Source organism: Nitrososphaerota archaeon (assembly GCA_027887005.1).
Taxonomy (GTDB): Archaea; Thermoproteota; Nitrososphaeria; order Nitrososphaerales; family Gagatemarchaeaceae; genus UBA183.
In genome coordinates this window covers 170,882-212,002 of sequence record JAPCJI010000003.1, presented here as the reverse complement: position 1 = coordinate 212,002, position 41,121 = coordinate 170,882, and the positions used below count along the sequence as shown (strand labels likewise).

The window sequence follows — 41,121 nt, the reverse complement described above, 5'->3', positions numbered from 1 at the left end:
TTGGCGACTGTTCCCGAATCATCGGTCGTAGAAGCACTGGTGAAGGGCGGGTTCTCGAGCGCGAGGCAACCCTTCGAGAAGACTGGGATCAAGACAGATGCCCGGTACGAGGACGTGGTGGAAGCGGTCAGGGTCGCAGCGGGCTAGCCGACGTCAGGGCTCTTCCTTTCCACCCTTCGCAGTAGTAGTAGAGCTCTGAGCTTGCGCTCCTGCTCGCTGCAGGTTTCAGGGGGTGCACAGACTCGAAACACCGTTCGAATATGTGCCTAACCTCCGGAGACCTCTCCCCCTCGAAAAGCTTCAGGAACGCGTCCCTCCCAGGCTTAAGGATGGTTTCACAGAGCTTCAGCACGTGCAGCGTGAGGTCGACCTGGAGAGTCTGGTCGAGTTCCCAGACCCCTGAGACGGACGGAGCCAGGTCCGAGAGCACCGCGTCTGCCTTCCCCCCTAGGATGGATTCAAGCTTGGCGATGACGCCCTTGTCGAAGACGTCTCCCTGGATGTTCCTGAGGTTCTTCCGCTTGACGCGTATCTCGTGAAGGTCGACCCCGACTGCCAACCCCGTGGGCCCCACCATCTCACTGGCGACCTGCACCCATCCTCCAGGAGCGGCGCCAAAGTCCACCACCTTGTCCCCCTCGCGGATGAACCCGAACTTCTCGTTGGCCTCAATGAGCTTGAAGGCCGCACGGCTCTTGTATCCCTGCTCTTTGGCGAGCCGCCTGTAAAGGTCCTTCCTAGCCTCCTGGAGCCTCATCGCTTCGCTAGCTCTTCAGGGTAAAAGCGAGAGGGGAGGAGAGAGGCGGCTGTAGCGTCTTCGGAGAATCCGTCGATCCCACGTCTGATCACCTTCATCTTGGGATTGAACTCGACCATGACCTGCCTGCACGCGCCGCAGGGCCTCGTGAAGTCCTCCGACTTGCCTACGACCGCTATGGCGACGATGTCCCTGTGCCCCTCGGAGACAGCCTTGAAGATGGCGGTCCTCTCCGCGCAGCAGGACAGGCCGTAGGAGACGTTCTCAATGTTGGAGCCGCTGAATATCTTCCCTCCCGAGGTCAGTACGGCGGCCCCGATTTTCACCTTGGAGTATGGAGAATAGGCGCTGGCCCGGGCCTTGGTCGCGGCTTCCACTATCGATTCGAACTTCTCGCTGCGTGCCATGGGGGATTACCTTGCCGGAACTGGGTCAGCCTGAGGGGCTTGCATCTGAGCGACCCGCGCCTCCTCGATCACCCAGGGGCCTATCCAGGGACAGATGTAGGGGTTGATCTGTCCGTCGATGGAGCACTTCGACTCGAACTGGCACACGATGCATGGTGCCTTCTCGATGGAGGTCATGTCGGTGGGGAAGCGAAGGGGCGTGAGCTTGTAGGTCCACCTTCCCTCTTCGAGGACCTTCACGCGACCGATCAGTCCTCTCCTCTCGAGCCGGATCGCGAGCCTGGAGCCGTCTCGGCTGGTAAGCCCCAGCTCCTTCCAGATTTCGCTCTGGAGCACCCCTTCCCTTCCGCGCTCCACTACTAGCTTGTACACCCTCGAGGTCAGGTCGACGAGCTCTTCCTCAGTCCTCTCGACAGGGCGGGGCGCCTCCTCCTTCTTCTTTGCTCGGGCACCTTCCTTCTGGGCGCGAGGCTTCGGCGCCTTCGAAGGGCGAGAGCGCTTTGCGGCGGCCTTGTGTTTGGTCATTTCGCAGGCGCGAACTCCTGTCTGATGACGAAGTTGTCCAGGATCTCCCTGCACCTGTTTCTGACCGTGACCTCCGTCACTTCGGCGAACTCCGCGACCTCTCTCTGCGGGAGGTGCTCCCCTATCATGACCGAAGAGAGATAGACGTAGGCCGCAGCCAACCCCGCCGGAGCCTTGCCGCTGGAAATCTTCGAGTCGTTGGTCTTCCTCGAAAGGGTGAGGGCGAGGATTTCCACCCTCGGGTTGATCTTAGCCATGTTGATGAGCTTGGAAATGTACTTCTCGACTGACGGCGGAGGCACGTATTCCTTCTCCACCTCTTTCAGAACCAGCCTGAAGTACCGGGCCACGCTCCCCTTTTCCATGCCCGCTGCCCTCGCCACTTCCTTTAGGGTCCTCGAGACTCCGCACTTCCTGCACGCGAGATAGACCGTGGCTGCGGTCATGCCGAGGATGGACTTGCTCTTCGCCACCTTCATCCTCGCGGACGTCCTGTAGACCTGGGCGGCAGTTTCGGCCACGTTGTCAGGGAGGTTTAGGGCCTCACAGAGCTCTGATATCTTCGACAGCACGTTGGAGAGCCCCCGCTCTTCGCTGTTTATCGTCCTAGAGCGGCTCTGCCACTTCCGCATCTTCTCCACCGTGGCGCGCATCGCCGGGTCGAGGTATTTTCCGTGGGAGTCGCGCATGGTTCTGCTGATTTCGGTCGTCAGGCCCATATCGTGTAGGGAAAGGGTGGTGGGGGCGCCTACCCGGACCCTCTTGTTCTTCTCCTCGAGGTCCATGGCCTTCCATTCCGGGCCCCCGTCCGCCGGAGCGTAGGTCACGTAGCCGCAGGTCGGGCAGACCTGCTCGCCCTTCTCAGTGTCCCCGATCAGTCTGTTTCCGCAGACCGGGCAAGACGTCCTAAAAGCGTCATCTCCGCGGCTGTTCCAAAGGCTCATTCCGCTCACCTTTCGACGAAAACGGGGTCCCCCGTTTTCCCAAGCTTCGCGGTCACAACCGAGGCAGACGCATAGGGCGCCTTCACCGGTCCGATCAGCTCGCCCACTCTCCCCAGTTTCCTTCCCTTTTCGTCGTGGAGGTACGCACCGGGTCTGACTTCTTTGGAAAGGCGCACGATAAGTCGGCCGCTCTTGGCCTGATGAAGCAAAATACCGACCTGTAACAAGAAAATTTCACGGCCGTCTCCTTGCCTTTAAACCTTCGTGGCTCGTCCGGGTTTTTTCTGGCCCGACCGGCCGGAGGACTGTTTCTTCAGAGCCATGCCCCTTACGACCGAGAGTTCCCTTGCGACGCTCTGCACGGCCTTGCGCTTGGGGCCGGACTTCGTGACCGATACGTAGCCGGATTGCTTCGCCGGGGAATTGGGGTACTTCGCGGACTGGAGCAGGGGCTTCAGATTGAGCCTGCGGCAGGCCTCGGCGAGCTCGTCGAGGGTCGGAGCCCTGGTCGCTGAGCTAAGTGGGACGCGCCTCCCTTCTCTCCGCTTGAGCTCTGAATCGAAATAGTCCAGCCAGATAACGAGCCTTTCGTATTCCTTCATTTCTTGGTCGTCAGGACTGCGTTGACGACTCCATCATCGGTGGGACGCGAGGTCACGACCGCCTCTCCCGCATCGGTTTCGATGACTGCACCCTTGGTGATGACCCCCCGCCTTTCGTAGTCCCTGTTGGCCGGGCTCTTCTTGACCCGGAGGATCTTGGACTTGCCCGTCTTCCCCGACGAATCCGAGACGTTGGCGAATTCAGAAAAGGTCAGGCCGACGCTCACCCTCCCCCCTCTCCTCCTGCTCGGGCGCCCCGCAGTGGGGCCCACCAGCGGTTCGATGGCATAGCCGTCCCGTTCGTAGGCCCTTCTGCCTCTTGAAGGCCGGGACCTTCCGCCGGTGTTCTTTCGCTTCGTCAGGTTCTCAATCGGTCGAGTCAACCAGCTCTATTCCTTGAAAAGAGCGCCCACTTCCGCCTGGTGTTAAGCGTTGCCATCATTTCAGCGTCAAGTTTCTGGCTTCGAGCTGCCGCTTCAGGGTGGGGGTGTCGATGCTCAGTCCGAAGTACTCGGCGAACCTCCCCGTCGTCCGGTACGCCTTGCTCCGACCCTGTCTATCGCTAACTACGAACCCCACCTCTTCCAGCTCCTTCAGGTGCTGGTAGGCCGTGGAGCCCCGCTTGAGCACAAGTTCACTGGACATGATTGGCTGGAAGAAGGCGATGAAGGAGAGGGTCCTGAGTGCCGCCCGGGAGAGGAGGGGCCGCGTCGCGAACCTCCTAGCTACCTGGGTGTACTGCGCCTTGAGTTGCATCGCGAACCTGGAGCCGGGATACTCCACGACTTCGACGGCGGTCATGCTCGAATTGACCAGTTTGGCGATCTCCCTGACCATGGCGGCCGCCTTCCTCTCGGAAGAAGTACCGGCGACCTTCGCTATTTCGATGGAGCTGATGGGGCGTCCCGCGGAGTAGAGCGCGGCCTCCACCTTCGCTAGCATTTCCTTCGGAGGTTGGCCTTTCTGGGTCTCACTCAAGCTGGCCCACCGAGACGACAAGGGCGTCTTCGTCGGTTTCCTCCTGTTCGATGACGACCTCGCCGCTGTTGGCCGCGAAAAGAAGTAGGATGAAGACACGTGCGGCGCCGATGGGGTCTAGGCCTCTTGTCAGCTCGGAGAGCAGCACCTTGCCTGTGGCCCTTAGCCTTTCGACCAGTATCTTTCGGTACTCGGAAAGGATGGCCTGCAGAGCGATGACGTAGTCTTCTAGGTTGGGCGCGGGAAGCTCCGCCACTGATACCACGCTGGGCTCTCCCCCCTGCTCGTGGACGATGATGTCCTGCAGGATCCTGGTCAGCTCCTCGAAGAGCTCGTCGACGTTCGTGGAGTAGACTTCGTAGCGGAAGGGCATGACGATGATCTGGGGTGGCTCGGAGCCATCGAGGTACCTTTGCTGGGCTCTCAGCCTCTCGAAGAGGAACAGGGACTCCACTTTGAAATGGTATATGGTGGCCGAGGAGAGGGCCGCGGTCCCCGCTGCCCTCATGTCGATCAGCTCAGACTGGCTTATGGTGCGAAAGAAGAGGTCGAGAAGCTCGGTGAGATTGATCTCCCAGGGCTTTAGCTTGGCGCGGGAAGGGTCGATCAGCATGTTCAGGGGGGGCCTGGACAGGAAGCCTGACTCAGCCACGGTGCGGCACCTCGGCTGGTCTGTAGTGCATCACCCGCGAGATCCCGCTGGCCGAGTAGACACCGTAGGTCATGTCGCTCTCCGCGACGAAGGCGTCCCTCAGGGTTATGGCGATTATCTGCGCCTCGGAGGACCTCTCCTTGAAGAAGTGCGCGAGGCTGTTGGAGTTCACCGCGTCGAGGGCAGCGTCGATCTCGTCGAAGAGGTAGAATGGGTGGGACTGGACGGACTGCATCGCAAGTATCATGGAGACCCCCGTCACCGCCCGCTGCCCTCCGCTGTGTTGCGATGATTCCCGAAGGCCGTTGCCGAAGTCTGCGCGTAGGATCACACCCCCGGAGAAGACCTCGTCCGGGTTCTCCAGCTCCAGGGCCGAATCCCCTCCCGTGAGGCGCATGAAAATTTCGCTGAACCCGGTGCTGACCCTCTCGAAGGCGGACATGAAGACCTTCGTCTTCTCCCCTTCGACGCTTTCGAGGAATTTGATGATGGAGTTCCTCTCTCTCTCTAGCTCGTTGTGCCTGACCGAGAGGCTCTTGTAGTTCACGTACATCTCTGTGTACTGTCTGTCGGCGCTCCTATTGACGGAGCTTACCACCAGCTGATACTCGGATTCGAGCTCTGATAACAGCGATTCGCTTCCTTCGAAGGTCTCCAATTCCTGCGTGTAGCCGAGCATCCTCAGGCTCCCCAGCGCCTCCTCCAGCTTCTCGGTGACCGAGGAGACCTGGCTGGCGAGGGTGAACAGGTCCTTCTGGTTTCCTGCGACGGAGCGCGTGACCGTGTCTCTTTCCTCCTTGAGCTTCTTGGTCCGGGCGTCGAACTCGTCGAGCACCGGTTGGCTCCGCTTTGAAGAGTCGAGCAGCTTCTGGATCTGTGATTCGAGGAGGGCCTTCTGGTCTCTCAGCTCCCTTATGGTCCTGGGCGCCTCCCTCTGGACTAGCTTGAAGTTGCGGAGGTCCTCGGTCGCGTTCTCGAGGTCCATCTCGTTGTCCTCCAGCCCCCTCAGGAGCACGTTCTCCAGGTTCGCCTTCTCCCTGGAGAGGGTTAGGTTCAGGTCCTGGATCCTGTTCCTGACCGAGTCTATCTCAGAGGAGAGGGATTGCTTCGCGGCGTCGATTTCGGAGAGCATCTGGTCCAGGCCCAGCGCTTGGGTGTCGGCAAGAACCAGCTGGAGGGAAGCGACCCCCCTCGATATCGACTCCTTCCTCTGCGAGTTTAGCTTGAGTTTCGACTCCAGGCGTTCCACGACGCCCACCTGCTTTTGGTACTCGGAGCTCATGTTCCTGAATATGCTCCTGTACCTGTTGGCGATGCGGGTGACAGTGGTAGCCTCTGCCTTCAGGCTGGTCGCGGAGACGATCTTCTTGACGCGCTCCTTCATTATCGAGCGGGAGTCCGACTCGATAGTTTCCAGTTCCGACCTCCGCCTGTCTATCGCCCCCTTTAGGGCCCCCACTGCGTCTTCGACCTCGCTTATCCCTTCGATGTTCTCGAGGCCCTCCATCAGATTGACCAGGACCTCCTGGTAGCCGTAGGAGAAGGCCTTCCCGCCGGGCTCGAATGATTCGCCGTTTACCGTGACAGCCCTCACCCCCTCAGACGCGAGGATGTAGCCGATGGCTTCGGTGTCCACCAGCACGGAGTCGCCTGCGAGGAAGTTCACGAGGCCTGTGAACTCATCTTCGCATTTTATCACCGCCGAAAGGGGACCCATCACGCCGGCTGATTTGCCGATGTCGACCGCCTTTGCGTCCTCCACCTCGCTCAGCGGGATGACCGAGAACGCCTTCGCCTTCAGGGACTTCGCTGCCTTGATCAGCTGCGTCATGGACCGCAGGTCCTGGACTATGAACGCGCCCATCCACTTGCCCATCACCGCGTTCACTGCCTTCGAATAGGTATGGGGATACTTCATCAGCTGGCCCAGGCGCCCGACGTAGCCGGGGACACCCCCGTTGTCGCAGAACTCCTGAAGTTTGAGCTGGCCGCTCCGCTCTCCTGCGAGGCTCTCGGACATGTGGCGGAAGGCCTCCTCCCTGGAGACCTCTGCCCCCGCCTTCTCGAGGATCCTGGACGCGTTCTCGATCGACGAGACGAGCTTGTCCCGCGTCTTCTCGACGCCCGAGAGGTCCTCGTCAATCTTGCTGAGTTCCTTGGTGGAGCCGTCGTAGAGCCCGAAGAGCTTCGTCGTGTTCTCCTCCAGCTTGCTGAGCACTTCCGAGTAGCCGTCGACCCTGAGCTTGAGCTCGTCGAGCCTCTTCCTCTCGACGCCGAGGTTCGCGCTGGCCGCGTTTATGGCGAGGTCGGCCTGGCTCACCTTCGGGGTCAGGTCGGCAAGTCGGACCTGGACCCGGGCGGACTGCTTTCCTTTCCTTTCGATGGTCGAGCGGAGCTCCTCCCCTGCGTTGAAGAATTCTTTCAGTCGGGCGGCCGATTCGGCGTGGCGGGAGTCGAGCTTGGAAATCTCTGCGGTGAGCTGTCTGACGTTTGTGTTGGCTGCGTTGACTTCCTTCTGCTTCGCTGAAACAGTCTGTTTGAGTTGTGGGATGGTTTCAGCTTCCAGGTCGGCGACGTTCCTTTCAGCCGACTGAAGGTCAGCCTCCTGGGTCTCGAGCTCGTTCTTCACGTCCCGGAGCTCGTACTGCAGTTCCATCTGGCTTGCACCTCCTCCCTGTATGATATCGACGATGAACCGGTTCTTCTCGCTCTCCACTTCTCCCACTTTGTTCTCGAGGACTGCCAAGCGGGCAGACAGGTCGGTGATCCTTCCGGCGAACTCCTGTTCCTGGGCCTTCAGTGCGGAGACTTTCTCCCTCAGCTCTCCAATCCTCCCCGATGTCCGCACCGCGGTCAGCCAGTTGATCTGGTCTTCAAGGAGCTTGTACCTCGCCAGGTCTGTCCTCTGGGAGTCCAGGCCTTCGAGGGTGCTCCGCATCTCCCCTATGCGAGCCATCGCGACCTCCAGCCTCTGGTCTGCCTGGCCCAGCTGCCTCTGGGCTTCGGCCTTCCTTTCGTCGAACTTCGAGATGCCGACCACGCTTTCAATGACCTTCCTCTTTTCCTCCGGACTGAGGTCCGCCAGCTTCGTCGCGGCGCCCTGGGCGACGATGTTGAAGCCTCCCGGGGAAAGGCCAGCCAGGTCGAGTATCTCGGTCAGGGTGGAGCGGGTCGTCTTCCGCCCGTTGACGTAGTAGGTGTTGTCGCCGTCGTCCTTCAGGTCCCTCGTAACAGTCACGAGATCAGAGTCGACTGGGACCTCACGGTCAGAATTGTCGAACTGAATGGTGACCCTGCATGAAGTGGGCTTCCCCTGCGAAGGCGCGTCTTCTTTCTTGGGGTCGAATATCACACCGGACAGCTTGCTGTTGCCTGAGCGCAGGGCCTTCGGGGAATTCTCTCCGAGCGCGAACGTGATTGCGTCTGCGATGTTGGATTTCCCGCTGCCGTTCGGCCCAGTGATTACTGTGAACCCTTTCTCGAAGTTTACGACCGCAGTTCGCGGGCCTGAGGACTTGAACCCTCTCATCTCTAGCCTGCGAATGTACGTCACTGTTCGGATTGCCCCGAACATGTGACACGTTTGAGAAGCAATATAAGCGCTTGGTTTGGGAAAGCGAGAACTTGACGGTTTACGCCCAAAGGCGCAAACGACTGCTCTCCCTGGCTCGAGGGAAGCAGGTTGTCGCCATGACGGGGGCCAACATCTTCTACCTGACTTCTTTCTGGGGCAGCGGGGCCGCAATAGTTCTCCCTGACAAAACGGTGGTCGTTACGAGCCCCCTGGAGGCCGACAGGGTCGCGGAGTTGGGGGAAGAGGTCGAGGTGGTCGTCGCGAAGAGGTGGAAGGACGACCCCCAGGTCCTCATGAGACAGCTTGAGAGGGGGGGCGCTGTGGTGGACGACGACCGGATGAATAGAAGGTCGCCCAGGTTCAAGGTCGAGCCCGCACTCTTCCTCGAGGCACGAAGGACCAAGGACGAGGTGGAGATTGAGAGGATAGAGACGGCGTCCAGGGGGCTGGATAGGGTGTTCGAGGCCTTGACCAGGGAGCTGAGGCCCGGACGGACAGAGTGGGAGGTAGCCGCCGAGGTCATGAAGGTGGCGACTGCCAACGAGCTTACCCCGTCGGGGTCCGACTCTGCCCTTAGCCCCGCCATAGTGGCATCTGGGGAAAACGGGGCGCTCCCGCACTCCGAGCTCACGGGGAGGAAGATCCGGAGGGGAGACTTCGTTGTCGCGGACATCTTCTTCAGGTACAAGGGTTACAATTCTGATGAGACCCGAACTTTCGCTGTTGGTTCCTCCACCCGAGAGATGAGGGCGCACTACGCAGCCGTCTTAGAGGCGCAGGAATCAGCGCTTGACCTGGTGCGAGTGGGTACGCCCTGCGGAGACGTTCATGAGGCCGCAGTCAGGGTTTTGAAAAGGCACGGGGTCGACAGGTACCTGAACCACAGCGTGGGACATGGTGTGGGCATCGACATCCACGAACTGCCATCAATCGCGAGGGGGAGCAAGGGCAGACTCCTCGCCAACGACGTGGTGACCGACGAGCCTGGGGTCTACCTGCCTGGCAGATACGGGATTCGGATTGAAGATACGGTGAAAACGGGAAGCAAACCTATGGTCCTGACAAGGTTCACGAAGGAACTGCTGACCGTGGGCTAACCTTCCCTTAAGGGCTCGAGAACCCGCGCGGGATGAATCCCGACTTCCAGAACCTCGACCCGAGGTTTGAGGGGGGATGCTCTGAAGGCTTTCACGACCCGCGCGGCACGGCCTTCGGGGGTGAGCGCGTGGACGGCGTGCCCGATCATGTTCTGGCTCGCGTGACTTGCCCCAGCATCCTTCGCCATCCTCACCAGGCTAAGGACCTTGGGTGTCATCAGGCCGAGGTCCTCTGCGAACCTCTCCCCCTCGGTAGCAAGCCGCTCGAGGGTCGGTTCCGCCACGAACCTGCGCAGGGACGCGTCTCCGAGTCTGTTGATCGTCCTGGTCGTATCAGGTTTCGAGAGCGCGTCGCTCTTTCTGAACGGGGCGAGCGAGGCAGTCACAAGCCTCGTCCCTTCTGGCACATTGACGTTGAGGAACTTGGACACCCCGGGAGCACCCGCCTTGGTTATGGCCCCTGCTCCTGTCCCTTCGAAGGTGACCGAGACTGTGCCGAGGCCTGTCTGCTGGACGATGTCAGCGACGTGAGCGTGGTAGGCTATGTCTTTCGGGAGCAGCCTCAGTCCCAGGGCAGCCGCGACCGCGTATACCCCAGATATTGCAGCTGCTGCGCTCGCACCGAACCCGAAGCCGATGGGAATCTGCATCGACTGCTCTAGGACCAATCCACCACGGGGATGGCCATGCCCATCCAGGAGGAGTTCGACCGCCTTGCGCGTCGTTGTCGCCCTGTATGCGGGGTCGCCGTCCACGATGATCTCGGTTTGCTCTTGACTCCCAGGGATGAATTTGGCTCTGGTGACCACGCCCCTGGAAAGGACGTATCCACCCCCGGTGGCGCCCGCATTTCGGAAGTTCCCGTCCTTGGAAGGGTCGTAGTGGACGCTGAAGAAGTTGGTTATAGCTCCCGGGGCGAAGGCAGTGGCGATCCTACTTTGCAGCCTGTTTCGCCTGCAGCCTATTTCCAGCGATGGCGCCAGTGATCGGCGCGGCGATGAGAACGACAACTGCGGCGATTTCGAAATAGAGGGGAGAGAAACCAGTTACTGGGTTCGGGAACGAGAAGAGGAAGAGGACAGCACCCAGCACGATGAAAGTAGCCCCGAACGAAAGTGCAATCGCAGTCTGTCTTGGCTTTAGGCTGCTGGCCCACTGCGGCTCGTAGGAGAGTATGTTGGTTCGGCCGTAGAGTGGCCGTACAGCCCGGATGAGAATCGGGACTCCTAGAAGCACAGCAGGAATCGAGGTCGTGTTCCAGAAGACAACGAACCCGAGGACAAGCGAGGTCGGCAGTGCAAGGAACAGCACGACAGCGATGGCCGCAATGAAGTTGCCAAGGGTAACGAAAGAAATCGTAGCGGCCACGAAGCCTGTCCACGACCCGTACCTCTTCGCAAACCATCCGAGGAACAGTATTCCCACGAAGTTAGCTGGAACCCCTGCAACGAGGCTCAGCACTGGGGTTGTGGCTCCAAGCGGGACAAGGAAGACTACGTCCCCTATGAATGTGCCAATGCCCGCCCCGATGGCTGCGGGAAAAGTATCCGAGACGATGACAAAGAATGCCGGTAGGAATACTCCAATCAGTAGCTGACCGACATGCCAGGGAGTCGGTATTGGGGCGGTAATCGCCTTTCCAAGGACGTAGGAAACTGCGGTCACGACAATTACTGCAATTTTGGTCCCGAGGCTTGTGCCGGCATTGCCTGGCGAGGCTTTCATCTGGCGAAGTCAACGTGGTTTTTCTATATCAATATGGCCTCTATAGTTTACAAGTGCCTCTAGAGTCACCTACCGCGCCACGGGGCAATGTCTTCGAACCTCTCAAGTCACCAAGGCGTCCCTACCTCCGGCCATTTCCCAAATAAGTAGGGGAAAACCTGGGCCGGTTAGCGATGGTGACCAAGATCCGCTGGTCTCGTGTCAGGTCAGCCTCCCTGTTGGGCGTATTCCTGTTCATCTTTGCTGGTGGCTTCCCTCCGTTCGACGACGTGACCGAAATCGACCTGACCCTCCACATGCTACAACACGTTCTGATAGTTCTCGCAGGGGTCTTAGTCGCCTATCCGATTCTCAGAATGAGGATGAACGATGTCACGGAAAAGAGTTGGGAGCCGAAGGCGGGGCTGGCGGCAGCGTCCATGCTGATACTCTTCTGGCACTTCCCAGGGCCTTGGGATGCAGCAGTGCTCAACCCCATCGTCCACTTCGTTGAGCATGTTTCATTCCTGGCCGTCGGACTCCTCTCCGGCTCCGTGCTCCTGCGTCTTTCCGATTCTGCGAAGATCGGGGCGTTGTTGGCTGCCTTCTTCGGCCACATGGCCTACGCCGTAGCTCTCATTTCCCCTTGGAACATTCGGATCTACTCCCTCTATTCTCTCCCGGACCAGAATCTGTTGGGGTGGGTGCTACTCCTTACCGGGCCGACTCTCGTGTTGGGCATCGCCTACGTGATTGCGAGGAACCCGGGATGGTTGGGCTATTCAAGGACTGCCAAGCTAGAGACGAGGAGAGATACTTTCCTCAACAGGGCCAGGGTCCCGAAGTGGGTGACGCCGTCTCTCACAGTCGCCCTGATAGTCGTCCTCGTCGGTTACTTTGCGACCGCCGCGATCGCCGTGTCCGCCTCGAACCCTCAGATTGGATTAGGCTCCACCAGGGTGTACATCGAGGAGACCCCTGTGAACTGGCAGTACACCCCCCGGAATATCACGGTCGTTGCCGGGCTCAATAGTGTGGTTGTCTGGGTGAGCCACTCGATTTCCTACGACACGGTTACAGACAGGGGCGGTGCCTTCAGCTCAGGTCCCATCGCCCCCGGTCAGACCTTCGAATTCTCCTTCACCCAACCCGGCGTTTACCACTACTTCTGCATCTACCACCCATGGATGACCGGGACTGTCGTTGTACTTCCTGGGCCCGGATAGAAGGTGAAGAGCACGTTCGACGGTGAAGTCATTCGTACTCCCCTGGCCTGATGAAGGCCCTGGCGACTACCGCGAGGGCAAGGCCGAACGCGAAGCCCCCAATATGGGCCCCGTAGGCTACGCCCCCTTCCCCCCCTCCGTAGGAGAGAAGCAGCTGTAGGACGAACCAGAGCCCGATGAACCAGAACGCCCTGATGGGGACGATGAAGTACCCCAGCAGAGACAGGATCCTGGCTCTCGGAAAGTAGACGAAGTAGCCGGCAAGCACTCCCGAGATGGCGCCCGACGCTCCCACGCTCGGGATGAAGACGTCAGGTGGGCCGCTGGCAACGGAAATGAACACCTGGGTCAGGCCGCCCGCAATCCCACAGAGGAGGTAGAATCCCAGGTATTTCTTGTGCCCGAGGATGTCCTCCAGCCTACCCCCGAATACGAACAAGAACAGCATGTTGCCGCCTATGTGCCAAAGGCTCGCGTGAAGGAACATCGAGGTAAGAAGTGTCCCCAGATAGGCTGTCCCCACCCCCTGGACAGCGCCATAGACATAGAACGGGACAAGTCCAAGGCTCCCGAATAGGGTGGCGGTGGGGCGGAGAGCAAAGTCGCTCGTGACCAAGATTTCGATAAGAAAGATTGCCGCGTTGAGCCCAATCAGTCCCCAGTTGATGTACGGCCTCTTGCTCGGCCTGTTGAGGTCGTAGAGGGGGAGCAAAGCGTTCGCTTGTGATTCATCCTAGAACAGGTAATAGACTTTGGCAGACGTTTCCTAACGGCAGGGTCGGGGAATCACAGGCTGGCCCGGAGGGATTTGACCAGTTTAGCGTTCAAACCCGGTTCCGAATTTGGCATCAGTCGCAGTGGCCGATTCAACAACGTGCGTATGGCGTCGAACCGCATCAATAGTTGGAATCACAAGGCTGTTCTAGGGAGTAGGCGTAAATCAAAGTTGGGCTAAGCACTTGAAGGAATGAGTGACACTGATTCATCGGCGCCGGAGTTACCAAAGAAACGCAGAAGCTGGCGCTTCGTCGCGGTTGTAATGATAATTGGACTGGCACTTGTCGGTTTCCTTGCCTACGCCACCTATCAGAATGCTCAATGTGACCACCTCGTAGGCTGCGGGCCATTTCCGACCCTGTCGATCCAGGGTGGCAGGGCCCAGGTAGGGTCGTTAGGCCCCACAATCTGCCAGACGACCGAGTTCACAGCGGTCTGTCCGATCTACATCGTCGGAGAGACCTCTGGGGACGTGACGTTGAAAGCCACTTTTCAAGGAGTCAATCCGGGGACGTATGTAGGGGGCGCATACGTAGCCTTCTTGGTCTACTCCTCCGCAGCTCATTACGTGAACTTCACTTCAATTCCGGACTGTGCCTTCACTTCAGGGCCCAGCCTCGATGCCAGAGGGTGCAATGTTCCCTCCAACGGCTCCGTGGAGTTTCGGTTCAACTTCACTGTATCATCGAGCTATGCCGGATCAGGTCAAAGCTGGCCAGACAGCGTAACTGTGTATATGTGGCAGTCCTGTTGCTTCCCGTGATCGGCAACAATCCTTCTTGCATTGGTCATGCTCTATGCTGATGCTAACAATAGTGTGTGCGGGCCCGGAGGGGCCCGCCCCCAAACGGGTTCTGAAAGTGGATTTCAGGGCCCGCGAGGAGATTTGGCTGATATGAGACCTCCTCCCCCCGCGAGATTGGGGTATGAGAAACAAGGCTCAAGGATGTCCCGGGCGAGACTAGGGTATGGGATACCGTGCTCAAGCGCCCCCGGGCGGGATTTCGACGAGGTGGCGCGATGCCCCTCTTCCCAGGTAACGAGTGCGACCCGACGGGAATATGTCCCTAGGTCATATTCCAATTCGACACCTCATCCATGACCGGCCGTTGAACGGTGATTACTGCTCAGCGGTCGTTTTACAAGAACTTCTATGCGTCGTCTGAGGTCTCCCATGCGATGGGGCGCCAGTTTGTCTCTCGATGTTGTGATGAGGAGTTGAATTTGAAATCAGACAAGTAGACGGTCCGACCCTCGTGAGGGTGGTTGACTATGTCGTAAGCATACGTGACGATTCGCAATAGATTCACCCCTTCTATGTTGGAAGGCCCGAGAGCGATGCCATCGCTAGCGGCGTCGTCTGCGTAAACCAAACACCGATCTTCTGCGCCAGGAGCCATCGCATGGCTCCATATCTTGAACGGCTCTTTTGCCCCCACAGCGTCTGGAGACTTCAATCCACCCCAGAACTGGTCCTCTGGCTTTGGGTAGGATTCTCGCCAGAAGGAAGCCTTCAAAGGGGTGATTTCAATGCGGACTTTGATGGCTAGGCCAGGACCCGAATTCTGAACGCCGATTACCTTGCCAGAATTCATGTCAAGTTCTCTGTGAAGATTGTCACCTGCCCCTCGGGTAAATACTAGGTGAAGACGTGGAACTCTCATTGCCGATCGATCCCTCTCGTCCAGGACTACGAGAGCGACGGTAACTCCGGCAAGCGCTAAGGTTGCGACGGCGGCCGCGAAAGAGACCGAATAGAATCCCACTGCGAGCGTCGCTGAAGCGACGACAGCAAACATCAAACCTATTGCGTACGTGGTTTTTACCCGCATGGGAAATCTTGACCATCCTACTGAAAGACTGTTCATAATCGTATCGGAGCAATGGATTCAGGCTTTCGGCTACAACCCAGCAATCACGGGTCTCTTTGGCCATCTTCCCCCAGTCGACAAGAAGCCCGTCCAGAAGAGCCACTGCCAGTTTGGGGCCGTTGTCATCGGGCAGCAAGTAGTCCATGTTCATTTCGAGGCTTTCATTGGCTGTGTCTCGGAGATACCCGAGTTCGCTCTCTATGACATCGTCTGGCGCCAAAGGGCCCAAGACCATCTCATGTGTGAGGACTGCCCCGGGCGAGATTGGGATGTGGGAAACGGAGTTCAAAGCTTCTTACTGACTTCGTTGGGAAGGCACCTCGGATGTCAATGTCAGATTTCCCGCCAATACAAATATGGCAAGAACTCCTATCGAGGAAAGAAAGAACAAGACAATCTGGATCAATCCGCCGATGTGGAATCCAGCGAGGAGGCCGCCAAGGATTGTTGAAATCATGCTTACAAGGCCTGCGTAGTACCAGTAATCTCGCTGGGCCATCACGGCGAAGGGGTTTCGTATGACGGCTTTGTCCACTTCCCTTGAGTGCTCTAGCATTCCGATTGCAATTGCGATGAACAGAGCTCCAAAAACGTCAGGACCGAGATAGAACGCATCAAGGCTTGGCTTGTATATGAGGAGCGCAAGGAAAAAAACAACCCCATAGATCACGACAATCACTAGACTGATCCAATCCCTGCCTTCCATTCGATGATAGGGTCTGACTGCCCTCCTAATTACCCTACTGTACCTGCGAGCCAGGGTAGCTTGCCATCACTCCCGGGCGAGAGTTGAGTACGGGAAACCGAATCGAAGACGTGCCTAAGCCTGTTGGCCCCTAGGATGAACTGGTCCTCCTTTTTCGTTTGACTAGGTAATTGTCGAGCCTCCGCTGTCCTATGTTGATTCGATAGGTGTGCTTCGGATAGAGATCGCCGGGCTTGAATTCATTCCGAGGGATAATGTAATGTCTCTTCCTATGGGCTTCGACGTTTGCCACAAAATGCACGAAATCAGCTTTGAGCCTCCTCCTCCGGAACTCTGAGGATGGCATGTCAGGAAGGCCATCATCCGTCGCCGAACCCTTGATCTCGATCTCCTCCTTCATACCACTTGGATAGATGAAAAGCCGGTCGAAGCCTGAACCTTTCTTCACACGCTTTGTCTTGATCTTTCTTCTCTTTGCCCATCCCTCGACGTAACGAACGGCTGCCCCTTCTGTCTTGTTTGGCATTCTAGGGAACGAACCTTCCAGCCAATATGCTAAAGGCCGCTGCTGTCGAGGAGATCGCCAACACCCCAACCACGCGGCGCCTTGTCAGGATACCCGGACATCATTACAGCGACTGGTTTTATCCAACCATAGTCAAGGTCATTCTCTACCAAGTGGTCGCGGAGTAATCTAGCGTAGTATTCTGCATCTCCAAGGGCGGCTTTCTCATCATTCTCTTTGGCTGATACGATGACGAAATTCTCGTCGCTTCGGAAAACCATGTCCGCTCTCCGAAATCTGCCCGTTTCACCTTTCTTCCGGGGGAACACGACCTCCAGCCCAGCCAGTTCCAGGTTCGGAACGTCGATCTTGGCCTTCTTCAATTTGGCATCCAGGAATTCAGGATGGGCCGCCAAGTAGGAAACGACCGCAGGTTCGCCCTGGGAAGTCCTGTTCCAGTCCCGATAGTGCTTCCAGACGCTTTTCCAAGGAACTTTGATCGTCAGGACCGGCCGGATCGACCTGTTGATCTTCAAAGACCTGGTCTGCTCCAGGGAGATGGTTCTTTTAAACTGAGGTTCGTTTCTCCCGTTCATTTCTCCTTCCGCTTCGTATTTGCCTGCGCCGGGCGAGATTGGAGACTCGGAAACGAGGCTCAAGGAAGGCACAACCTACTATTAGAGAGACGTTAGAATGATAAGAATCCAAAGGACAAGCCCAAACCAGCGCACAACGAAGATAGCCAAAGCGTAATTCTTAGCCACCTCCCGCTTAGCATCATCGTAATGTGCCCCCTCTATTCTCGAACTTCCAATCGCATAGATTGTGTCGTCAAGCATCCACACTATCAGTCCCAGGACGAGACTGTCCACGGCAAAACTAGTGTATTTTGCTACATTGGAGTTGTTGACGAAAACAAAGCCCAGGATGATCAGAACCGCACCTAGGTAAATGGCTAGCTTATACCAATGGTTTAGTTTGAAACTGCCGAGAACATCTATGGAAGCGTTAGCCATCTAGCGTAGAATGGCAAGGGTGCGAAGGGGTCTTGAACTTTGGCATTGACAGGCTGGGAGTGGTTGAGCGAGATTTGAGTATGGAAAACTGAGTAGCTTGTTGCAAACGGGTCCTGTTGGGTTCGCTTCTTCTTCTCTTCCACCAAATCTGTCGAGCTATCCGTCTTGTCCAAGTCTTCACCTCGTCTTATGAGCCTAAGCAGGGCTGGAAGGCAATAACTGACTGCTCCGATGACTAGGAAGGCTCCTTTGAAGTCGGTCCGTGCCCTCCTCGGGATTCGCCCTGGGCTTCAGGTAACCAATTGTCTCAGAGGAGCAAAGTACATCGGGTCTAGGTTGAGGTCGCTTATCACGTCGCTCAATCCTTGAGTCCCATAGAGACTGACAATCATGCAGAGAGTAAGCGATACCGGCTCATCCGCGAGGAGCGGCATACAGGGTACCGTCGATGGGAGTTTGATGAGGGCCTCCCCGAGTCCTCCCCCGTTCTCCGTATCAAAGAGTTGAACGTGATGGAAGTTGTGATTGGGTGAATCCAATGTCGGCGTCTCGAAACGGAATCCTATCCCGCTAGGTCGGTTCTCCATGCCCGCTTCGTCTTTGTAGGTGTACATCTCCACTCTGAACTCCGCGAACTTGTTTGGAAGGTCCGCTTTGATGCGCAAGACTGGTATGAACAAGGGATCGTCCTCCAATGGAGGAAGATGGACGAACTTGGTCTCTTCGGTCTCTATCTTGCTGTTAACTCGGTCCCTCAAGAGTAATTGTTTCATTTCGCCGGCGGTTAATGGGAACCTGAAGGCTTGTACTCGATCATGGAACTCCAAAGCCTTCTTGTTCTTCTCTCGTGGCCTACCCGATCCCGTTCGCCAGTAATCGCGGGACATCTTGTAGAGCTTGTTTACAATCTTGCTCATTGCATCGAAATCATGCTGTGCTGAATGTTCTTCTGCGTTCAATTGGTTCTTCCCTATCTTAGGAGCATGTTGGCTGGCCTGTAGTCTACACCGCTGACTCTCTTTGCGAATCTCGTGTCGTACGGCGAATCGAGATTGGCCTCATATTCAATACATTCGCTTCTCGGGTGGAACTTGCTGGTATCTTCCGCGAATGCCAGAGTCGTTGCCCTTCGCTCCCAAGGGTGTTCTACCTCAACAATCTCCCTCGACTTCGATAGAGGGCTCCAAAGCCAAGCCGGTCTGGAAAGCAGTTCGTCATTTAGGAATTCGAAAGTCTTGATCTTGGCATCTCTTATGCCGATTTCGTCGTAGTCGCCGAATGAAGCAGTCTTATTCCAAGAGGCTGGGTCTTCAGGTTCTCCGGCCAGAAGACTCGGGAAGCGGGACACAAGATGAGGCCCGTCGATCAGGATGTCCTGACCGGGGGATACCGATCCTTCCAACCAGATCGAGACCCTTGACGCGGCGATTCGGGCCACGATTTCGTCCGAAGGTGGCTTGTCTTTCCCCTTCAATCCGCTGGCCGACTCGGCGACGAAATTCCTCACCAGAGTTTTTCCGCCTTCGAGTCCTAGAAATTTGGTCAAGTTGACTGGCATTGTCTCGGCCAACTCCTCCATTCCCAAGACTTCGGCGATGGGATTTTCAAGGCCCTCAAGCATAATCTTCGTCTTCACTTCAAAGGACTGCTGAGCGCGTATGAGATTAGGCCAGGACCAAGGCCGGAATTCGGAGTCTTCGCCCCAAAGGCCGGGATTCCCAATTTGTCTGCCACCCACGTTCAGGTCGGCGAAAGACTCCGGATGTCCTCTCAGACTGAGGTCGAAGACGTTCTCTTCGTATTTGCAGAATTGGTTTAGCGCTACGAGCAAGCCACAATTGGAGAAACACCTGGCCAGATAACATAGCTCCTCTCCAGTGGGGACGTCCTCATTCGACAGAGCCTGGAACAAATCGTAATCGACGACGAAAATCGACGCGCCGTCAATCTCCAACCCTTCGAACCTCACACTCTTTCCAACCCTGAGCCTCTTCCTCCTTTCTCTCAATCCATCGAGTTGATTCTTGAATTCCTTAGTCGAAAGCACGTCGACTTGATAGTTTTCCCGCACCGATCTTACGGAATCCATTCGTTCCTTGTACTTACGACTCGCATCGCCGTCGTTGTCATACACAAGAATTCTGTCAGTCATATGATTCGCTCCATCTCAACGCGAAAGCCGTCTTGTATCCTTTGCCTGGTGGAACGAAGCCGACTTGACATCCAAGGTTCGTCGCTATCATTCTTACGATAGTCAGCCCCAATCCCGTCCCGCCGTAGCCGAGAGCCTGCCTCTCCGGGGAGACCTTGACTTCTCGAACGAACGGTTCGAAGAACTTTTCGGCACGGGAAAGGTCCATGCCGACACCCGTGTCCTGCACGAGAACGGTGCGATTGCCGCCTCGAACTTGAGAGCTGAAGTTCACTCTTTTCACCTGTGAGTCGGACGTAGCGTTGAAGGCATTGAATAGCACATTCTGGAAAATGGAACTCCATTCTGCCAGGGATCCCTTGGGCAATAGCAGTTCGCCGTTGAGACCCTCATTGGTGATTCTGGTAGATCGGGCGAAAGATGCTACCTGTGAAGTCACCGCTTCTACCATCCTCCCGAGTCTGTATCGCTCCCTAGATTCCGCGTTTTGAGGGTCCTGCAAGAAGGAGAACAGAGCGTTCGTTGCTTTGGCTCTTGCCACCCATCTGCTCAGCTCCTCTCTCAACTCCGTGATTTCCTTCTGTGTCGATGGATCCTCTACTCTTATCTTATCCAACCGCCTGATGACATTGTCCACTTTCTCGAATTGCTGCCTAAGTTCATGCTGAGTGGCTACGGTAGAAATTCCAGCTGTTGCGAGAGATCCCATGAGTCCGACCCTCTTTGCCATAGTCTCGGCTTCGCTCTCGACTTGCGCAGAAACCTCTCTTAGGTCCTTCTCAATCCGAATGTACTGACTTTCGGTCAGTTCGCTCTTGTACTTGGTGAGGACGTCTTGGATTTTCAAGAACTTGGCAGGCGCGATTTCCTGCCCTTCGGCTGCTTCGGCGAGGTTTCTCTTCGCCTCCTCCATCGAGTAGAAATCGAGGGCCCATCTGACCATGTAGACCAGATTGTTCAAGGCTGGGCCGTCTTGGAACTTGTCTCTCGTTATGACGATGTTCAGGCTTGGTTCCTTGATCGTCTCAACTCTCACAAGGCCAAGGAGGCGAGAATTTGTGGGAAGAAAACTGAGCCCCTCTTGAACCTGCAGTTCGGTAGGCAAGAGCTTCGAGAGCGAAAGCCGATGGGAATGGTCGACCTCTATTCCCAACCAGTCGTTTGAAGATCCTCCATAGTAGGGTAAGTGGAACCCGGCGTCGTAAACGTGAACGCCTCCGAACCTCGAAAGGTAATCGCGAGCCTCCCCAACCTTGATGCCTTGGGGTTGTCGGCGTGTGAGGAGATAGATCTTAACGTCGAACTCACCATTCCTCAGCACGCAATCGGGGATTGTGTATCTAATCACTTTGGGCTCCGATTCACCAGCGAAGGTGAGGGCCAATGTCACCGTCCCATTGTCGTTCTTCCCTTCAACGCGGGCGTGCCAAATATCTTCGATAGCACTAAGCCGCTGCTTGAACGAAGTTTCGATTTCCTTTGCCTGAGATCGGAGAAGTATTCTGAATGTCTCTTTCTCCTGCTCCGGTGTGATAGGGGAAATGGAATAAGGTGGCTGGAGCTGCCAGATCTCGGAAGCCAGGTCTTGGACGCGATCCGGAGTCCAATCCTGCTTCAACTCTGATAGAATCAACGTTGTTCCTTTCGCGAACCCTTCACCTGAGGTCTCAAGTTCATACTCGACGGAGGCTTCCGTCAGCTTGCCAGCTGTAACAGCCTCTTCCCAGGACACCCGCGCGGTCAAGCGGGTCTTCAAATTCTGCTCAGACGTTGTGCGTATCTCCAATTTCTTCGAAAGGAACTGGACAGCAAGCCGCCCTACACCCTTGTATCCAGTCATCGGCCTGCCCAACCTTCTCGATACCCGCTGTTTTCGCTTGTGCGTCGACCCCACTCTCATCCAGAAGTCCTGGAACTCCCCGAAAGTCATCCCCTGCCCGTTGTCGGAAACTACAATAACGCTCTTAGCCAGATCCAAATCAATTCTAATCCAGGTCGCGTCGGCGTCGTAGCTGTTCTTTACCAGCTCAGCAAGGGCGATGAAAGGCTTGCCGATGAGTCGCTCGCCTAATTCGCGAAGCAGAGAGGAATCTACTGTGAATTTTAGCTTCCCAGAAACTAGGGCTTCCTTACCTATTCCAGACTCACTCTTCAAGGCAGGTTTTACCTCGGCTAGTGGTTCTGAGACCGCGTATTAGCCTTAGCCCATGAAATATTCCATGGCGAAGGCATAAGACAACTTCATCGGGGCCGCGTTTCCTATCATTTCCTTCAAAGCCGAACGGTTCGGCGCTGGTGTGAAATCGAAGAAATCAGGAAAGAACTGAAGGCGCGCAGCCTCGTGTGGCGTCAGAGTTCTCTCATGAGAAGGATGTACGAACCTGCCCTGTCCCGGCGACGTGAACCCGCTTGTGATCGTCTGGGCTGGAAGGTCGTAATGCAATCTTCCGTACATCGACCCATACGAATGGTTTCCATTCCTATGGCACCTCGGGCGCTTCGAATCAGGCAGGTCGTACTCGCCATTCCGATGCAAGTACCTAATTCGACCCCTGTTCTCCGGCGAAAGTTCTGAAGGAGTATCGAAGCTAGAAGATGGGCACTTGGACTCCAAATCCGCGATTGCCCACTTCACCGTGCGAGGATTCTTCACTTTGTACTTGGAGATCACCCTCGGAATTGATGGTGACGCATTGAGCGACGCTACGACCACATGACGTCTCCGGTGTTGGGGGAGGCCCATTTCTGCTAGATCGATCGTACCGCTGTCCACATGATATCCTTGCTCGCGTAGAGTGGCAGTTGTAAGCTCCACGACGTCGATGTCTCCATTAACTACATCAGGGATGTTCTCAAATAGGAGGTTCGTCGGTTGAGCCAGCTCCGCCAATCTAGTCGCACGCAGGTACAGGCGGTTTCTGCGGTCCCTTCCCCTCGTGTAGTTGTTCAAGGGACAGAAACCTTGGCACGGACTTCCCGAAAGCAAAGTCCAAATCGGACCGACATATCGAATGAAACGCTTCTCTCTTTCAGTAGGCCGCGAATTGAGTTCACCGTCCAGCATCGCCGTCAAGTCCTGTGCCACAACCTCGGCCTGTGGAAAGTTGTGAGCGTACACTCTGAGTGGTCGAGTGTCGACATCAACTGCCAAGGGTTTGAGACCATGATGATGTCTTCGAGCCGCCTCCCAGACCCCGAGGGTGAGGGACCCGACCCCAGAGAAAAGGTCCACCGTCCGTAATTTGCGGGGGAAATCGTCATTCAGCCGTCGTTTGAGCCTCAAATAGGCCCAATCGTCGAATCGAATCCCCTTCTCGCAGTCGTAGTCACTTTCTTCCCCTGTTTGGAGGAGAACGGGTCTCACGGTTGGTATCTCCGCTTCACGACATCACCTATTGCTCTAATCAGATCCTTCTCAAGACCCGACCGGTCGGCAAGGCTGCATTCCCATACGACAATTGGAGTAAGGCCCAACGCCTTCGTCAGTTTGAGATTCTTGGCGTCGCGCCGACGGTTCTCCTTTAGCTTCTTCGACCAATATGAGCGATTCGACTTTGGCATGCTCCCTCTCGAACAGCCTCGATGATAGTGCCAGAAACACCCATTGACGAACACAACCCACCCGTCTTCTGAACTCGAAATGTCTGGACTGCCTGGCAAGTCACGTTCGCCTACTCTATACGCGATGCCACAATTGTCGAGAACCTCACGAACCACGAGTTCCGGTGTAGTCCCGGAGTGTCTTACCTTGGACATCAGAATGGAACGCGCCTTCGGCGTTCGGAGTCGTACCGGTGGCATGGACGGAAGAGGTGTTCTTTCATGCCTCGAGTTAAGTGTTGCCGCAGCCTCCTCTCTTCGTTTCGAGCTGTCGTGAGGAGCCCCTCACCTCATCGACGAACATTACAGCCTACTGAGACGGGTCAGACGATCGCTTTCTGAAGCGGTCGTGGACTTCCTTCGCCGTCTGACCCGTGTGATTCCCGTGGCTATAAAGAATCATCAGGTTCTCGAGTCTCCGCATCAACTCTAGCACGCTAGCACCTGCCTCAACGATGGCGTTCGAGGAACGTCCCGGTTCTGCCATCTGCTATCCAACACTTGACTAATTCCAGATAGACGAAACAGTGAACCGCCTGTTGGACAACCCGATATCTTGCCAAATTTCCAATTACTTGTCGAGACTTATTTGGGAGGAATTGAACCGATCCTTCATGTCATGGGACATGATGCGAGGTGAGGGTAGTTTTCGTGAATCGAGCCCTTCCATATGGGAGTGCTTGAGGCAAGGCCAACAAGTTGAGTGAACAGTCGACCGTTTCTCCGGAGGAGGAACATCTGGGCAAGGCCAGCGACCTCATTCCTGCATGGAGAATGCAACTCCTCAAGATGATTGCAGCCATGGATGAAGAGAAGAGTGAGCGGGCTGACGAGTAACCAAGGGAAGGTTGACGAGACGTTTGGGACTCCAGACGCCTTCCAAGTAGCCGAAAAAGGAGAAGTTAGGCAATCGGGGCGAACGAAAAGCGCAACCACGGTTGTCCCTATTAGGACAACAACCCAACCCCAGTTACGCATTTCAGGATATCCAAGTATCACTGACCCCGATTTTGGGATGTCGAAATGGAAGGAACGCCTCGGCATTACAATCAACGACCTCGGAAACGGCCACAAACGATGGAAGAGCAAGTACGTCAGTGTGAACAGACTCCTGGAGCGACTGGAGATGTATCGGTCCGACAGCGAAGCTTCGAAGGAGCACATCTGTGGGACGGTCTGCAGGTTATGTAGTAGAACCGGCATGGACCCAGACCAACTTGTTGAAAGGCCTGAAGATGAAGTCAAGGCCGCCCTCCTCGAGTTCAGAAAGGAGCTCAACGACTTAGGCGGAAGACCGCGGTCCGCGAATCAACCCACAATCTGGTTGAAAACATTCTTCGCTGCCAATGGAATGGTGCTGGACATCCCCAGTCTTTCCGTTCCCTCCCGTTCGAGGACCAGGGACGAGTACGTCCCCACCGTGGAGGAGTTGCTCCGCATGGCGGATGCCTGGCCTCGCCGCTCCCGGAACCGGGCAATGGTGCTCTTTCTTGGGCTCGCAGGCCCGCGGAATTCCACGTTCCGGGCTCTCAGATATGGCGACATCAGGGATGAGTTCGAACGAGGTGTACGGACGCTAATGATACCAATCCGCGAGAAGATGAAGCAGTATGTGCCCTGTGCCGCGAAGGGTCGATTGGAGTACGAGACTTTCGCACTGTCGATTGTCACAGAAGTTCTCAGGGAGTATCTCGAAGACCGAGTCGCCGCGTTCGGCCCAATCCAAGACGAAGACCCACTGTTCTCATCTCAGTGGACTCGAATAAAGGACCGTCGACGGAGGAACAGGGCTACCATGAGCCGAGGAGAGGTTCAGCATGTCGTGAAGGAATCGGCGAGACGGGCTGGCCTCAGCAGATGGAAGGCGGTTCATCCGCACAGTCTCAGGCATACCTTCACGATGTTCTTGGCGAACCAGCCAAGCGACTTCAGCCTCGATCCCGCCTATCAATTCTACTTTGCAGGGCACAAGCTCCCGGGGTCACAGGACTCATACTTCGACCGCAATCCCGAGCATCTCAGGATTGTGTTCGAGCGCTTGGAAGGAAGCTTGGACCCAGAGGCGAGGCTTGTCAGGCGTCTTGCCGCAGAGCTGGGGGTAAACCTCGAAGTCGAGAGATCTAGGCAAATCTCAGAATTAGGCCGGGACCCCTCATCTTCCGAACAGAAGAAACATCTTCGAAAGGTCATCAGCGATAAGAGGAAAGGGATCGTGCGAGAACGCAAGTTCATCAAGCGCGCAGAGCTGAATTCTTACTTGTTTGACGGCTGGGAGCCAGTGTTTGAGCTCGGAGACGGTGGCCTCGTCGTCAGTCGGCCCAATTTGGACTGACGACCCAGAATTCACTCATCCGGAGTACTTCTTCGCATATTCCAGGATGAGTTGTTCCGGGTCCAGATCGGTTCCTTCGAACGCCCTCGCCACAGCCATCCTCAAGACGGCGAACTTGTCCGTGATGAGGATACGCCCGAAATTCAACTTCGAATACTGAATTCGCATCCATTCCGTCTTGCTTCTGTCAAAGTAGTTGTCTTGTGACCTGGGCAGGACGTGTCCCATGAATACTTCCTGCACCTTGACTTCCATGTTGCTTCCGTCGAGGAGTTGCGTGTGTAGAATCGTCTCGTACGACTTCCGCAGGCAGTGAGGGTACACGGAGTGCCACTCGGCAAGGCCGGCTTTTCTCGCCGCTCCCTTGACTACGACCTGGAGTTCCCCTGCGGACATGACTTTCCACTGCCTTTCCTCTTTCGGAACCTGGTTGTACAGGGAGGCGAACAGCGGCTCCTCTCCTTTGACTTCGCCGTTCTTCCGAATTCTCTCGCCCAAGTAGAGCCTCAAAGCGACAGTTGCTTCATCGCAAGTGAAAGAGTAGTACTCTATCGACCCCTTGCACCCATTCGGGACCACCTTCTTCATGCCTAGATAGCAAGGAAGTCGAATGTTCGGGATTCCCCTCTCAATTTCCTTTATCACGTCCTGGACGAGAAGGGCTCTCACGGTAGAATTCCTGAACCCGCTGCTGAACATCGTAAGGACAAGCGCCCTATTTCGAAGGGACCCCGCAGAATCCGCCATCCTGTACACCTCTCCTTTCGTGGGAACATATTCTGGTCTGACTCTGAGCCTTCGGGGGACGTGGTATCGTTCGAGTTCCAGGGCCCGGAAATGCTTGTACCCATTGCATCCGAAGAAGGCGCTCAGGCTGATTATCCCGGCGTTTGCGTACGTTGGGGAAGATTGGTTCATGGAGTCAGTATGCCCTTGGACCACTCTCTCGGCAACCGTCCTGTTCAGGCGCACTAGTTCTTCGGGCCGTTTGCCCGTCGCCTCACAGAGAGAGTAGACATGCCAGAGGTAGTTCCGTCTGGTAGCTTCGCTCCTGCTCTTCCGGGCCAGATGGGCAAGTAGCCTGTCGACAGGACGAGATGTACTGTGCCAGCCCTCGACGCCAAGCTTTTTAATGAAATCAGGCTCTGGAGGTCTAGGCCGACTGGGCATATCTTGGACAACATTAGTTCTAGTGGATGACATTCGAAGGGTGGGCTCCATCAAGTTTCCCCCGAGCCGGCTACCGAGATGATTCGCTGGCTCCATTTCTTTGGTCGGGTCACGACAGTCGGATCTATCTCGCAGCAATCCTTACGACAGGGCTCGATGTAGAAGGAGGTCCCCCTCCTCAGTGCTCGACACCCACAAGCCCATTCGATTCTGAACTCCAGCAGATCCCAACCGAACTTGTGAGCCGTTTCCAATATCGACTCCAGGAGTTTCTCTCGTTGCAAGTACTCCGCCTCGCTCCTTCGCACCGTCGGCATACCCATGGAGATACCTATGATAATGGGTATATATCTCTGACGGTATGCCCATACCTATATAGCTCTGGTCTGAAACTATTGCCGTGACTCCCGGCTCAAAGTCGAAGGTTTCACGAGCCAACCCGAGGACCACTTCTCTACAAAGCGTGATCCCCAAAGGCATTGTTGAACAACTGGAAATCAAGCCGGGGGACTATCTGGACTGGGACCTCAGATCATCAAACGGTGACAAGCACGTGATTGTTCGAAAAACCAAGAAGCCCTAGGTGGCTTCCAAAGTGATGTGGTTGACTCAAGCGTCGTTCTTGACGGCAAGCGCTTACAGGTGAAGACGAAGGCATCCCATCAACATCCATCCTCCAGAGTGGTTGCTGCGTGCCCCAAAGATCGACACCCCATTTTTCGGAGGGGGATTCCAATCATTCCTATCGTCTCCGCTTTTCGAGTGCATCTTTGACCGCAAGTTTGAACTCCGGATCCAGGAACAACTGGTTCATGATTTCATCCGTTCGCTTCTGCTTTTCCTGAACTTGAGTTTGGACGGCCTCAGCCCTTCCTAGGCGGTCCGAAAGCACTTTCACCTGTTCTTGCAGCTGAGAATTCTGAGTGGAAAGAGCGGCCACCAAGTCGCTGGCGGAATGTTCTTGCTGGACCGAGGTCATAAGGGTTAGATCCCCTACCGCCCGCAAGTAGTCGGCCAATAACTCCTTCTCTGAGGGCCTGTAATAGTTCTCGGCTAGCCCGACGTCGTGGCCCATGAGCATTTCGACGTGAAGGCTCTTCATGTGTCTCTCACAAACTGACTTGTAGAACTTCCTGAGCCCGTGAGTGGCTTGGAATTCGTGTCTCCTCTTCCCCACTTCCAGAGGCTTCCACAGGCCTGTCGCCTTTAGAGAGTCCTCTAGCATCCTCTTAACGCCGGAGCTCTTCAGAGGCAGGGGCATGTGAGGCTCTCCTTTCCCTCCTCTGTCAGGGACGAACAGGTCTCTGATCAGCGGCGAATCTCTGCTGATCCTCTCTCCGCATGACTCCCTGTACTTGACGTAGTCGAGGTCTGCCGCGTAGGCCTCGGGAGTGATGAAAGTAAAGTATGCGTCCGGCGTGCCAACGTACACTTGGACCTTCGCAGCCACTGTCCTTCCGTCCTGCTCGATCGGCGTCACATGACCCCACTTCAGATAGTCCCACGCACCGTTCCTTAGTCCGCCAGAGGACGCAGTTAGCACGACGGCCTTAATTCGGCGATCAGGGTAGGCGAGTATCGCCTTTAGTTCTTCGACGCTGGGAGCCCTGTCGTCCCCGTACCTTCTCCCCTTCGGGATGCCTCTCGTGATCTTCTTCCAGTTGAGAAGGATGTCATTCATATCGCAGAAAAGTTTGATCGGCTTGTAGAACTGGGGAACGGTGCTCTCGGAAATCTCCCCTTTCTCCGCCCTTACCTTCTGGTATCGCATGTAGTCGGCGATGGATGCGGCAGCCCACTGAGGGTCCCGTTTGGCCCTTGGTGCGAAGGCGTTGGCCTTATCCCTCAGCGTCGCGCCCGAGATTTTGACGTACTTGAAGAAGATATCGAGCCTCTTTTCGTACCTATCCTTCGTGATCGGAGACCTGATAGCGTCGAAGAACTCTGTCAAGGCATCGACGACTAGGGTGGCCACGTCGGGGGGGATATATGGGGTCCTATTTTAGAACCTGAATAGGTGCGGGCCCGGAGGGATTCGAACCCTCGATCTCTGGTTGCCGTAAACTCCAGCTTCGCAGGCTTACGTGACACATCGCTTGACGCCCTAATCCGTGCTAGGCTACGGGCCCATCTCAGCCTCCTAAGATGTCAGTATTAACGATAGGGGCCAAGACTGCCCGATTATTGCTCGGTATGTTCTTGCCAAGTCACTGCACCTTGTCGAACCCACGAATACACAGTGCCGTACGGAATAGTCACATTGCGGTTTCGATACAGGCGTGCTCGTATTTCGTTGGGGCCGAGGCCTAACTCCTCGAGTTCAAACGCCATCTTCCTAAGCTCACCTCTCCATGGGGTCCACTTTCGACCTTTGATCATTGCTCGAAGCTTCTCATTCCTCTCTCGTACGTTGATTATCCCCAACACCGCCAGGAAGTCGGATGCATTGACTCCAAATCTCAGTCGCTGCATTTTGGAAATGACCGGGCGTCCCTTGATGCAAGTGGTCCCACCAATTTGCCCGCAAGGTAGAATCTTTCCTACTCTCATCTCCAGCGTGAGGCAAAGGGAACGATCAAATTCGAGGACGGCTCGATGGTCTTCCGCGCCGCACATGTACACGACGTAATCTCCGACGCTGGACTCGCTGTCGAATCTACCTTGAAGGTATTTCTTCGGAAAGCGGCTTGCAATCCTTTGCAGATCCGAGAGGCTTTGCGCCTGCCATCACCTCACAAAATCCGCACAAAGGTATCTTACGAGGAAGTATCCGTCTTTCTTAGGACCTTGGATAACAACTGGGTTTCGACCTAATGTTTGGGCGAAATTCTTCCGGAAGGTGTCGGCGAATCTGTGAGATTTCACGTGTAGGTCCACATAGTATCTTGTGGTAGGATTAGCTCGCCCACCCTTCGGGCTCTCGGTCGACGTGAAGACAGACCCATCTCCTTTGAGGAGCACGCCGATCGAATAGGAGAATGATTCGAGTCTGGTCAAGGGCCAGTCGGGATCAAGCCCTTCCAATGACAAGGGTGCGCCCCAGCGCGTCGCGGCTATGGCCGTGTGAGAATCAAACGAAGAGTGCCTATAACAACCAAGGCCCAATGAACGAACGAAACCCTATTCGATTCCCCTGTCCGCGCTACGCCACGGATCCGACCTGCCTCTATTAATCGCGATAGTTATGCGTTCTATGAAGGGAATACCGAATTCGGATTCCATTCCCCGGGCACTTGTCGAACTCGGCGGGCGCGGGAATCAAGCACTGAGAGCCTTCAGAAGCGAATCGCTGACTACCTGGGGCCCGGCGTCCATGACGTAGGGGCCCAGCCGTGGGCCCCGGTCAGACCCTAGGAGTACCGAATAGACAACGGGGAAGAACTCGCGCGGCGTCAGCCCGTTCCTCTTGAGCGCCTCGAATGCTGCGTTCTGAACCTGGTCCGGGTCGCTCAGCTTCGATATCGCGACGGCGAATTCCTTGACCGCATTCCTCGCCTTCGGACTCAACTTGATAGGCGGTGCAGGGGGCTTGCCCTCTCGCGCCGCCCACTTCGAAGCCCATGCGATCCTGGTTGTGAGCTCAGCCGTCGTCGCTTTCACCATGCCGTAATCCTTCAGGCGCTTGACGATGAAATCCTCCACCGCGTTCCGCGGGGCCACCGAAGCGAGCTGGGCGAGGAGCCGATAGGGGACGTGGACCCCGCCGGCCCTCGGCACTCTGAGCAGCGTGGTGTACTCGTAGAGCCCCCTCTGCTTCGCGTCCTTCATCGGGTTCTGGTCCCGTTTCTTGGAGAAGTACTGCTCCTCAAGGTCGTCGAAGTCCTCCATGTAGACTGGGATGTCCTCGAGAGATACGTTCCTGGTGCCTATGATGCGCTTGTACATGAGCAACCTAAGGCTTTCAGGGGAGGCGTATTCCAGCCACTCGCTGGGAGTTACCAAGTTCCCGACAGATTTCGATATTTTCCTGCCGGACTTGTCCTGGAAGAGCTCGTAGCGGGCGTGGAACGGCGGGTGGTACTTCAGCACGTGCTCGGAGACCCAGTCGTTGATCTTCACCGAATCGGTCAGCTCCTTACCGTAAGCCTCGAACCTGATGTCGAATGCAGCCCACCTTGCTGCGAACTCCACCTTCCACATCAGCTTCCCGTTGCCATCGGAGATCTTGGCGTCGCCTTCATGGCCGCATCCCTTCACAGATTTGTCCCCGAGCTTCGTGCCCACGCATTTGTAGTGGACCGTATCCTTCTTTGGGCTGAAGGATAGAGACTGAGTCACATAGATCCTGTCGCACTCTTTGCAGACTGGGGTGTAGGGGAGGCTCTCCTCGTACTTCGACTGCCCCACCTCCTCGTTGATCTTCTTGCCTATCGACTTTGCATGGGCCAAAATCTTCCTGATCTGTTCGTTCAGGAGTCCAGACTTGTAGGCCTCGGCCCCGCTCTGGAACCTGTACTCGATTCCGAGCTTATCCAGCGAGTCGCGCAGGAGGAACCCCACGTGCTCCGCGTAGGACCCGTGGCAGTCGAACGGGTCTGGTATCCTCGATACGGGGTGCGCGATGTAATCCTTGAGCCAGGCTGGGAACCCCGCAGGAACTTTCCTTAGACCGTCGAAATCGTCCGAATAGGCGATGAGCTCTGACTTGTAGCCGGCTGTTTCGAGGGCGAGTTTCACCCCGTAGCTTCTGACGGCGTCCCCCACACTCCCGATGTGGGGCAATCCTGAAGCTCCAAGGCCGCTCTCGACCCTGACGAGCGAAAGCTTCCTCCCCAACTCCTTCTCCCTGGAGACCGTGTCGTGGGCGACCTTGTCGAGCCAGGTGCCTCTCCCTATGACCTTGGCTTGCTCCAATCTGGTAAGGCTTGCAACGAGCGTGTAATTATCGATTGTGCGAAGCGGCTTCGTCTAGCGGTAGTAGGGCGCCATGACCTTCTCCATGGGCTTGCCATCTCTTGACGACCTAACCTTCTTGGTCGCCTCTGCGAAGTCTTCCATCTCGACTATGGCTTCCTCTACGTGCTTCTTCGCGTCTTCCGGCTTCGGGTACTTCGAGATGAACTCCTGGAGGACGATGGAGACTGCGTTGTTCGCCAGCTGTGCCAGGTCCGCTCCGCTGAGGCCTTCCGTCATGTCGACGATCCTGTCGACATCGACGTCCTTGGCCGTCGGCACTCCTTTCAGGTTGATCTTCAGTATCTCCCTTCTCGCATCCTTGTCAGGCAGCGGAATCAGAATCAGCTTGTCGAACCTCCCCGCCCTCAGGAGCGCCGAATCGACAATGTCTATCCTGTTGGTCGCCGCGAGGACGACTACTCCGTTCAGGCTCTGGACACCGTCCAGCTCCGTCAGCAGTTGGCTGACCACCCGCTCCGTCACCATGCTGTCCCCTCCCATGCCACGGGTCGGGGCGAGGGCGTCCACTTCGTCGAAGAATATAACGCAGGGCGATGCCTGCCTCGCGCGCCTGAAGATCTCCCTGATCCCTCGCTCCGATTCGCCCACCCATTTGCTGAGGAGCTCGGGCCCTCTGACGCTGATGAAGTTCGCCTCGCTCTCAGTCGCGACCGCCTTTGCGAGCAGTGTCTTGCCGGTCCCCGAAGGCCCGTAGAGCATGATACCCTTCGGCATCGTGTACCCTATCTTGTCGTAAAGGTCAGCGTACTTCAGGGGCCACTCGACGGCTTCCTGCAGTTCCTTCTTCACATTCGCCAACCCTCCTATGTCCGACCACTTGACGTCAGGGGTCTCCAGGTAGACTTCGCGCATCGCCGAGGGCATCACGTCCTTCAGGGCGTCCTCGAAGTCCTGCATCGTCACTATGAGCTTGTCAAGGGTTTCAGGACTGAGCCTGTCCTCTTCCAGCTGGATGTCAGGCAGGTTCCTGCGGAGCGTCTTCATGGCCGCCTCTTTGCAGAGGTACTCGAGGTCGGCTCCCACGAACCCGTGGGTGACGGCCGCTAGCTTCTCGATGTCGACCAGCTTCTCCTCCGTGTTTCCGTGCTTCTCCTCGGCCTGGGCCAGGGGCATGTGCCTCGAGTGGATGAGCAGGATCTCCAGCCGGCCTTTCTTGTCGGGGACCCTTATCTCGATCTCCCTGTCGAACCTTCCTGGCCTGCGCAGCGCAGGGTCGATGGCATTGGGCCTGTTGGTGGCCGCGATCACAATCACCTTTCCTCTTGCTTCGAGGCCATCCATGAGTGATAGGAGCTGGCTTACCACCCGCCTCTCCACTTCGCCGGTGACCTCCTCTCTCTTGGGCGCGATGGAATCAATCTCGTCGATGAAAATGATTGTGGGCGACTTCTCCTTGGCTTCCTTGAATATCTCCCTAAGACGCGCTTCGCTCTCGCCGTAGAACTTGGACATGATCTCGGGTCCACTTATCGGGATGAAATGCGCGTTGCTCTCCGTCGCGACCGCCTTTGCGAGCAAGGTCTTGCCTGTGCCCGGAGGACCGTAGAGAAGAATGCCCTTGGGCGCCTCGACCCCCAGCTTTTCGAAGATTTCAGGATGGCGCAGCGGGAGCTCAATCATCTCTCTTACCTTCTGGATCTCGTCCTTCAGGCCCCCGATGTCCTCGTAGGTCACCTGAGGAACTCCTCTGAGCGCTTCTCCTTTTTCTGAGATGACGAAGACGGTCCTCTGGGTGATGAGCGCGGCTTCAGCGACCGGGCTGACCCCGATGACCTGGAAGGTGAGCCTTCCTCCGAAGTATGGTATCATTATGTTGTCCCCCTTCGTGACCGGCACGCTTTCCAGCGCATCCGCGAGATACCTCTCGTCTATGGGGGGTACCGCCTCCAGAGGCGCGACGACCACCTTTTCGGCGGGCGGTGCCTTGACCTTCTTCACCACGACCACGTCGCCGATGGCGACGCCTGCGTTGTTCCTAATCAGACCGTCAACCCTCACGATCCCCCTGCCTTCGTCCGAGGGATACAGAGGCAGGCATTTTGCCACGGTCCGCCTTTTTCCCTTGATTTCTATGACGTCCCCAGTAGATGCGTCCAGGGCGTCCATGGCGTCGTAGTCAATCCTAGCGACTCCCCTTCCTACGTCGCGGGTGTAAGCTTCAAGAACTTTCAACTGGACCTGCTGTTGGCTCACTCCAGAACCACTCTCAGACAATGTTTACCCTCTTGAAGCCCTTATTAGCCTTGTCCTTCAATGAGAACGAAATCTCGAGCAGCCCGTTACGATACTCCGCTTTCCCGCTATCTGGCTCAACTTCGACCTTTAGGGGAATCTCGGCCCGATATTTCCTGTTGCCGCGTTCCGCCCTCACAACGGAACTCTCCTCGGTGGCATCGACCTCTATGTCCCCCTTCTCCACTCCCGGCATGTCTAGAACCACTCTGAGGAGGCCCGCCTTTTCGTCCACGAACTGTTCGCTCATGGGAGACCTGTAGCCGTCGTGTTGAGTCGGGTTGTCACCGAAGAACTGGATCGTAGGTTTTCCTTCGGGGCCGAGCTTGAATGAAAATCCTGCCATGAAGGGCTTGGACTGCGACCGAGCGCTGGAGAGGCTGCTCCTGACCGCTTCCTGCACCTCCTTCTCGAAATCCTCGAAGTACTTGTCCAGCTCGTCGAGCATGTCCCGCAGATTCTTCCTCCTGTCCTCGCTCATCTACTTAACACCTTGTTAATCACGTGTAGTTAAACCCTTTTATGAATCCTTCTGAATCAGAGCACCCATGACCGCCGACCCAGTCTCTGCATTCCTCTCGTCCAGGACCAGGCTGAAGATAGCGGACCTCCTCTCGACCAGGCCGCGGACCCTGGGGGAGCTCGCAGAACTGACCGGGGTCTCGATTCAGGGAGTCCTGAGGCACCTGAGGAAGCTCGTGGACCTGGGGTTGGTCGAGGAGAGGGGCGTGAAGGGGAAGGGGGTCACTATCAGGAAGGTCTACCTTGCAAGGGGGATTCGAGTCGGGGACTTCTCGGTGGGAGACCTGACGGTCGTCAAGCTCTCGAGAGCAGATTCGCGGTCGGTTGATTCCACCCAACCAGTGGTCGACCTGGAGTACCTCGCCGAGGAGGCGTTGCTCCAGCGCCGGAGGATCAGAGACCAGGCGAAGAAGCTCGGGAGGATGATAGACGAGCTGGTGGATGAAGAGGCGAAGATGAACGGGCTCCTGCACTCCCTGGACCTCACTGAGTCAGAGAGGCTGGTGTTGCAGACCCTCTTCACCGAGGACAGCATCGCGGAAGGGGAGCGAGCACTTTCTGCCCACTACGGCCTGAAGGACGGCAGAAGGTCTATAGAGAAAGCTCTGGCGAAGGCGAGGCGCAGTGGCAAAAGATAGAAAGCTCGTGATGGTCACCAACGACGACAGCGTCCAGAGCAACGGACTCACCGACCTGGCCAGGGCAGTGTCCAAGCATGCCGAAGTGATGATAGTCGCTCCCGAGCAGCCGCAGAGCGCCACCGCACTGGCCATGACCTTCCACAAACCTCTGAGGGTGACCAAGGTGAAGAGGGCCGAGTTCGCATGCTACGCAGTGTCGGGGACGCCCGGGGACTGCGTCATGATCGGGGTGAACAAGGTCCTCCCCAGACGTCCCGACCTCGTCGTCTCCGGGATAAACATCGGCGACAACAACACCTTCCAGGACGTCCTCGCGTCTGGCACAGTCGCCGCCGCCCTGGAGTCCGCGATAACCGGGATTCCTGCCCTGGCCTTCTCGATGGAAGTGAGGGAGGAGTCGCTCTTCGCACTTGAGTACGACCAGCCGGACTTTGCAACCCAGGCCCAGGTCGCAGGGGAGATCGTCGGCGACGTGCTGGAGTTCGGGATGCCCGGCGGGGCTGAGATACTGAACGTGAACTTTCCATACAAGATGGAGCTGAACACAGACATCCTCCTGACGGAGGTTGGGCGGAGGAAGTACACCGACAAGGTGATCGTCAGGAAGGACCCTAGAGGAAGGGCGTACTACTGGCTCTTCGGGGAGCGGCTCTCCGCTTTCCCCCCTAGGACGGACGCTGAGGCTGTAATCACCCAGAAGAAGGTCTCTATCTCTCCCATGGTCCTCAACATGTCGGGCCCGGTCACCACCAGCCTAGAAAAGATGAGGGACCGAGTCCAGCGAAGGTTGAGAGGTTCCAAGACCAGGGGTCAGCTCAGAAATAAATAGAGAGGCAAGGCGTTTGGACTCGGAAATGTCTGTTTCAGGACGAGGATGGGAGGCGGTGGCAGGGAGGTTGAGGTTGGTCTCCCTCAATTCTGCCATCCAGGTGCTTGTCCCGTCCCTCATCATTCCCACTCTTCCCAAGGGCGCCCGGGGATTCTCCTTCTACCCGGGAAGGGCCGGGTCCGCCCTCGGGCTCGCCCTCCTCTTTGCCAGCTCCTCGCTGGCATGGCTCCTGTGGAAACCGCTGGGGTTGCTGGGCGCGCTCCTTCCCCTCTGGCTCCTGGGCACAACCGGGGTCCTTATGTTGGCGAGCAACGTGCGACCAATCGCGTTCGTCAAACCGCTCTGCATGCAGTGCAGGCTCCTTCCGGTCATAGCCGAGCACGAAGCAATCCACCTCTCTGGCGTTGCGGGAGAGAAGGCGGTCTGGGCTTCGATGGGGTTCAGGCACAGCGTGGAGAGTCTGAGCTTGGCCGGGGACCCCGCGGTCTGTTCCTTCTGTCCCATCCCTAAGAGACTCCCAGAGCACTGAGGCTGTCCAAATGGTACATCGAGTAGCCGTGGTGGACGACGACCTCTGCCAGAGCAAGAAGTGCGGGCTTGAATGCATCAAGGAGTGCCCAGTCAACATAAACGGCCAGGAGTGCATCGTGCTCCGCCCGGACAAGATATCCCTGATCTCCGAAGACCTCTGCATAGGCTGCGGCATCTGCATCAAGGTCTGCCCTTTTGACGCCATAGACATCCTGAACCTGAGCGAGGAACTCAAGACTGAGAAGATCCACCAGTACGGGGTCAACTCGTTCAGGCTCTTCCACATACCTACGGTCAGGAAGGGACAGGTAGTAGGTCTGGTCGGGCGCAACGGCATCGGCAAGTCAACAGCCCTGAAGATACTCGCCGGTCAGCTGGTGCCCAACCTGGGGGACTACGAGCACCCGCCGAGCTGGGACAAGTTCCTTTCATACCTCAGCGGCCGCGAGATGAAGGAGCACTTCGAAAGGGTAGCGGACGGGGAGATGAGAGTCTCCCTGAAGCCCCAGGCGGTCTACAAGCTCCCCGAGGCCTGGCCGGGAGAGACGAGGAGGATGCTCAAGCAGATGGACGAGAGGAAGGCGCTGGACGACGTCGTGGCGAAGCTGAACCTGGGCGAGACCCTGGACAAGAAACTCCCCGACCTGAGCGGAGGGGAGCTGCAGCGCGTAGCCGTCGCCGCAGCCGCTCTCAAGGACGCTGACCTCTACCTTTTCGACGAACCTTCCTCCTACAACGACGTCTACCAGAGGCTCGCCGTCTCCAGGCTCATCAGCGGACTAGCAGAGCAGGGGAAGGCTGTCCTGGTAGTGGAGCACGACGTCGCGTTCCTCGACTACGTGGCAGACTACGCCCAGATAATCTACGGGGAGCCCGGGGCCTACGGCGTCGTTTCTGGGCTCTACGCGGCGAGGACCGGCATCAACGCCCTCCTCGACGGGTACCTCCCCCAGGAGAACATCCGGTTCAGGGACCACGCGGTGTCCTTCGGCGAGAGGGCTGCGGGGGAGACCGCAGAAAGCGAGGAGGTCGTCGCGAAGTACACCGACCTGAGGAAATCCTACGAGGGATTCAAGCTCAAGGTCGACGGAGGGGCCATCAACCAGGGGACCATCCTCGGCGTCGTGGGCGCCAACGCCCTGGGGAAGACAACCTTCCTGAAGATGGTCGCGGGCCAAGAGAAGCCGACCAAGGGGAAGGTCTCAGTGGACGCGACGGTCGCCTACAAGCCCCAGTACCTTTCTTCGGCCTTCGACGGGACCGTGGACGAGTTCCTTACGAGCACCCTCGGAGCGCGCTACGGCGAGCCTGACCTTCAGGACGCCCTGGCGGTCCCCCTCAGGATGGAGAAGCTTCTCGCTCGCAAGGTGAAGGAGCTGAGCGGCGGGGAGCTTCAGAAGGTCGCGATAGTTGCTACCATGGCCCAGAAAGCGGAGGTCTACGCCCTCGACGAGCCTTCAGCCTTCCTCGACGTCGAGGACAGGTTCGTAGTCGCCAGGGCGATCAACAGGATGGTCAAGGCCAGGGGGAAGGCGGCGATAATAATCGACCACGACCTGCAGGTCGTCGACATCGTGTCCGACAGGCTCATGGTCTTCGCGGGCACGCCGGGAGTGGAAGGAGAGGCGACGACCCCGCTCAGCAAGGAGGATGGGATGAACGCGTTCCTGAAGCAGGTCGGCCTCACATACAGGCGTGACGTGAACACCGGCAGGCCAAGGGTGAACAAGCCCGGGAGCAAACTCGACCGGGAGCAGAAGGAGAACGGGACCTACTACTATGTGACCTCTAAAAAGGGTGGTGACGTAGAGGGAAGGGAGTCAGAAGAACAATAGTAAAGGTCGACGAGCCAAGAAGTCTACTGGATTTCACTTCGACCGATTTCCCGACATCGAACTGCGAGATGAATGATGGAGAGGGTCGAATGAAGGTGAGCGTCTTCTGTGAACACTTTCGCATATCTCTCTTGTCTCAGTTACATTGAAACCAGTTTCGCTTACGGGCCAAGAACAAAAGAAAGTCCTACTTATGGCAGAACGACAGAAGGTAGCTACTGCATTACTGTCGGAACTAGCCCAGTGAACCTGAGTATGCCTGACCCCCCTCTCTTCTCTCTCTTGCAGTGCGCGGTCTGAGCGCCATCATCGTCAGGGATTGCTGCATATTGTCTGATGGCTCGTTTGCGTCTTGGTACCGTCAGGACGATCTCACTGTGAACGGCTTTGGCCCTTTGGCTCCACCGATGGGTTGATTTCTATTTTCTGGACCATCTTAACCGGCCATTGTGGTAACCCTCGGTCAAACAGCGAGGTATCTTACACCAGCCCTAGAAGGCCGCAAGTGAAGCATGAAGGAAAGTTCGGGTGGCCTACAGTTCTGCATTCTCCTCCTAGGTGGTGATGCCATTCCTTCTCGGCACCCCTTTCTTCACCACCCGTCCAAATACTGATATTATGCATTGATACCCTGCCAGGCGCGAATGACTAGAACTACCAAGATAGACATGTTCTGCCACATCTTTCCCCAACGTCTATTGAAGTCGCTAACTAGTAGCCAGCTTCCTAGTTTCCTCACACCCAATCCGGGCAGACACTTTACCGATGCGGGTCATAGGGTGAAGGTCATGGACAGATTTGGAATTCAGATGGAAGCGCTCACCGTCTCGCTTCCCTCGTTCTGGGGAAGGATACCCAATAATGACCGTAGAGCCTTGACCAGGCTTTCTAATGATGCGCTGGCCGAAGTCACTGACAAGTTCCCCGACCGATTGATTCCCGTTGCGTCGTTGCCAGACCCAGCCGATCAAGATGCCCTCGACGAACTTGACAGAGGAATAAATGAACTGGGAATGAAGGGCTGCATGATCTTCTCGAATGTAGATGGAAAACCTCTGGACTCGATAGAATTCGACCCCTTCTTCCAGCGGATGGAGAAATACGATCTGCCGGTGCTTCTGCACCCGATGACTTGGCAGTACTATCCTTGGATACGTGAATATGACCTCTTCCAGACGTTTGGTTGGCCCTTCGACACTAGTTTGGCTATGGCTAGACTCGTTTTTGGGGGGGTTCTACAGAGACATCCAGAGTTGAAAGTGGTTTGTCATCACGTCGGCGCCATGATTCCTCACTTTAGCGAGAGAATCAGGGGCGTATACGACACTTCCGTGGAGCGGGGAACGAGTCATGGTGAAATCCCCACAGATTCAGCCTCAAAGACGAGTAGAGCCATCACGGATCCGATCGAAGCCTTCAAGAAATTCTATGCAGACACAGTGACCAACGGTGGTCTGTCTGCACTCCGTTGCGGCTACGAGTTTTTCGGAGCTGAAAAGCTAGTCTTCGCAACGGACTATCCCTTTGGTCCAGACCAGGGTGAGAACTACACCAAGGGAATAATAAAGAACGTCGTGGATTTGAGGATTAGTGAAGAAGAAAGAGAGAAGATTTTCGAAATCAATGCGAGGAACTTGCTAAGACTGGACTAGATGCCTTCCGATTGCCATTTCCTTGCCCTGTCAGGGTTCCATCAATTTGGCGACCCAGTCGACGGCAAACTACCTCAGAACGGCTTCGCCGTGAGCCAAGGAAAGAGCCAAGCCCAAGCTTCACATTCAGAGATTAGGCTCCAAATATCTAGGACAACTCAGCGCAGTTGAAGTTCTGTTCGTCCTAATCGGGCCTGAATCTCTTCCACTTGTTCTCATAGTACTTCCAGCCCTCTGTCTTCTTTGAAAGGTCAACCTTTTTCGCATACTCCGACACATTTGCTTCATCAAACGGAACCACCTTGCCGAAGTGGCTGGCGAGTATCTGGTTTCGCGCGGCGCCTTCGAGGCTGATCATCAAGAAGCAGGCTTCTTCCAAGTTTCTCCCGACTGTCACAACGCCATGCCCTTTGTGGATGATTGCCTTGCGATTTCCGAGCCTGGCTACCATTTCATCGGCAATCTCATGGTCGTCGATAAGTCGGGGTCCACGCTTGAGAACCGGTACACCGTCAGCAAAGAGCGAGCCTCTTAGGGAAATTGGAAGCAGTTGAGCGTCGGTACTACCCAATGCGGTTGCAGTTGGAGGATGTAGGTGTGCTATGCTGTTTACTTCTGGACGCGCCTGGTAAATATGCGTGTGAATGTACACTTCGTCGACCGGGTTGAGTTTCCCCTCAACCACCCTGCCATTCAGATCGAGCGAGATGATGTCACCCGATGTCATCTCCCCAAGCCCTCTTGCAAGTTCATGCACGTGACCCGGCATCAGTATCCTATCATTATCGGTCCTTACGCTTATGTGCCCAGCATATTCATTGCCCAACTCCTCGTGCAGGCCCTCCAGGAAAGCTATCCGGCACGCAAAAGCTATTCTGCGCCTTAAATTCGCGACGGAAGCCGACACACTTGCTATCAGCCTGTTTGTAATCTTAAGCGTTCCGCGGATTCGCCCGCCAGGCTATTAAGTCAGATCAGGGCGTTTCTGATCATGACTGGGGTCAGGATGCAAGTTTCTTAATGTCGAAAGAGGCCCTCAAGACGGGGAAGAAGGTAAGAAATGGGAGTCGGAACGCGGTGAATCGACCGAATTGACCAAGCTCAGTCTAACCTATGCCGGGAGAGATTATGACCGAACTCATGCCCTGATAGACGGAAAGGTTCGACCAAAGGATACCGAACTCAGGTACATCGTAGTAGAGGATCCTGACCAAATCTTCCGAAGAATGATAAGTCACAAGGAGTTCGACTCTTGCGAATTCTCCCTATCATCCTACCTGGCATCTCGGAGCGCGGGCGACGAGTCCTACGTCGCCCTGCCGGTCTTCCCGTCCAGAGTCTTCAGACACTCTTACATATTCTGCAAC

General features: G+C 56.5%; 39 protein-coding genes and 1 tRNA gene (1 of these 40 running past the window's edge). 11 read left to right on the top strand and 29 right to left on the bottom strand.

From position 1 onward, the window contains the following. Positions 1-127: 127 nt before the first annotated feature. The 10 genes from OK438_04490 to OK438_04445 all read right to left on the bottom strand — a co-directional run bounded on the left by OK438_04490 (position 128) and on the right by OK438_04445 (position 8,418). Positions 128-757 carry an RlmE family RNA methyltransferase gene (locus OK438_04490; protein ID MDA4124694.1) on the bottom strand — a complete coding sequence of 210 codons (630 nt, stop codon included), beginning with the start codon at positions 755-757 and terminating at the stop codon, positions 128-130. Beyond that, positions 754-1,164 (bottom strand): cytidine deaminase, encoded by a 411-nt coding sequence (locus OK438_04485; GenBank protein MDA4124693.1) that lies wholly within the window; start codon positions 1,162-1,164, stop codon positions 754-756. The genes OK438_04490 and OK438_04485 overlap by 4 nt, the downstream gene beginning before the upstream one ends. 6 nt (positions 1,165-1,170) lie before the next feature. Further along, positions 1,171-1,689 (bottom strand): transcriptional regulator, encoded by a 519-nt coding sequence (locus tag OK438_04480; GenBank protein ID MDA4124692.1) that lies wholly within the window; start codon positions 1,687-1,689, stop codon positions 1,171-1,173. After that, entirely contained in the window at positions 1,686-2,633 is a 948-nt protein-coding gene (locus OK438_04475; protein MDA4124691.1) for a transcription factor IIB, read from the bottom strand. Before OK438_04475 ends, OK438_04480 begins: the two co-directional genes overlap by 4 nt. A 5-nt stretch (positions 2,634-2,638) precedes the next feature. Then, positions 2,639-2,809, bottom strand: a complete 171-nt coding sequence (locus OK438_04470) for a hypothetical protein (protein ID MDA4124690.1) — start codon at positions 2,807-2,809, stop codon at positions 2,639-2,641. Positions 2,810-2,887: 78 nt separating this feature from the next. Continuing rightward, positions 2,888-3,235 (bottom strand): signal recognition particle protein Srp19, encoded by a 348-nt coding sequence (locus OK438_04465; GenBank protein ID MDA4124689.1) that lies wholly within the window; start codon positions 3,233-3,235, stop codon positions 2,888-2,890. Further along, a complete protein-coding gene (locus tag OK438_04460; protein ID MDA4124688.1) occupies positions 3,232-3,618 on the bottom strand; it encodes a 30S ribosomal protein S8e in 387 nt (128 codons plus the stop codon). Before OK438_04460 ends, OK438_04465 begins: the two co-directional genes overlap by 4 nt. Before the next feature lie 55 nt (positions 3,619-3,673). Then, positions 3,674-4,213: an SMC-Scp complex subunit ScpB gene (locus OK438_04455; protein ID MDA4124687.1), complete on the bottom strand. Its 540-nt coding sequence runs from the start codon at positions 4,211-4,213 to the stop codon at positions 3,674-3,676. Next, entirely contained in the window at positions 4,206-4,865 is a 660-nt protein-coding gene (locus OK438_04450) for a hypothetical protein (GenBank protein ID MDA4124686.1), read from the bottom strand. The genes OK438_04455 and OK438_04450 overlap by 8 nt, the downstream gene beginning before the upstream one ends. Further along, positions 4,858-8,418 carry a chromosome segregation protein SMC gene (locus tag OK438_04445; protein MDA4124685.1) on the bottom strand — a complete coding sequence of 1,187 codons (3,561 nt, stop codon included), beginning with the start codon at positions 8,416-8,418 and terminating at the stop codon, positions 4,858-4,860. The genes OK438_04450 and OK438_04445 overlap by 8 nt, the downstream gene beginning before the upstream one ends. 71 nt (positions 8,419-8,489) lie before the next feature. On the opposite strand from OK438_04445, the gene OK438_04440 reads away from it, so the two are divergent. Next, complete coding sequence (locus OK438_04440; GenBank protein ID MDA4124684.1) at positions 8,490-9,536, top strand: Xaa-Pro peptidase family protein; 1,047 nt, start codon at positions 8,490-8,492, stop codon at positions 9,534-9,536. Here the strand turns inward: OK438_04440 and OK438_04435 are convergent. Together OK438_04435 and OK438_04430 are read right to left on the bottom strand one after the other, a co-directional pair. Then, the gene (locus OK438_04435) at positions 9,533-10,546 is read right to left on the bottom strand and encodes a hypothetical protein (GenBank protein MDA4124683.1); all 1,014 of its coding nucleotides are present in this window, start codon (positions 10,544-10,546) and stop codon (positions 9,533-9,535) included. The genes OK438_04440 and OK438_04435 overlap by 4 nt on opposite strands. After that, the gene (locus OK438_04430) at positions 10,470-11,261 is read right to left on the bottom strand and encodes a hypothetical protein (GenBank protein ID MDA4124682.1); all 792 of its coding nucleotides are present in this window, start codon (positions 11,259-11,261) and stop codon (positions 10,470-10,472) included. The genes OK438_04435 and OK438_04430 overlap by 77 nt, the downstream gene beginning before the upstream one ends. Positions 11,262-11,434: 173 nt before the next feature. Here OK438_04430 and OK438_04425 point away from each other — a divergent pair, with 173 nt between their 5' ends. Beyond that, positions 11,435-12,466 carry a DUF1404 family protein gene (locus tag OK438_04425; GenBank protein ID MDA4124681.1) on the top strand — a complete coding sequence of 344 codons (1,032 nt, stop codon included), beginning with the start codon at positions 11,435-11,437 and terminating at the stop codon, positions 12,464-12,466. 28 nt (positions 12,467-12,494) lie between these two features. Here the strand turns inward: OK438_04425 and OK438_04420 are convergent, their stop codons facing one another. Continuing rightward, positions 12,495-13,178, bottom strand: a complete 684-nt coding sequence (locus OK438_04420) for a rhomboid family intramembrane serine protease (GenBank protein MDA4124680.1) — start codon at positions 13,176-13,178, stop codon at positions 12,495-12,497. A 255-nt stretch (positions 13,179-13,433) separates the two neighbouring features. Between OK438_04420 and OK438_04415 the strand changes: the two genes are divergently transcribed. Beyond that, positions 13,434-14,006 carry a hypothetical protein gene (locus OK438_04415; GenBank protein ID MDA4124679.1) on the top strand — a complete coding sequence of 191 codons (573 nt, stop codon included), beginning with the start codon at positions 13,434-13,436 and terminating at the stop codon, positions 14,004-14,006. A gap of 388 nt (positions 14,007-14,394) precedes the next feature. Here the strand turns inward: OK438_04415 and OK438_04410 are convergent, their stop codons facing one another. The 9 genes from OK438_04410 to OK438_04370 all read right to left on the bottom strand — a co-directional run bounded on the left by OK438_04410 (position 14,395) and on the right by OK438_04370 (position 22,725). Continuing rightward, the gene (locus OK438_04410; protein MDA4124678.1) at positions 14,395-15,075 is read right to left on the bottom strand and encodes a hypothetical protein; all 681 of its coding nucleotides are present in this window, start codon (positions 15,073-15,075) and stop codon (positions 14,395-14,397) included. Positions 15,076-15,409: 334 nt separating this feature from the next. After that, positions 15,410-15,820 (bottom strand): hypothetical protein, encoded by a 411-nt coding sequence (locus OK438_04405; protein MDA4124677.1) that lies wholly within the window; start codon positions 15,818-15,820, stop codon positions 15,410-15,412. Between the two features lie 130 nt (positions 15,821-15,950). After that, a complete protein-coding gene (locus OK438_04400) occupies positions 15,951-16,346 on the bottom strand; it encodes a hypothetical protein (GenBank protein MDA4124676.1) in 396 nt (131 codons plus the stop codon). Between the two features lie 29 nt (positions 16,347-16,375). After that, positions 16,376-16,984 (bottom strand): hypothetical protein, encoded by a 609-nt coding sequence (locus tag OK438_04395; GenBank protein ID MDA4124675.1) that lies wholly within the window; start codon positions 16,982-16,984, stop codon positions 16,376-16,378. 18 nt (positions 16,985-17,002) lie between these two features. Beyond that, positions 17,003-17,341, bottom strand: coding sequence for a hypothetical protein (locus tag OK438_04390; GenBank protein ID MDA4124674.1), 339 nt, complete (start codon positions 17,339-17,341; stop codon positions 17,003-17,005). Between the two features lie 290 nt (positions 17,342-17,631). After that, the gene (locus tag OK438_04385) at positions 17,632-18,300 is read right to left on the bottom strand and encodes a hypothetical protein (protein MDA4124673.1); all 669 of its coding nucleotides are present in this window, start codon (positions 18,298-18,300) and stop codon (positions 17,632-17,634) included. Positions 18,301-18,311: 11 nt separating this feature from the next. Next, complete coding sequence (locus OK438_04380; GenBank protein MDA4124672.1) at positions 18,312-19,493, bottom strand: hypothetical protein; 1,182 nt, start codon at positions 19,491-19,493, stop codon at positions 18,312-18,314. After that, positions 19,486-21,648: an ATP-binding protein gene (locus OK438_04375; GenBank protein MDA4124671.1), complete on the bottom strand. Its 2,163-nt coding sequence runs from the start codon at positions 21,646-21,648 to the stop codon at positions 19,486-19,488. The genes OK438_04380 and OK438_04375 overlap by 8 nt, the downstream gene beginning before the upstream one ends. Positions 21,649-21,693: 45 nt before the next feature. Continuing rightward, positions 21,694-22,725, bottom strand: a complete 1,032-nt coding sequence (locus OK438_04370; protein MDA4124670.1) for a DNA cytosine methyltransferase — start codon at positions 22,723-22,725, stop codon at positions 21,694-21,696. A gap of 1,067 nt (positions 22,726-23,792) precedes the next feature. Here OK438_04370 and OK438_04365 point away from each other — a divergent pair. Both OK438_04365 and OK438_04360 read left to right on the top strand, forming a co-directional pair. Next, positions 23,793-23,930 carry a hypothetical protein gene (locus tag OK438_04365; GenBank protein ID MDA4124669.1) on the top strand — a complete coding sequence of 46 codons (138 nt, stop codon included), beginning with the start codon at positions 23,793-23,795 and terminating at the stop codon, positions 23,928-23,930. 178 nt (positions 23,931-24,108) lie between these two features. Continuing rightward, positions 24,109-25,425, top strand: coding sequence for a site-specific integrase (locus OK438_04360; GenBank protein ID MDA4124668.1), 1,317 nt, complete (start codon positions 24,109-24,111; stop codon positions 25,423-25,425). Between the two features lie 15 nt (positions 25,426-25,440). On the opposite strand, the gene OK438_04355 is transcribed toward OK438_04360, so the two are convergent. From OK438_04355 to OK438_04330, 6 genes are all read right to left on the bottom strand, one after another. Next, a complete protein-coding gene (locus OK438_04355) occupies positions 25,441-26,343 on the bottom strand; it encodes a site-specific integrase (protein ID MDA4124667.1) in 903 nt (300 codons plus the stop codon). Positions 26,344-27,337: 994 nt separating this feature from the next. Further along, positions 27,338-28,570: a hypothetical protein gene (locus tag OK438_04350; GenBank protein MDA4124666.1), complete on the bottom strand. Its 1,233-nt coding sequence runs from the start codon at positions 28,568-28,570 to the stop codon at positions 27,338-27,340. 45 nt (positions 28,571-28,615) lie between these two features. Beyond that, positions 28,616-28,724, bottom strand: a tRNA-Arg gene (locus OK438_04345). A gap of 1,129 nt (positions 28,725-29,853) precedes the next feature. Beyond that, complete coding sequence (lysS, locus tag OK438_04340; GenBank protein ID MDA4124665.1) at positions 29,854-31,449, bottom strand: lysine--tRNA ligase; 1,596 nt, start codon at positions 31,447-31,449, stop codon at positions 29,854-29,856. Positions 31,450-31,503: 54 nt separating this feature from the next. Beyond that, positions 31,504-33,705, bottom strand: a complete 2,202-nt coding sequence (locus OK438_04335; protein ID MDA4124664.1) for a CDC48 family AAA ATPase — start codon at positions 33,703-33,705, stop codon at positions 31,504-31,506. 13 nt (positions 33,706-33,718) lie between these two features. Continuing rightward, positions 33,719-34,192 carry an Hsp20 family protein gene (locus OK438_04330; protein ID MDA4124663.1) on the bottom strand — a complete coding sequence of 158 codons (474 nt, stop codon included), beginning with the start codon at positions 34,190-34,192 and terminating at the stop codon, positions 33,719-33,721. Positions 34,193-34,292: 100 nt separating this feature from the next. On the opposite strand from OK438_04330, the gene OK438_04325 reads away from it, so the two are divergent. From OK438_04325 to OK438_04305, 5 genes are all read left to right on the top strand, one after another. Then, complete coding sequence (locus OK438_04325; GenBank protein ID MDA4124662.1) at positions 34,293-34,904, top strand: helix-turn-helix domain-containing protein; 612 nt, start codon at positions 34,293-34,295, stop codon at positions 34,902-34,904. Continuing rightward, the gene (surE, locus tag OK438_04320; protein ID MDA4124661.1) at positions 34,891-35,736 is read left to right on the top strand and encodes a 5'/3'-nucleotidase SurE; all 846 of its coding nucleotides are present in this window, start codon (positions 34,891-34,893) and stop codon (positions 35,734-35,736) included. Before OK438_04325 ends, surE begins: the two co-directional genes overlap by 14 nt. A gap of 25 nt (positions 35,737-35,761) precedes the next feature. Beyond that, positions 35,762-36,265, top strand: a complete 504-nt coding sequence (locus tag OK438_04315) for a hypothetical protein (protein MDA4124660.1) — start codon at positions 35,762-35,764, stop codon at positions 36,263-36,265. A gap of 10 nt (positions 36,266-36,275) precedes the next feature. Beyond that, entirely contained in the window at positions 36,276-38,102 is a 1,827-nt protein-coding gene (locus tag OK438_04310) for a ribosome biogenesis/translation initiation ATPase RLI (GenBank protein MDA4124659.1), read from the top strand. 668 nt (positions 38,103-38,770) lie between these two features. Then, the gene (locus OK438_04305; GenBank protein ID MDA4124658.1) at positions 38,771-39,754 is read left to right on the top strand and encodes an amidohydrolase; all 984 of its coding nucleotides are present in this window, start codon (positions 38,771-38,773) and stop codon (positions 39,752-39,754) included. Positions 39,755-39,938: 184 nt separating this feature from the next. Here OK438_04305 and OK438_04300 read toward each other — a convergent pair whose 3' ends face one another. Then, complete coding sequence (locus OK438_04300) at positions 39,939-40,661, bottom strand: class II aldolase/adducin family protein (protein ID MDA4124657.1); 723 nt, start codon at positions 40,659-40,661, stop codon at positions 39,939-39,941. Positions 40,662-40,845: 184 nt separating this feature from the next. Between OK438_04300 and OK438_04295 the strand changes: the two genes are divergently transcribed. After that, positions 40,846-41,121 carry the 5' end (the start) of an ABC transporter substrate-binding protein gene (locus tag OK438_04295; protein ID MDA4124656.1) on the top strand. It continues 705 nt past the right edge of the window, so only the first 276 of its 981 coding nucleotides appear in the window; its start codon is at positions 40,846-40,848; its stop codon lies off the right edge, out of view.

Bases quoted from the DNA above. Each gene is read 5' to 3' on its own strand.
- OK438_04490 (MDA4124694.1), bottom strand. From the start codon at position 757: ATGAGGCTCCAGGAGGCTAGGAAGGACCTTTACAGGCGGCTCGCCAAA.
- OK438_04485 (MDA4124693.1), bottom strand. From the start codon at position 1,164: ATGGCACGCAGCGAGAAGTTCGAATCGATAGTGGAAGCCGCGACCAAG.
- OK438_04480 (MDA4124692.1), bottom strand. From the start codon at position 1,689: ATGACCAAACACAAGGCCGCCGCAAAGCGCTCTCGCCCTTCGAAGGCG.
- OK438_04475 (MDA4124691.1), bottom strand. From the start codon at position 2,633: ATGAGCCTTTGGAACAGCCGCGGAGATGACGCTTTTAGGACGTCTTGC.
- OK438_04465 (MDA4124689.1), bottom strand. From the start codon at position 3,235: ATGAAGGAATACGAAAGGCTCGTTATCTGGCTGGACTATTTCGATTCA.
- OK438_04430 (MDA4124682.1), bottom strand. From the start codon at position 11,261: ATGAAAGCCTCGCCAGGCAATGCCGGCACAAGCCTCGGGACCAAAATT.
- OK438_04425 (MDA4124681.1), top strand. From the start codon at position 11,435: ATGGTGACCAAGATCCGCTGGTCTCGTGTCAGGTCAGCCTCCCTGTTG.
- OK438_04415 (MDA4124679.1), top strand. From the start codon at position 13,434: ATGAGTGACACTGATTCATCGGCGCCGGAGTTACCAAAGAAACGCAGA.
- OK438_04410 (MDA4124678.1), bottom strand. From the start codon at position 15,075: ATGCGGGTAAAAACCACGTACGCAATAGGTTTGATGTTTGCTGTCGTC.
- OK438_04405 (MDA4124677.1), bottom strand. From the start codon at position 15,820: ATGGAAGGCAGGGATTGGATCAGTCTAGTGATTGTCGTGATCTATGGG.
- OK438_04400 (MDA4124676.1), bottom strand. From the start codon at position 16,346: ATGCCAAACAAGACAGAAGGGGCAGCCGTTCGTTACGTCGAGGGATGG.
- OK438_04390 (MDA4124674.1), bottom strand. From the start codon at position 17,341: ATGGCTAACGCTTCCATAGATGTTCTCGGCAGTTTCAAACTAAACCAT.
- OK438_04380 (MDA4124672.1), bottom strand. From the start codon at position 19,493: ATGACTGACAGAATTCTTGTGTATGACAACGACGGCGATGCGAGTCGT.
- OK438_04360 (MDA4124668.1), top strand. From the start codon at position 24,109: ATGTCGAAATGGAAGGAACGCCTCGGCATTACAATCAACGACCTCGGA.
- OK438_04355 (MDA4124667.1), bottom strand. From the start codon at position 26,343: ATGAACCAATCTTCCCCAACGTACGCAAACGCCGGGATAATCAGCCTG.
- OK438_04330 (MDA4124663.1), bottom strand. From the start codon at position 34,192: ATGCTCGACGAGCTGGACAAGTACTTCGAGGATTTCGAGAAGGAGGTG.
- OK438_04325 (MDA4124662.1), top strand. From the start codon at position 34,293: ATGACCGCCGACCCAGTCTCTGCATTCCTCTCGTCCAGGACCAGGCTG.
- OK438_04315 (MDA4124660.1), top strand. From the start codon at position 35,762: ATGTCTGTTTCAGGACGAGGATGGGAGGCGGTGGCAGGGAGGTTGAGG.
- OK438_04310 (MDA4124659.1), top strand. From the start codon at position 36,276: ATGGTACATCGAGTAGCCGTGGTGGACGACGACCTCTGCCAGAGCAAG.
- OK438_04305 (MDA4124658.1), top strand. From the start codon at position 38,771: ATGTTCTGCCACATCTTTCCCCAACGTCTATTGAAGTCGCTAACTAGT.